The organism is Pantoea sp. alder81 (assembly GCF_020179835.1).
Taxonomy (GTDB): Bacteria; Pseudomonadota; Gammaproteobacteria; order Enterobacterales; family Enterobacteriaceae; genus Pantoea.
The window spans coordinates 1-57671 of sequence record NZ_JAIUDA010000008.1; the positions used below are offsets into that span (position 1 = coordinate 1).

Here is a 57671-nt window from a genome sequence, read left to right on the forward strand (position 1 = left end):
TGCGAAATTCAGGGGAATGCTGTTTACGGGGCTTTTTGCTGGTTGATACTGTTTTTGTCATGTGAGTCACCTCTGGTTGAGAGTTTACTCACTTAGTCTCGTGTCCACTATTCGCGGGTAGGATCAGTTGACCGTCAAATGCAATGTTGATAGTTTGGGGGCGTTGCCATAGTTGTTTACGCAACCAACAAAGCCCTCATGACCTGAAAGGGGCACCTTAGCGGCGGTCATCAGCGAAAGTTTCAGCAGCCTGTGAGAAACGCCATTTGGCGGCTGCATCCGGGATAACCGGCAAGCTACTCAACCTTTGCAAGTAGCGGGCAAGAGCAACGCCCAAGGTTTCCACCACTTCACTACGGTTCAATCAACTTCATCTCATCAATATCAGCTACAGCGCACGGCCAATTTGCGCGATCGTTTCCGCCATTTGGAACATTTGGCGACAAACGAACCTCGTAAATACAGGCAGAAGCTGCGCGGCGTCACTTGCGTTGGCGCGTAGCAACAACCAAGTGACGCGCGCAGCGCGTATACGTCAACACCACGTAATACGGCTTTCTGCGACGACGCTTACCGTCTGACCAAGACGTAGTCCGTTATTACAACCATCAACAGCCCCAACATTTTATGAACGTTGGCAACTTATCTGAGGAGGAAATCAACGCGATATCAAGGCGACGTCAGCGAAACTGACGGACGGAGGCGTCCTGAGTAATCAGGAACCGGCATTAGCCGCGATCAGCTCTGAGAGCTGTGGAGACCTCGCAACAACTCAACATTTCGCCGCCCCGATGCACAGATATCCGCTGAGACGCAGGAAGCGCAACCTGAAACCGTGTCGTCGGGGTAGAGATGTTTTGGGAGGATGTATGTCGCGAGGAAACAAGCAGTTCAGCAAACAACTGGTGACGTTGGCCAGACAATCTGGAGGCAGTTTCAAAACCGTCGCCGATCGTTCGCGCTTAGCAGCACGGCTGGCTGAGCAGATGCTGAAACTCAACATCCAGATCAGGGACGTGAACCATATTAAGACCCATCACATCGAGCATTACGTGCGTAGCCGCCTGGCGGATGATATTTCAAAACGCACACTACAAAACGAGATGGCAGCGCTGCGCGCGATTCTGACCACTGCAGGCAGAACAAAACTGGCCGATCCGAAGCATGAAAAGTTGAGTAATGAAGCGCTCACTCTATCTGGTGCCAGTCGAGCCGGATCAAAGACGGCAATTACGGACGAGCGCTTTCACGAGGCGCTCGCCCTCGTACGCAGCAAAGACGAAGGTGTTGCGTTGGCAATGGAGATTGCACGCTATCTCGGATTGCGAACGGAGGAAGCGGTACAGTCAGCAAAATCGCTTAAGACGTGGCAGCAGGCGCTGGCGCGTGGGGATGAAAGATTGCGGGTGGTGTTCGGGACCAAAGGTGGTAGACCTAGAGACACAACTGTCGTCAGGCGCGATGAGCTGGTGCGCAGCTTAAATGCTGCGGTGGCATACTGCACAGAACATGGCGGTAAGTTGGTTGATAAAGTTGGGCTGAGGAGCGCGATCGATCGCTACCGAAATGTGGCTAAGGATGCAGGGTTATCAGGGAAAGAAGCACCGCACAGTCTGAGATATGCTTATTCGCGAGAAGCTACAAAGTGGCATATGAAAAATGGCCTCAGCAGGAAAGAAGCTGAGGCCATGGTTTCAATGGATTTGGGGCATGGTGATGGTAGGGGGGCTTATATAAAATCAATTTACTTAAAGTAATCTCTTCAGACTATTGGTTTATAATAAAGAATGACTGGGAAATGGATGGTTTTGAACTTAAGCCCACTTGCACTGTGTTTGTGCGTACTGTCTAGAATAAGTTGCTTACCATTACTAGAGCTAAATATAACTGTCTTTCCCTTATTGGAAATCAAATGTTTCTTCCAATTATTCATCACTTTCAATGTGTCTTTGTTTTTGACGTAAATAATTATAGCCCCTGACTGATTATTTGAGTCACCGGTCGTATAACGTTCAGTTAGCTGTAAATATCCATCAAGTAGATAATCATAACTAGAGTGTTTTTTTGCTTCACCATGCCAAGTGAAGTTAGAGTATTGAACAGTCATATCTGCATGGCCACGGCTATTTCCATCATGGGTATATGACAGGCCAAACATAGCATCGCTATTGAAATGTGCTAATAAGTAAGCTGTATAAGCGTCTTCTGTTGTATCATCGAATTTAAAAACATTAGCATTTTTCTGAAGTTCTTCAATTGCTTTTTTTAAAATACCTAATACATAGTTTTCAAAGGTGGACCAAGAAGTTTTTGCGTTTTGTAGCATTGTTAAATGTTTGATGAAAGCAAACTCTTCAACACTCATATTAGCAATATTGGCGCCACTGCCCAGTAAAAGAGATGAGTTGATCATTTCCCCTCCTGATATGTATTTAAGTAGTCTTCTGTAACTATAAGGCTGGGATAAATTTTTCTTCTATAGTCGTAATCATCATCTTTAGTTATAGGATTGTTCAGATACCCGATTTCTTCAGCTCGTAACACGTCCTCATGACTGACCGTTCCAATCTCACCATCATTATCATTCGTGCTGTCGTCAATGAAAAAATATTCAAACTTAAGGAAGTTCACTTCGGGCCTAAACAGCAACGCTAATAATGCAATGCCAAAATCCTCATTGTTAGACTTTTCGAGTAATTTTCTGAACGCGGGCATTGTAAGCATAAGCGACTCAGCATCTGAATTAGTTTTAGATAATTCATGCAAGAAAATTGCTGAGATGCCTTTGATTTTTTTGTCGACATTCTCCAACAAGAATATCCTGTTACTTACCTCCGGTATCAAATCTGCTATCTTCATGATTTACACCATGACCTTACTTATCGTGACATAATCATCATAAGACATGCAGCTTTTAATAATGAAAATATCAATTTTTTCAGCAGCGTTTCCACCAATACACCTTTTGAAGGTACCAGGTATAGTTAGGATTAGTTTGTACTTATAATCAGGTTTAACTAATTGCTTGTTAAAGTTAATTCCAACGCGGTAAAAGCTAATATTTCCATTTGCACCTTTTTCTCCTGCGGAATGGAAAGCGTCCTTACGAACATCCGGTTTAGAGGGGCTTTTTTTCTCTTTGTAATTAGTGCCTTCAATACTGACGAAGTTAAGCTCATGTACTGAATATCTCAATGTGGAATATGGAAGCTTCTTTTGCTCACATACATCAGTAACCACATGAAAAACATCATCTTCTTTTGAGGTTAAATCAACCCCAGCTTCTTTTTTAATTATTTTTATTAACTCTTGCCTATAAAATGCGCTAAAGTCTAGCGATTCATTATCAGAATTATCGATCATGATTCTTATTTTGTTAGCATCATAATCAAGTGTTATGGAATCAAAGTATTGCTTTTTAATTATTTCCTTCCCATACAGCTTGGAAAATGTTTCTAATCCTTCATGATTCGCAGGGTCTAACTTTGTAGTTTTCTCGATCGTTTTAATGCTGGAGAAAATAAACCTGGTAACTTTTCCTCCTACATCTCTCGATACTAACTTTGGTTTACTCACTTTGGAATTAGTGACCTCACTCTCACTCTTAATGAAAGTGGCGAAATCTTTTTTAGGCAATAGTGTAGACAAAGCTGAATCCACTGCCTTCATTTGTTTTGAGTTGGATTTATAGCTATAAATCCCTTTATCACCAAAGCCAATATTGTTAAGTAATTGAAATCTCAAATCTTTTAATAAGTCTAGCGTTTCGGATTTATTTACCTTAATCTCACTATTCAAGTAGGATACTAAATTTTCTGCAGTTTTAACCTTCTGATTGCTTCCGACGTCGTCAATTTCAAAATACTTAAATGCCTCCTTAACTAAGGCCCAAGGCATTTTAGTAACGAATCCATTAATTACCCGCTGTTGTTCTGAGTTCAAAGCATCAATCAGATTAGTGGAGTTGGCTGCTTTTGAAGTATTCAAACCAATGATAGGCAATTGACTCATAATTCCATGTCTTCTAAGTTAAAATTGTATAATCACTAAGGTAATGAAATATGCTAAAATTGACAACTGCTAGAATTAGTGTTTTGCACGGTTTTTCGGAATACCAAGCATGAACTGAAGCTTCACGGACCTGAAAGAAGCGCCAACTGGCGGTCCCTATATCCGCACACCTTTAGAGCGGGTGCCATCCACGATGGTTAAGGTTCTCTCATCACCTCGCCTAACGGCACGCTTTACCCACCCTAACGGGGATTTACTCCCGTTAGCGGATAAATCCCCCTTTTTTCACATCTGGAGGATTTACCTATGGGCTATTGCCATTGTTACACCCAACTGAAATCAGTCCCTGACGACCAGTGGTTACTATTCACCGTACAGCTATCAAACGTGTTTTTGATAATACAAAACCGGCATGTTCCCGGTTTTAAGCAACCGTTGGTGCTTTGCACGAGCGATGGCCGTTATCCACTTTTGCAGCCCGCTGACCTGATAGTACAAAGCGGCATTCGACAACCCGCTATCTCATTTAACGGCGAAGAGAAGGAAGATCTTGAGTACGAAAGTTTCTTCCTTGGCCAACATTCGTCTGGCAGTGAATTCTGTAAGACATCGTTCAACTGGTCACCAGACCGGCCATATGACTTTATGGTGAAAGCCACACTATTGCTGGCACATCGATTCTGCATCGGCTGCTATGCCATCTCATCGGATGGCACGCTTGCGGAATGGCTTGATGTTCAGGAGTGGCTAACTAAGCACTTAGGTGGCCAGTGGCCAATACCTGAAGCAATCCTCAATAACCCCGAGTAATCACCCTCAATTTCAACCTGCCCAGTGGCGTATCACTTCGCCATTACGGGAAGGGATACGCCACGTAAGGAGTATCCCATGCCGACCAAACGCAAATCCCGTAAGTCACAAACCAACCAAATCGATCTTTACCAGCAGGTCACTGACAAAATCGTCGCTTCGATTGAGCGCGGTGTTTTACCCTGGCGTAAACCGTGGCGAGACAGCAAGCGTTCCGCTGAATCACCTATACCATTCAACGCTGCTACCCGCCGCCACTACAACGGCGTAAACATCATGTTGTTGTGGTTAGCTGCCGAGGAGCAAGGCTTTCATTCCAACCGCTGGCTGACATGGAAACAGGCGCAAGCGCTGGGTGGCCACGTTCGTAAGGGTGAGAAATCGACCATTGCTGTTTTCTTCAAACCGTTTGAGGTTGAGTCCACTGACAAAGCTGGCCAGACACGCAGAAATGCGCAAGGCGATCCGGTTATGGAACAACGCATCATGTTGCGCAGCATTCCATTGTTTAACGTGCAGCAGTGCGATGACCTGCCTGAATCCGTTGCACCAACATCTGCCATAAATCTGAATGACCAGGATGATGGCGAGCTGGATGCTGATACGCATGGGCAAATACTGGAGATGCTTAACGCTTCTGGCGTGCAGGTGACTTCCGTCGAACAAAATCGTGCGTATTACAATTCTGCTGCTGATCGAATCGTCTTACCGAAAACGTCGCAGTTTTTTACCAGCGCGGATTACTGGTCAACGTTGCTACATGAGCTGGTGCATTCCAGTGGACATGTAAAGCGTCTAAACCGTGAAGGCATCACTTCAACAACGCGTCGGTTTGGCGATCCTGTCTATGCATTTGAGGAGTTGATTGCTGAGTTGGGTAGCGCATTCCTGTGTGCTCACTTAGGTGTGTACGGTGAGGTGCAGCACGATAGCTATATCGATCACTGGTTGACGATATTGAAGTCAGACAAAAAGGCGTTGTTCCGCGCAAGCCGCATGGCGCGTGAAGCATCTGAATACCTTTTGAAGCCGCTCAATGCAGAGGTTGAAGAAGACGCCGCCTGAAACCAAAACCATCTCCTTGGGGATGGTTTCTTTTTTGACGGGCATTAAATAGCATTTTCCAAAAATGATTTTAGGCTGTGATTAGTTGCCGCCTGGAACGATAGTGCCTCCGATCCGGAGGTGAATCATGTTCCCAAAATTACAATACAAGTTAAGACGCAGCACTATTAAGCCGTCAATTCCGGCTAAACGCGAAGGCTACTTCACACCGCAAAACTATCAAGCGTTGCTTGGCACACCGGCGCGGCAGATGCAGGTAAAAAAGATCTGGCAGAGTTCTTTGCTGTCACGACCACTGTTCAATTCATTTTGCCTAGAGCCGCTACAGGCGCTATCAGAACGCTATCAAAATCTGCCCGCTGAACGCTTTCCTGAATGGCGTTACAGCGGCGGTTTACTTGACCTGACGCTGCAAAACATCGTGGTAATGATGCAACTGGCTAAAGGCATGATTCTGCCAGCCAATGCTTTGCCAGAGGATCAATCAGCGCAGAGTAGCCACTGGAATTGCCTGGTGTTTTGGGTGGCTCTCTACTGGTCTGTTCCGGAGTTGCTGAACATTGAGGGGGAATTTGATGATGGCAATAGCTGGACTCCGCTATCTGTTGCGCCGCAACAACAGTTCCGCTTCCAGCTTAATCACGTTGATTTTGGCTCTGAAGCTGCAGGCGTAACTCGCCTCGCTTTTACTGTTGCCATGTTGCCGAAAGAAGCACTCAAGTGGCTTGAAACTCAGCCCGAAGCAAGAAATTGCTTTTATTTAGAGTTGGCTGGATTCGAATCGCCTGAAAAACAGATCCACGATTTAATCAACAAGGTTTCAGATCTACTCATTGATAAGTCACAAAATTCAGCTGCAAATATTCACGTTAATAACGGGGAATTCAATCTGCGTGCAATGGACGTTAAAACGCACAAAGCCCCGCTAAACTCTGAAATTGATTATGCTTACGAACAATACTTTAATCTGGGTAATGAAAGTTTAATCGCTGAAGGTAATGTTGAATTAGATTCACGATCCAAATCCTATGATGCGATACGGAGTGTTGGTTCTGATTTAGATGCAAATCAAACCCAAAAAATAGGAATAAATGCAGGTGGCGATCTAACAGCGATCGATTTCGAGGCCTGCGGATCTTCCGAAAGTGAGCAACAAAACGTCACAAATGCTTATCAAACTTTTAAACCTGATCAAGAATCGGCCCTTGTAACACCTGGGACAAGCTCACAAATTTCTAAGAAACAGGTCGGCGAGGCCTTTTGGTACTGGCTGAGTGAGGGTCTCGAAAATGGAACGATAGCATGCAATGAAGCAGATTCACGTGTGCAACTGGTCGCAGGTTTTGTTTTCTTGCTGGTACCGGGCATTTTTTATCGTTATCTGAAACATACCGGTCAGTCTGCAGACGAACGTGAAAACGTTCAGGCAGGGTTTGAAAGACTTAACCGACATCGGCGTAACAACGGCAAGCGCTTCACGTTTGCCACTCTCTACAACAGTGCCGACCGTAACGGCCCTTATAAACGTGTGAAAGGCTATCTGGTCAAATCCACAGTGCTGTTTCAGGCCAATCATGTGCCTGATGACAGTCAGTTTCTGGTGGTTCCCTGACGCTTTTCAGGAAGGTGTAAGGAGGAGAGTTGCTGCTTAGGGAGCAGCGGTTAAATTGCTGATTGAAGGAAATGTCATGAGTCAGGTAAACGATACTAGCTGGGAATTTTTGCTCGATGAATACTTCTTTGTGAAGGTGCTCCGCCCGGATACGGAGTGGAGCTATCGCAAGGTGGTTAACGTGTTCCGTAAGTATTATGGTCAGGATAAAAAGCCAGGAGACATCAGCCGTCGTGATATTCAGCAGTGGCGAAGGCATGTGATCAATGTCGAGGGCTCATCGGCCAACACCTGGAATAACAAAGTTGCGCATATGCGTGCGCTTCTTAATTTTGCTATCAAAGCAAACCTCGTTTCTCAGGTTGAAAATCCTTTTAACGATGTGTCAGTTCGTGCTGACAATAAGCGAAAAAAGACTCTATCAAGACAACAACTAACACGCGTCTACCTGCTGATGCAGCAATACGCCGATATGGATGCTGTTATCACAACAGCAGAAATGAAGCGTTGTGCACTCTATCCTGCATGGTACTGGATCACTGTATTGGACACTCTTCGCTATACAGGCATGCGTGTTAATCAGTTGATGCATCTGCGCTTGAAAGACATCAATCTTGAAGAAAACTGGATTGAATTACGTCTGGATGGCAGCAAAACACACAGAGAATGGCGGGTGCCTGTCGTAGGACCACTAAAATTAAAATTAGACATACTGATTCATAAAGCATTAAAGCATGGAGCCGAACCAAATGACGCCCTATTTGATGTAAATCGATTTTTATGTAATGAGCTCGAGCGCGATAAATTACCCGATATACCCACATTACAACCAATAAAATCTTTTTTTAGACGTCTATCTAAAGAGTGTGGATTTCAAGTGTCTCCACATCGCTTCAGGCATACATTAGCTACAGAGTTAATGAAATCTCCTGATAGAAATCTCCAAATGGTAAGGGGACTATTAGGACACCGAAGCGTAACAACGACAATGGAATATATAGATATAAATTTAGATGTTGCTGGAAAGACGCTTGAGAGGGAGTTAGGGTTACATACAGATATTAAGTCATTCAAGAATGTAATAACTTAGCACTCCATGACATCACCAGATGATTTATTTTCTACTGGTGATGTCATGAAAAAATAGCGTATTTTTATCATGAAGTAGACGTTCTAAAGGTCCGCGTTGAGCGAGCAGCGGACCTTATTTTGTGTAGAGCAAGGCATTAAACAGGCAAGTTGATTGGTCAACTAGCAGGCCTACTGGTGGGCATGCTTGAGAGTGTCATTAAGAATTTTTCCTGTACCATTTTCCTATGCGAGGGGTGATTTTATTAAGATTTCTCAATCGATTCCAACCAAAAATAGTAAGAACTAAGCCAAGAGTAATAATGATAGTGCGAGTATATGGGCTATGTACAGTAAACATGGCAACAAAGGGTGATAGGAGCAATATAAATAGCCCTATCAACATTGGTATGGCAGAACGGCAACCCACACCAGATTCTGATTTGTAAACAGCTTGGCAACCGGTACAGACCGTGTAACCATCAGGCACGTGAGTGCCACAAAATCCACAATTCATCTTTTTCCAGTTTGTTAACAAGGATCGAGATTGAAATATAACAAAAAATGGATCTACATATTTCAGTTATTCTTATTGCCTCGGTGTTTATCCCATCTTCCAAGTGGCTTTCGTACAATCCAGTATTGTTGCGTTACCCAATGTATCACAGCTATGGTGCCTCAAGGTTAAAAGAACAGCATTTGGCCTTGAGTGGACATGCGCGCGCTGCAAGGTCTGCTATCAGCGAAAAGCACAGTTCGCAATTTGTTTTAAGCTGAGAACAGGGCCCTAGATAACACCTAAGTGTTTTAGTGAACCGGGGACAAGGCAAAAACACCTTATAGATTCAAACGCAAAAAAGGCCGCCCATAGGGCGACCTCTTCTGGAACTTCCATTTGAGACCATCTGTTATTTGTACAGCTCAGCGGTCATGTGAACAACATTGCCATTGCTGGCTTCAAGAATTTTATACTGTTGGCCCTGCTGCTGTGCCTGTGCGGCGATTTTCGCTTCAGCACCATCCAGTGTCAGGGAAGTCGCAGTAACGGTTTGCGCGAAGCTTGCTGCTGACATCAGTGAAAGAGCGGCTACAGCGGCGATAGACATTGCTTTGATAGTTTTCATGGTCATATTCCTTAGTATGTATGGTTGAAAGCTTGTTTGCTTTCGATGGAATAATGATAACCATGGTTACCATTTCAATGTTAACAATAAATGCTGGTATTGTGATCGGGCTAACTATCGCGCTGATAGGCATATCTTATCAGCGCACCTCTGCGTCCTATTATGCTTAGCGATAACCCACTCTTAACCTTGAAGGAGTATTTGTGCAGAGCCTTAAAATCGTTTCACGCTTGCTACCTGAAGTTCGGTCAGGACTTAAAACGCATACCATACGCTGGCGGGAGAAGAAGATAGTCCCGGGCCCAATGTTGTACGTAAATGCTTCGGATGTTTCGGATAAGATCTTAGTGTTGGTGACTAAGGTCGAGAAGATGCCGTTATCTGCAGTTGCCTTTTATCTGGGTAAGCAGAACGAGTGGACAGATGATGGGTTACTTCTGGGCATGCGTGAACACTATCCTGAAATCGAATTGGATTCTGTTGTGGATATAATCCATCACATTACTTCAGGTTCTTCATGAAAGCTGGCCAAGGCATCCAAGTCGTTTTTACAGCATTAGGAGGCGTGTTAAAAATATACCTACCTGCGTGTGCCAACAGCAAAGACTTACATTCTCCATTACTTAATATTTTTACATGGATAGACCAGATTAAGGCCATTCCAAACAAAACATATATTCTGTCGATACCACGTTAATATTTATCCTTATTAGTAATGCGACTATCGTAATCTGACGAAAACACGACTCAATTTTTAAGGCCTTCACTCATGATTAAAAAAAGTGGATTGTTAACGGTTGGCTGCATTCTTGCCTTCAGCTCAGATGCCAGTACAGCGCTACTTAAGCCTGTTGAGGAATTTAACTTGATAGGTGTCACATTGGAGGACGGTAATTTTAAAGGAAGTAAAGCAATGCGGATGTCTTTACCCTCCAATCATTGGCAAGATCCAAACAAAGAGACATTAACCGATCGTAACTTCATGGCATGGTTACCCGTCAGCTTTCATAACGGTATTATTGAAGTAGATCTCGCCAGTACGCTGGCGACAGGAGCGCCTGACTACGCGAGAGGTTTTGCGGGCGTGTCATTTCGCATTCAGCCAGATGGCAGTTTTGAAAATATTTACCTACGTCCAACCAATAGCCAGTCGCAGGATCAAGTTCGTCGTAATCACAGCGTTCAGTATTTTGCATATCCGAACTTTCGTTTCGACAGGCTGCGTAAAGAAGCCCCGGAACGCTATGAAACTTACGCTGATATTGAACCTGACGAATGGATACATATGAAAATCGTGGTCACTGGCCAGCATGCCACACTGTATTTGAATAACAATCCCACACCTGCCTTCATGGTCAATGACCTCAAGTTGGGTAGTTCAGCACAGGGTGGTGTTGGCATCTGGATTGAGTCAGGCACGGTTGCATGGTTCAAAGATTTAAAAGTCACACCTGTAAGCGAGTGATTTAATAGCGGCTAATTTTATGCCGCTATTAATGATAATACTGATTTAGCGCTGACGCTGTAATCGTTGATTAATGAACACCACATCATCCCGGTCTAAAACCTGCTGCATTGTTCTTTCTTCAGCAATATGCAACTCTTGCGGCGACGCGGGATCATATTTTTGCCATAGCTGGTTTTCAGACGGCGCATTGGGATTGCCATACTTAATAAAATTAATCCACGCCGATTGCATTTCGCGTGCAACCTGAATTGAATCTTCATTCCAGTCATCATAATCGATAAGATTATTGAAAATAAACTTTAACTCAGAGCCATGAATAACGCCCAATCCTGTCGCAGCGATATCCGGATCGACATAATCGAAATGATAGATATAGACTTCGCGGTGACGTGCCAGCGTATCGGCATACAGATATAGACCGCTGCGCAGTAATCCCAGAGTAATGAGTTGGTTCATGCGTGCAGCAGCGCTGTGTTCCATATTGACCGGAAAACGTTGCAAAACCTCAGCGGCACGGCTACCAAAGGCACTATTAATTAATGAGACGTAATGCTGTTCAGTTGCATCTGGCGGTACGAAAAGGCTGCCTTCATCGGTATTAAACCCTGCAAGCAACCTGACCGGGTTTATCTCACCTTTGGCGACAGTTTCAATGGGGTCAGCATGATAAACATGCCCGTCAGGCACGGGCCAGAAACCGGCGACTTGCGGCGGCTGCAGAGTTGACTGTGCAGATACGGCCAGCAATTTATAGGCAGGCTCTTCCCTTAAAGCGGCTAGACCTTTTGCATCGTCCTTCAATCCCAACTTATCAAAAAAACGTGATGCCTTACCGTGGGCCTGTTTAAGAGAGAGAACATTTTCTGGCGCAACCGCCGTGGCGTTGGGCAGGCTTCCGCTTTGCATAATCGCCTGATCAAATAAGCCTTTCGCAAGCGGAGAAACAATCAGCGTACTGACCGCGTAAGAGCCAGCTGATTCTCCCCCCACCGTGACGCGCGAAGGATCACCACCAAATGCCCGGATATTGTCCTGAACCCATTTGAGAGCAGCAACAATATCGAGGAGCCCCCAGTTTCCCGTAGTGCCATGTTCTTCATACGCAGCAGCAGAGGGCAGAAAGCCCAACGTGCCCAGACGATAGTTCAGAGTGACAACCACGATACCTTGCTGAGCCAGGTGTTTTCCTTCGTAAAGTGGTTGGGAGCCACTTCCTAAAACGTAGCCGCCACCATGAATGAAAACGTAAACCGGGAGTGCCGCTGTATTACTGACCTCCGGGCTCCAGATATTCAGATACAGGCAGTCTTCGGAGAAATTACCCTCGCCATCTTGATAGCTCATCGGTCCAAACTGAGTCGCATCTTTGATGCCTTCCCATGGATGAACTGGAACAGGAGGCGCAAAACGACGCGTTCCCACTGGTGGCTGCGCGTAGTGAATGCCACGATAAATATAGACGCCGTCGGACCGGCTACCGCGCAACTTGCCGATTGGTGAGTCAACCTCGTGTGGAATTTCTCCTGGCCATTGCGGGGCACTGACTGGCGTCAGAAAATCCGACAGCCAGCGGTTCAGGCCCGTTAGCTTATTATCTTCCATAGTATTAACCTCGGTATTCAAGAATTGAGCTCAACCCCCTAGATTTGAGCGTTAATGCTTCACACCTTAGATTCGGAACAAAATGAAATAAATGTCCATTTCATAGATGCTTTGTATATGATTTGTTTTTAATGAAGGGTGACGACCAACCCGAGGGATTATGGAAAGAATTGAGTGTGACCGCATGTTCATAGCGGTAATGGAAACCGGTAGTTTTACGGCGGCAGCGCAGCGCCTGGGTGCCAGCCATGGACAGGCATCAAAGCTGATCTCACGCCTTGAGCGTGATCTGGGAGTAACCTTGCTTCGACGAAGCACCCGCTCGTTGACCCCGACTGAAGTGGGCCGTGCTTATTACGAGCAGATTCGTCAACTCATCGCCAACTATGATGCCCTCAATGACTCGGTCCGAAATTCCTCGAATACACCTTCAGGTATATTACGTATTTCAGCGCCGGTTACCTTCGGCACACTACAAATGCCAGATTTATTAATTGAGTTCGCACATCGATATCCTGATATTGAACTCGACGTGCGTTTTGCTGACCGCCTGGTAAACGTTATCGATGAAGGTTTTGATCTGGCCTTACGTATTGGAAAGTTAGAGGACAGCAGCTTAATTGCCAGAAAACTCTGTGATATCAGGATTGTTCTTGTCGCCTCTCCTGACTACCTCTCCGCGCGGGGAACACCCAGCCATTGGGAGCAACTCACTGAGCATGACTGCGTGGTGGACACGAACTTTCGTGAGCCTTACCTGTGGCCATTTCTGAATGAGAACAAGCAACTCATCACTCAGCCTGTTAAAGGAAGGATGAAATTCTCCAATGCCGAAGTTTGTTTAAATGCAGCCACTGCAGGGTTAGGCATATCCCGCCTGCCTTCGTTTGTGGTCAGCAAGGCGCTTAAAGCGGGTAAACTGCAGACCGTTCTTCCATCCTACGAAGCACCGCCAATGGGGCTTTATGCCGTCTATCCACCGGCTAAATATATTGCCCATAAATCCCGGGCACTTATCGATTTTTTGGTTGAAGCCTTTGATGGAGCACCTCATTGGGATTAATTTCCAATTTGGAAATAAAGTCACCTTTTTTAACCGGATAATATCCTCAAAGGAATAAGTGTAGAGTTCTCTCATCAACTTAATGAGAGGAACACACCATGTTTGATACCCGTACAACACCTTATGCAGCTCTGGTTATGCGCCTGTCTTTAGGCATCCTTTTTCTTGCGCACTTCGGGCTGAAGTTTTTTGTCTTCACACCGGCAGGTACCGCTAAATTTTTTGCATCGCTAGGATTGCCGGGTGGTCTGGCTTACCTGACCATGGCAGTCGAGTTAATTGGCGCGATTGCATTGATTCTGGGTATTTACACTCGAATTGTTGCTGTGGTTTTGATTCCGGTGTTACTGGGCGCGATTGTCACAGTCCACGGACCTGCAGGCTTCTTCTTTACTAATCCTAACGGTGGCTGGGAATTCCCTGCATTCTGGATTGTTGGTCTGATTGTTCTGGCACTGACCGGCGACGGCAAATTTGCCCTCAAACCTACGACAGTAAAAAAATAAGATTTCTGAAGATGGCGAACAGATTGTTCGCCATTCAACCATTCCTTGCCCCCACGTTTTGGCCGAGTGCCTTTCGACAAGATGATCCTTCCAGTTCGCTGTTTTGCATTTCGAGTTTACGCTAAAGTAACCCTCTGATTTTCATCCAGGCGCTCACGATGCCAACAGTGATTTCAACCGAATCTTTCAGCAGCATCGTCCACTTTGTGACGGCGGCTAACGCAAGTAGCTTTACCGAAGCTGCTGAACAGTTGGGCGTGTCGAAATCGGCCATTGGCAAAAGTATTCAGCGACTTGAGCATAATCTCGGCATTCCACTCTTTCATCGCACCACGCGTAAAATCAGCCTGACCACGGAAGGCGAAGCGTATCTGGCAAGCTGCCAGAGTGCGCTGGAAACCCTGCAAATGGCCGAGATGGCGCTGCGTTCAAAGCTAACGGAACCCACGGGAACAGTGAGGATCGATCTGCCTGCTGCCTTTGGCCGATCGGTGATGATGCCGGTACTGATGGACATGACTAAGCGCTATCCACATCTGAAGCTAACCATCACGTTTAACGATCGCATCATTGACCCACTGGATATTGGTTTTGATCTTGCCATCCGCTTTGGTCCAGTTAAAGACACCACCGATCTTATCGCGCGTAAGCTGAACGACCAGCATCTGATTATCTGCGCATCACCCGCCTATATTTCGACGTACGGTAAGCCTGAGACGCTGACCGAACTGGCCGGGCACCGCTGTATTCTTGCCTGGCGCGGCGGCGCACCGCTTAGCTGGCTAATTCGTGACGAGAGCGGCAAGGACATCAGACTTAAACCCACACCTTTTCATCAAATCAGTGATGGCGATGCCATGATCGATGCCTGCATTGCGGGTGCCGGTTTGATTCAGTTTCCTGAAGCGCTTTTACGACCACATATACAAGCAGGAAAACTGGTTCCCCTGCTTGCCGCCTGCAATCCAGCGCCCACCGAGTTAAATGTCATATGGCCCCGCGCCCGACACTTGCTACCCGGCGTACGTTTTATCATTGATGAGTTGATCGAATTAGCGACACAAAAAGCATTCGAATGATTGTAGACATCAGTTCTACACTCTGTCCCCTTTGAGCCTGTTTATCCACCTCAGCTATCAGCGTAGGATTTCTTCAACGTCAGGTTGTCTGACAATTCATCCACTCATGAAGGGGTTCTACCATGCCAGTAGTTAATATCCAGATGTTCGATGGTCGTGATGATGCTAAACCTGCTATCGCTAAAGCAGTGACTGAAGCTATCGCAACCCACGCTAAAGTTGACCCACAGTATGTCTATGTCATTTTCAACGACGTAACCACCGACAACTGGGCAATCTCAGGTGAAATTTTTGCCGAGACGCTGAAAAAGTCGAGCTGACCAGCAGCGCATCTTAGTCAAATTCGCCGTTATGCCCCAGCGCATAACGGCATATTCCTCTAGCGGGGAATGTCTGCCTCTCTTCTTTGCACGTTCGCCTGCTCCCATAGTTCTGGAGATTACGATGAAAAATGAAATTACCTGCGTGTTTAATCTGGCCGTTAATGACGGACAATTTCCTGCGTTTAAAGAATTGGTTTCACGCGTTGTAGAAGCCACCAGTAAAGAACCCGGCACGCTGAGTTATGTCTACAGCGTCAGCGACGATCAGAAAACAGCGCACATCGTTGAGCGTTATCGTCAGCAAGACCTGGTGAGCCATGTTGATCATACATTCGCACCTTTCGCCGAAACTTTTCTCTCTTTAGTCACCATCACTGGCCTGACCGTTTACGGCGAACCCGATGATGAAATCCGTAAACGTTTAGATCCGTTTGGTGCCGTGTATATGACGCTTTTTGATGGATTTACCCGTTAATTTTGTAGATTAAAAACGATGAAAGACTCCGCTATGAAACTTTATGTGTACGATCACTGCCCGTTCTGCGTGCGCTCACGCATGATTTTTGGCTTAAAAGATGTTGCGTGCGAAATCATTGCCCTGCCAAATGATGACGAAGAAACACCAACTCGCCTCATCGGTAAAAAAATGCTCCCAGTACTGGTTACAGAGAGCAATGAAGCGATTGGCGAAAGCCTGGACATCGTTAAGTACATTGATGAGAACTATGGAGCTTCTGTCCTGACCGTGACTGACGATCCAGCCATCGAAGCCTGGATGGAAGAGGCGACAAAAGTGATTTATCCGCTGGCGATCCCGCGCTGGGCAAGCGCTGATTTTGAAGAGTTTCGTCAGGATGCGGCGAGAAAATATTTCGTCAGTAAAAAAGAAGCCGTCTTCGGTCCTTTCCCGCGTTTGCTGGAACAAACTGAAACCATGGTGACTGAGATAAACGCGAAACTCGAGATTCTTGAGGTGTTGCTCTCGCAGAAAGAGAAAGAGACCGGGCATTTCTCGCTCACAGATATTCGTCTTTTCCCACTACTGCGCTCGTTATCCATCGTTAAAGATATTAAATGGCCGCTGATGGTTGATGCATGGCGCAAAGAGATGGCCGTAAAATCCCAGGTTAATCTCAATGACGACATCGCTATCTGAGCCGATGTTTATGGGCGGCAGATGTTCAAAGCCGCCCGGAACCAAAGTGGTCTGAAGCAAAATCAAGGAAGCTGCGTACCTTAGGCGTCAGGCGACGATCGGGTGCGTGGAGAATATGCAAAGGACGCGTGGGAATTTTAAACGCGCTCAATACCTGCACCAGGTAGCCTTCATCAATCAGAGGCCTAACCAGCTCTGCAGGTTGTAGCGCTACGCCCTGTCCGGCGCGAGCAGCATTGATGAGCGCCTCTCCACTGTCCAGCATCAACTTTCCATCAATGGCAACACGTAGCATCCCTTCAGCGCTTTCAAACTCCCAATGTGTTCTCAACGAGGTATGACTGAAAATCAGGCACTCATGTTGGCTGAGATCGCTGGGATGGACCAAAGGCGGCGCATCATCCAGATAAGCTTGTGAAGCACAGGCAATCAGCTGGTATGGATGTAACGCGCGCGCAACCAAACCACTGTCCGGGAGATGTCCAACCCGAAAAACGATGTCAAAACCTTCATCAATCAGGTCTACCATTCTGTTCGCCAGCATCAGTTCAACCGTAACATCAGGGTTCTGCTTAAGATAAACCGGCAGCAGTGGTGCAAGCGCATGAACGCCAAAGGTGACAGGAGCATTAATACGGATGCGGCCTCGCGGTGTCGCCCGTGTCTCGGCTGCAAAGGATTCTGCTGCCTCGAGCTCAGCAAGAATAATCTTTGCCCGCTCATAGAAGTCGCGGCCAGCTTCAGTCACGCTGTGCTGTCGGGTAGTACGGTTTATCAGGCGAACGCCCAGATGTTGTTCAAGGAAGGAAACGTTTTTTCCAACCAGCTGTGGCGACATATCCAGCGCTTCAGCAGCGGCGGTAAATGAGCCCAATTCTACGGAACGCGTAAAAACCGTCATACTGGTAAGACGATCCATTAGAAACACCTTGTTGTAGATGAGCCAGTTAGTGGCGTTTATGATGTCATCTATTTTTAACGCGTTCAACGTTAGACGGACGCTTAACGACCTCCTTTAACAGCTTGAGGGTGTGAAATGATTAACGCTGAATTTTCCCTATTACGTGAAAGCACACATTTTTTCTGGCCCGAATCAGGCAAAAAAATTGATATAGCGAGAGGACTGGATTACATCCTATCCGGAATAACGGCGCAGACATCGCTTACCGCCTGGCACCTTGAAATGATGATTTATCGCACTGAGGAGATTATTGAATCCGATTCGACAATCACCCCGATCCATGGTGAGGCAAGCAGCCGAGATCCTTTGTTAAAGGCCGTGTGTACTGGCTATTTAGACGATGCATCTTTAGCCACACCCGAGCACATTGAGGAAGCCTTCAATAAACTGGCGGATGATATTTCCTACCATCCACTCTCTTTATCGGAAGAGGCGTTGCAGGTGCTCGCAGGATTTGTTTTTGTCCGTGAGATCACCCACCACCTCGGAATTACAGCGATTCATTCCACATGATTCAGGTACAAAAAAAGCCGGTTACTGCGAGGTGAGTAACCGGCTAAGCATCATTGCATATCGTTTTTATAGTAGAAAATATTAACACCCGACACTCACTGTGAGACGTTTATTCCTGCCAGGTTCCAGCCTGTTTGGCGCTGTGAGCTGCCAGCATGTCCATCAGTTCTGGTGACAGACAATCGTATGGCGTCAACGCCAGCTCAGACAAGCGCTCACGGACGTCGGCCATTTTAGAAACAGGCGCACCGCTTTCAATAATGGACGAAACGAAAGCTGCAAATCCTGGCGCAGACCAGCCTTCGGCATCAGACAGTTCAGTATGAACAAAATCCAGACCGTAAAATGCATGTTGCTCGTTCTCAATGCGGCCATACATATGAACGCCACATTGGGTACAGGCATGACGTCTAATCAGGGCATTTTCATCAACGACTTTCAATTTCTCTGCGTTTGCGATTACAGAGACTTTACCTTTGGGAACAACTGCAACCAGTGAGAATAAAGCACCTGAAGGTTTCCAGCATTTCGTGCAACCACAGGCGTGATTAAACAAGGTCTGGCTATCGAGCTTTACTTCAACCTGATTTTCCGTGCAGTGGCAATGCAGCACGCCACCAGAAAAATGCTCATTTGCAGCTTTAATGCCGGCGTCTACCGCTGGATGGATTTTCTGAACGTTCATGAATTAATCCTTGATTAAACAGGTGCGACAAGCGCGCCGCACCTGATGCGTTGAGAGATCAGTAGTGAATAACGGTGCGGATAGATTTGCCTTCATGCATCAGGTCAAATGCATCATTAATGTCATCAAGTGACATTGTGTGAGTAACAAATGGCTTCAGCTCAATTTCACCCTTCATGGCATCTTCAACCATTCCTGGCAGCTGACTGCGGCCTTTAACGCCACCAAATGCAGAGCCTTTCCACTGACGGCCCGTAACCAACTGGAACGGACGTGTGGAAATCTCTTTGCCCGCACCGGCTACGCCAATAATGACCGACTGACCCCAGCCACGGTGTGAAGACTCAAGCGCTGCACGCATCACGTTCACATTGCCGATACATTCGAAAGAGTGATCGACACCCCAGCCAGTCATTTCAATAATGACTTCCTGAATCGGTTTGTCGAAATCGTTTGGATTGATGCAGTCTGTTGCGCCGAACTGCTTAGCCAGCTCAAACTTGGATGGGTTGGTATCAATAGCAATGATGCGGCCCGCTTTCGCCTGACGCGCACCCTGAATGGCTGCAAGACCGATGCCACCCAATCCGAATATGGCCACTGAATCACCAGGCTGCACTTTTGCCGTATTGTGAACAGCGCCGATACCGGTGGTTACACCGCAGCCGAGCAGGCAAACATGCTCGTGGTTGGCTTCTGGATTTATTTTCGCCAGAGAGACTTCAGCCACCACAGTGTACTCACTGAAAGTTGAGCAACCCATGTAGTGGTAGATCGGCTGACCGTTGTATGAGAAGCGCGTTGTGCCGTCTGGCATCAGGCCTTTACCCTGGGTGGCACGCACTGCGGTGCACAGGTTGGTCTTGCCGGATTTGCAGAACAGGCATTCGCCACATTCAGCGGTGTAAAGAGGAATGACGTGATCGCCAGGTTTTACGCTGGTAACACCTTCGCCAACCTCAACGACTACGCCAGCACCTTCATGTCCAAGTACTGCAGGGAAAACGCCTTCAGGATCATCACCTGATAAGGTAAAGGCGTCAGTGTGGCAGACGCCGGTGTGACTGATTTTTACTAACACTTCGCCAGCGCGTGGTGGCTCGACGTCAATTTCAACAATTTTTAAAGGCTGGCCTGGGCCAAATGCAACAGCAGCGCGTGATTTCATAACTGCACTCCACTTAATTGAGGGTTCGGATTGAGCGGAGTGGTTATTCGCAAAATGCTAGTCACGCCGCTCTAAAGAGGTGATAAATGTCTATCGAGTAGGGAGAGTATAGATCGCATACCCCCATAGGGTATATGTGATTTTTGAATTTCACAATAAAATCAATTCAAACTGTTGTTTTATAATTAAATTAAAAGACAAGGTAATTGTTATTAGCAACCATAACCTTTGCAAACGCTCTCTTTATGATGAAGCAATGAGAGCGGCGACCGCTGTTAACTATCGCCATAAAAGAAAGTGAGAAAAGGTTAATGAGTCGTTTCTCTACTCTGGAAGAAAGGATAGCTCTGAAACATTTCTGACCTCATATTTTCAACATATGCAGGTTCGCCACAATAGGCCTTGCGGATGCTTCCTGGTGGTTCGTTAACGTAATGACGATAGACGCGCGTGAAGGTTTGCTGACTACTAAAACCATTATCCATTGCGATCGACATAATGTTTTTGTCGGTAGTGATTAGCGCACTGGTAGCATTTATAACACGACAAATCCGGATGTAATCCGCTATTGATATTCCGGTTATTTCTTTGAATCTTCGTTGAAAATACCAGTGGGTATATCCACTTTTTCTGGTAATAACATCAACTCTAAGATTTACATCAAGGTTGCCATCAATCCACTTTATAATGTCTCTGACAACTGCGTGCAAAACAAGATCTCTACTATTGCAGTCATCTGATTTAATTGAATAATTTATCGCTATGGGGCCGGTTTTCTGATTGCTTGAAATAGTCATATTGATCGTCCGTAAAATACTGAACAAACTTTAGCACATAGATTAATGGCGGCTCGTTCAAATAATTTAACGATGATAATTTAATAGACTGAGCTTCTTAACTGTAGACATAAAAAAGCAGCGCCAAAAAACGCTGCTTCACCAAGGCCCTGAATGAGCCACCGTCAAACTGATTACTTAAAATAAGAGCGAACTAATTTAACCAGTTCACCGATCTCCTGATCGCTACCGCTTTCGGATGTTAACTTCCCTGCGAACTCTTCTTTTATGTAGCTTTCCAGGATCTCGGTCATCAGACCATTAATTGCGCCTCTGACAGCAGCCATTTGCATCAATACAGGAGCACAATCCACCCCAGCTTCCAGCGATCGCTGAATGCCTTCGCATTGACCCTGTATCCTTTTAATTCTGTTAAGCGCTCGCTTTTTATCTTCAGGAGAGTGTGGCATACATCCTCACATACTGTACCGGGGTATATCATAACATGAAGGCGCTATCTTCATTAGCGATTACTGCCATAACAGTTGATCACCTGAAAATAGACTTATTTACCTGCAGCTATGAGCGTTGCCGGACAGTTTGCCAGATGGGAACTATGACTCCAATACCCCCTGATAACTCTAATTTACAGTGTAAATTTGGTCATGCATCATGATAAAGGGGCAGTTCATTTCGAGTTAACAAACAGGGCGTTTGCAATGGTTGTGTTCAATGTCGGCATCCATCTTGACAGTGAGAACTAAATCTCGACTGCTTCGCGTGCGCGTCTCGTCATAACGAGATTTATCACTATGCAGAACAACAAAACCAAGGCAGAGAGCAGCATCGCTTTAGCCATACCGCGCGAAAATGTTGCAGTATCGGTATGTGTTATTAGCGCCCCAAAGATAGCGACGCCAACGACCCCACCTAACTGTCTTGCTGACGCCATCAAACCCGAGGATATACCGGCATCGTGCTGTGAAACTGAAGCGAGCATCGTATTTGTAATTGAGGGTACTGACATCGCGCTACCCATACCGACCAGCATTAGTGCGCCATTCAGTAGCCATAAAGATGAGTTAACCGATAATTGGGATAACAATAAAAATCCGATAATTTGCACGCTAAATCCGGTGGTGATGATACGTATCGCACTAACGCGACGTGCAACTCGTGAAGATATCATCGTTGATACGGTCAGCACGGCAGTCAAAGGAATGAAAGCGATGCCAGTCTGGAATGCACCATAGCCTTTAACGGTCTGGAAAAAGAGGCTTAGAACAAAAACGGTGCCGTAAAAAACCAGGTTGATGACGGCGCCACTAAGGCACATTGCAATCAGCATCTTATTTTTGACTAAACGAGGAGGCAGCATAGGATCCGCCACATGCCTTTCCGTGACTGTAAATATTAAGGTTGAGAGGATTGCCAGACATAACGCTACAAGAGGCAACATTGTCCAGCCCCGATCGCTCGATTCTGTCAGGGCATATGTCAGGGAAGCGATGGCAATAGCGCTTGCTATCTGACCCGGCACATCGACTTTCTTATCAACACGTGGAGAAGCTGGAGCAAAACGCAGGATGAGGATAATTGCGACAAGGCCAATGGGAACATTGATTAAAAACACGCTTCGCCAGCCCAAATACTGGATGAGGATGCCGCCCAGCACCGGTCCAGCAGCAAGAGCGATACCTCCACAGGCACCCCACATAGCAACGGCCGTACGACGGGTATTTGCATCCTGGAAAGTTAGCCTGATTAACGTTAAGGAGGTGGGTACCAACAGGGCAGCGCCAATTCCCTGAATACCACGCAGCGTAATCAACATTGCCATGCCGTCGGCTAACCCGCAGCCGATCGATCCGAACGTAAAGATGCCAAATCCCCAGGCAAAGACAGTTTTGGCACCAAACTTATCCCCTAATGCGCCTCCAAGAATTAGCAGCGCTGAAAACACTAAGGCATAACTATTGATGACCCATTGAAGGCCAGTAAGGTCGGTTTTAAACGCCTCTCTCAATGCGCTCAATCCAACATTAACCACGCTGACATCGAGTTGAACGACCAAAAAGCCCATGCAGGATGAGATGAGTATTGCCGCTAAAGTGGGCGTTATTTTCGACATTACAAACTAAGCCAAAATGAGTGAATCATGACTAAAGGATAAGAATTGACACGACATGCGTAAATACTAAAATTTGCACACCATCCATGCAAAAACGCATACATCATGAATTGGGAAGATCTCCGTTTTTTTCTGGCCATTGCTAAAGCCGGTACGATTTCAGGTGCTGCAAAAGATTTGAAAGTTGATCAAGCCACAGTGAGTCGCAGGCTTGCATCGCTTGAAGCAGTATTGGGCATTCAACTTGTCATCCGACGACCTCGTGAAGCACGCCTGACACCGATTGGTGAAAAAATTTTAAAAGAGGCAAAGGATATTGAGGCGAAAGTTTATTCCGTTGCGCGACTTTCCTCCTCCGGTAAAACATCTACCCGTTCAAGGGTAGCGATCTCGGCTCCACCAATACTCGCCCGACATTTTTTTGCTCCCGCTCTTTTTGAGATGACGCAGCAAAATCCTGACATACAGCTTTCTATTCAGAGTGAACCACAATTTGTGTCTCTTTCAAAAATGGAAGCTGATTTATCGCTGCGCCTCTCTCCGCCAATAGAAGAGACCGATATTATAAAAAAAGCAGGTCTGATGAAGTTTGGTTTATATACCACGCCTGATTACAGGAATATTAAAAATCCTTCAAGCTGGGATTTTATTGCTTATTCCCACAAGGAACCCAGTTTCGCGCATAAAAGATGGCTGTATGAGGTTATAGGAAAGAGGCGGGTTAGTTGTGAAGTCAGCGATTTGAGCAATCAATATGAGGCAGCTTGTTCAGGAATTGGTGTAGCGGGTTTACCCTGTTTTTTAGCGGATAAAGAACCACGGCTGATTAAATTGCCCACTGAACAACCAATGCTAACGCTGGATATCTGGTTAGCGAAACATCCAGACCTGCGTGACGATTCCCAGATACGAAAACTCGCGCAAACAATTACTGAGTTTTTAGATAAAAAAGGATTAGGGTTGAACCAGTAAGGAGTCAAACGTGTCGGCCTCATACGGGTAATGCAGATGAATGGAGGTAGCTTTCACCACCTCCATTCATTTTAAAAATCAATTAGTAGTAAGCACTGGATGCCTTAATACTCAGATTCTTCTCCAGGTAGTGGGACGGAGAGCTCATCACCCTTTGCGCCTGCGTAGAAGATGATGACGTCAACGCTTTCATCCGTGGTGAATCCTCGGTGTGCAATATCGATGGACTCATTGAAAGCCTCGCCAGCGTGAAAGGTTTTGGTTTCTCCGCTTTCTTTGTCTTCAATGGTCAGAGAGCCGGACAGAATGTAGGCAGTGTTAGGAATGGGATGAGTATGCCATGGTAACTCTGAATGAGCGGGGATGGTCATTTTCATAACAGTAATTTCAAGTTCGCCTGAGGGATAGCTATCTAAACGTTGACCATTCCAGGCAAGTCCGCTTTTAAGCAAGGTCTCTGATTCATTTGTATGTTCATTAGTGTTCTTTTTCATCATTTCCCCTGTGGTTATTAAATTTAACATATTGATAAATTAGCAGTTTGGTCCTTATGAATTTCCAACCTCAACATTACCAAGCCATAAAATATGTCCCTATTAATTAATCGTACCTACAGAGAAATCCGTCAAGAAACGAAGTCAATTAAAAGCATATATTGATAAAGCAATCACCTAACCGATGGTAAATAAATCACTAAATATATTTAAAGCATAGAATAATAAAAGGTTGGAGCTAATCACGATTACAATTCACTCAACCCTACCGCAAAAGGGAAGAATGAAAATATTTACTCCACAATTTCGAGCCCAAATGATTTGGGCTTTTTTTTATCTGAAAAACACCCATGAACGAATGCCAGTTTTAACTGGATAGTTACTTATAGGGTTGACGAATGGACAGGAAACGGGGGGATTCTAAGAGTTGTTCACTGCTAAGAATCTAGCTTGGGTATTGACAGGGCAGAAGGGTGTTGTAATCATTTGAGGTAACGAGAAAAGGGCACCAGCGTGAACTGGTACCCTTTCTTGAAGATTTTTATGTTCAATCTTGGATGATGCATCTGCAAATGCAGTCACCGTTGCTTTGAACACCATCTTCGTTTAGACACCCGTTAGAGATCTCACTTCTAACCAGTGTGCTTCGATGTATGGTGCCCGGACGCGGAATCGAACCACGGACACGGGGATTTTCAATCCCCTGCTCTACCGACTGAGCTATCCGGGCAACGGGGCGCATTAAACCCTACTCAGGCCGCACCGTCAAACGCTTTTCGGCAAAAATCCGCTGACTGCTGGCTTTTACAGCAACCTTCAGACCATCCGGTAAAAAATAAACGCAACTACTAACTTTAGTGGTGAATTTTTAACCGCACCCGCCGATAACCGATGTGACGACTAATACCAATTATAAGGTCCACCATGTTTAGTACTATTACATCGGGAATACTGTCACGCCTGGCGTGGCAGAAGCGCGCTCGCAGCAGCGCAACGCTCAGTTCGTTGCAGGATGCGATTGCGATGGTCGAATTCACGCCGGAAGGCAATATCCTCACCGCCAACGATCTGTTTCTTGAGCGCATGGGATACACGCTGAAGGAGATTGCAGGCCAGCATCACAGCATGTTCTGCACCGCTGATTTAGTCCAATCTCCGCAGTATCGCGATTTCTGGCGCCGCCTGAACCGTGGCGAAGGCTTTAGCGATAAATTCCTACGCGTAGCCAAGCACAGCCGCCCTATCTGGCTGGAGGCTAACTATGTGCCGGTACAGGATCGCAGCGGTCGGGTCATCAAAATCGTTAAGCTGGCGAGTGATATCACCGCACGCATTATTGATGCGCAGGAGCAGCGATCCATGACCACCGCGATTGAGCGTTCGATGGCGGTCATCGCCTTCAACCTCAAAGGCGAAGTGCTGATGGCGAATGACAATTTCCTCAAAACCATGGGCTATCGCAATGATGAAGTCGTTGGCGTCCATCACAGCAAATTTTGCCCGCCGGAGATGCGCAACAGTGACGAGTATCGCCGCTTCTGGCACAAACTGAATCAGGGCGAATATATCTCCGGACAGTTTGAGCGCGTGAACAAATCAGGCCGCACCGTGTGGCTGCGCGCCACTTATAACCCGGTGTTCAACGAGGCCGGCGAACTGTACAAAGTGGTGAAATTCGCCACCGATGTTACCGCGCAGGTGGAGAAAAACCATCTGGAGCGCGTGGCGGCACAGCAGGCGTATCAAACCGCGCTGCAAACCAGTGAGAGCACGCGCATCGGTGCCACGGTGATTGAAAACAGTGTGCAAACCATCAATGAACTGGCGGGCGAGCTGCATGGCATCTCCGGCGATATCAGTAACCTCAGTGAATCTTCCGACCGTATTGGAGCGATTGTCGAGAGCATTCGCCGCATCGCCGATCAAACCAATCTGCTGGCACTCAACGCAGCCGTGGAAGCCGCGCGAGCGGGTCAGCACGGTCGCAGCTTTGCCGTGGTGGCTAACGAGGTGCGCACGCTGGCGGCAAACATCAACCGCGCGACTACCGAGATCGAGAATATGGTGCAGCACAACCACACTCTCGCCGAAAAAGCATTAAAAGGCATCGAATCGAACCTTAAACGTGCAGATCATGGCGTCGTGTTAGCCAAAGAAGCGGGCGGCGTAATCTCTGAGATCCGCGGCAGCTCCAGCGAAGTGGTGCGCGCCATCAGTCATGTGGCTGAAGCCTTGAAAGAAGGGTAATTTTTCCTGTTTTCTCTTCTTCTACTGCACTGCTGTGACATAAAACTGTCATGGCAGTGCAGTAATCTAGGATAAATCCTAATCAATGCCAGAATAATTCTTATGCTGCTGCCTGATTTACGCGCAGGATTAACCTCCCTGTCGAGCCGTTCCCGTGCGCGTTCGCTGTGCATTGAGGTGCCGTTTGTCAGTCCAGCCATGGACAACACTGCGGTGATGGCATTGTTTACCGAACACAAAGATTTGATCGGTTTGCCGGTAATCGAGAACGGTACGCCGTTTGGCATGATCAACCGCCATATCTTCCTGTCACAGATGACGCGCCCGTTCTTCCGCGAACTCTATGACCGCAAAAGCTGCATCGCTTTTATGGACAAAGAGCCGCTGGTGATTGATGCCGATACCGAGCTGGATCAGGTGGCGCATCAGGTGGTGGCAACCGGTGACAAATCGGTCACCGACGGTTTTATTCTGACCGAACAAGGCCGCTATATCGGTATCGGTTTGGGGATCGATTTGATCCGCACCGTCTCCGATTTGCAGGCGCAGCAGCATCAACAAATTTTGCAGAGCATCGATTATGCGCGCGTGATTCAGGACGCGATGCTTGATCGCTCAAAACAGCAAATGGCCCAGCAGCTCAATGACTGGTGCCTGCACTGGCAGCCGCGCGATGGTGTGGGCGGCGACTATTATGCATTCCATCAGGATGAACACGGCTGGCTGGCATTGATTGCCGACTGCACCGGCCACGGCATTCCGGGTGCCTTTATGACGGTGATCCTGCAATCCGCGCTGGAAAACGCGCTGCAGAAAAACCGTCGGGCACCGTCCGATCTGCTGCAATCACTGAATCGTCATATTAAACAAACCCTTGGGCAGCTCAATGCCACGCAGCAAACGTCGCTCTCCAATGACGGCTGTGATGCCATCGCGCTGCGCCTCGATACCGACCAACATCAACTCAGCTGGGCCAGCGCACGTATGCATGCGCTGTTACATCCGGCCGCAGGAGAAGCGGAATCGCTGAAGGCAGATCGCGTAGGTGTGGGTTACACCGATACGCCGCATGATTACATCTGGCCGGAACACCAACGCACGCTGCATCCCGGCGATATGTTGTTGGTAATGACCGATGGCGTAACCGATCAGCCCGGCGGTGAGCGTCACATTATGTTTGGCAAAAAGCGCATTCAGACGCTGGTAACTCAATATCAAACCCTGCCGATGACCGAGCTGTCAGCGACCTTCGAGCGGGAATTTCTCAACTGGCAAGGCAACCAGCCGCGACGCGATGATGTCACCTGGTTTGGCTTCCGTTATTAATGAGCACCTTATGAACTCAGGTTCAACCGTTAGCCGCGTCCCGCCAGAAAGCGTGGCGCTGCACTATACTGGCTTCTTCTCGCCGCAGAACATCACCGCCATGGGCGAGGTGATTAAGGTCTTTCTGGAGAACCAGCAGGCGCCAGTAAAAGTGCGCCGCCGCTTGTTCTCCAGCTTTGTTGAAATCGTACAGAACATCCTGCGTTATTCGCAGGATAGCCGCGTGATGATCCACGCCGAGCAGGATTTTCGCTTCGGCACCGTCTCGCTGCGCGTAGAGGGTGACAATTACGTGCTGGAGAGCAGCAATCAGGTCGATGAAGTCGCCTGTGAGCAGCTGCGTTACTGGCTGGATTTGCTGCGCACCATGAGCAATGAAGAGATCAAACAGGCTTACCGCGTAGGTCTGCGAGCTGAGAGCCCTGCTACAAGCAAAGGGGCCAACATAGGATTACTGACGCTTGCCCGCGATGTCAGTGAACCGCTGGAGTATGAACTGCGTCCGCTGGAGTCCAGTGGTTACGCCACGTTTTGGCTCAAAGCCACCATTCACCAGGATTGAATTGTTTATGCAAAACCTTGTTATTGCTGCCACAGAAAGCACGCCTGAGGTCAATTTTGACTTCGAAACTGGCCAGTTCGCCCTGCGCGGAGAATCGTGGCCGGAAAACGCCGCCGCCTTCTATCGTCCCTTGCTGGATGCACTGGAAAGCTGGCAGCCCGCAAAAAGCGGCCAGATTGAAGCCAATATCGCGCTGCGCTATTTCAACAGCTCCAGCACCAAAATGCTGTTCAGCCTGTTTGATCTGTTTAATCAGCTGGCGCAAAAAGGCCAGACGGTGGAACTCAACTGGTTCTTTGATGAAGAAGATGATGTGTCTGAAGAGTTCGGTCAGGAACTGGCGCTGGACTTTACCGATCTGCAAGTGAATCTGCGAGCGGAAATGGCCTCATGATGGACCTGAATGAGCTGTTCCGCGAAGAGAGCGAGGTGCTAACGCGCGCTCAGGATGTGGCGGCTCAGACCTCGCTCAGTGCGGAAGATTATCGTGATGCGTTGCTGAACGTTAATCGCCACTATCAGCGCCTGATGCGCGAGACCTATCGTATGATCTCGCGCAGTGACCGCGCTGAACGCGAGCTGAACCGCGTCAATGAGCAGCTGCAACAACTGGCTCAGGAGCTGGAGTACAAAGCCAGCCACGATCCCCTCACCGCTGTCTGGAACCGCGGTGCCATCATTCAGCGTATTACTAATACGTTGAGCAATGGCCCGGCGGCGCTGATCATCCTCGATATTGATCACTTCAAGAAGATCAACGATGAGTTCGGTCATCCGATGGGCGATAAGGTGATTTGTGGTTTGGTGTCGCGTATTCAGGCTCACTGTCCGGAAGATGCCAGCATTGGCCGGATCGGCGGGGAAGAGTTTACCGTGCTGCTGCCGCATTACCGTTTATCGGACGCGGTGATTGTCGCGGGCGCGGTGCATGCCTCGCTGAATGCGTCACCGCTGGCGGTACTGCCGGGTCAACTGGTCACCGCCAGCCTCGGCGTCAGCTATGGCAAGCCGGGTTCCGATTTTGAAACCCTGTATAACAACGCCGATGCCGCGCTTTACGATGCCAAAAACCACGGCCGCAACCGGGTGTTCTTCCGCTAAAAGAGCATTATTTTTAGCGCAGAGATCGGCAATACCGCTTTATCAGCTTCGCGCGAGAAACCGCACCGTTACGTTGGGTGCGGTCTCGCGCAAATTAATTTTTCTGCGCCGTTTCCACCGGTGGTTCAGATGATGGTGGCAGGAAGATGTGATCGAGAATATTGCGCATCAACGGTGCTGCCGTCACCCCTTCACTTCCCCCGTTTTCCAGAATCAACGCTACCGCCACTTTTGGATCATTAAACGGTGCGAACGCGGTATAGAAGATGTGGTCACGCAGGCGCGTCGGGATCATTTTCGCGTTGTAGACCTGATTCTGCTTCAAGCTAAACACCTGAGACGTCCCCGATTTGGCCGCAATGCCGTAAGGCGCGGTGTGGAAGTACTTATAGCCAGTACCGTTTGGCGCATTGGCCATGCCGAACATCGCGTGACGCACCAGTGACCAGTACGGTGATTTTGGATCGCCAATTTGCGGCTGTGGCGCTTTTGGCTGATACAGCTGCTGTTCGGTGCCGCGCTGCGATTTCTCCAGCAGATGCGGGTTGATCACCCGGCCATTGTTGAGCAGTGCCACCAGCGCTTTCACCATCTGAATCGGCGTCGCAATCCAGTAACCCTGCCCGATACCTACTGATACCGTATCGCCCTGATACCACGCGTGTTTATGCACTTTCTGCTTCCACTCGCGGCTCGGCAGCAATCCGGCATACTCTTCATTGAGATCGATGCCGGTCGGTTTACCGTAGCCAAACTGGCTCAGCATGGTGTGAATACGATCGATGCCCATCATAAACGCCACCTGATAGAAGAAGCTGTCCGCTGACTCCTCAATCGCCTTGGTGACATCCAGCGTGCCGTGCCCCGATTTTTTCCAGTCGCGATATTTACGATCGGTGCCCGGCAGCGTCCAGGTGGGTGCGCCGAAAATGGTAAAGCTGGGGGTGATCACTTTGGTCAGCAGCGCGGACATCGCCATATAAGGTTTGACCGTGGAAGCCGGGGGATAGAGCCCTTGCGTGACGCGGTTGATCAGCGGCAGGTTTTTATCCGCCAGCAACGTCTTATACGCCTTGTAGCTGATGCCCTTCACAAACGGGTTCGGGTCGTAGCTCGGTGCGGAAACCATCGCTAACACGCTGCCATCGCGCGGATCTTCGATCAAGGCCGCTGCACGCTGGCCGGCCAGCTGGCTCTCAACATACTGCTGCAGATGCAAATCCAGCGTCAGATAGACGTTCTGTCCGGCAACCGGCGGTACCTCTTTTAGCACGCGCACGATGCGGCCGTGGTTATCCACTTCCACTTCCTGATAGCCGGTTTTGCCGTGCAAAATGGATTCGTAATAGCCTTCAATGCCCTGCTTACCGATGTTGTGGTCGGCAGCATAGTTTTCGCCCACGCCTTCAGCATTCAGGCGTTTGAAATCGTTATCGTTGATCTTGGAAACGTAGCCCACCACATGGGCTAAATCGGCGCCATACGGATACTCACGATCTTCATAGGTATCGATAGTCACGCCGGAGAAACGGAACTGATTGACGGAGAAGCGCGCCACCTGTTCGTCGGTCAACTCGCCTTTCAGTTCGACCGGTTTGTAGCGGCTGTTTTGTTTGAGTTCATGCTCGAAAGTGTCGATCTCTTCTGGCGTCAGATTCACCATCGGCGTCAGCTCTTTGAGCGTTTCCTGCATGTTGTCGATTTTATACGGCGTGATGAGGATGTCGTACCAGGTGACGTTACGTACCAGCGGAATGCCGTTGCGATCGTAGATCAACCCACGCGTCGGCGCGATAGGGATCATTTTGATGTCGTTTTCGTTGGAGCGCGTCTGGTAATAGCTGTGCTGCTCCACCTGAATACGATAGAGGTTAACGCCAAGGATAATGAAGCAGATGACGACCAGGGCAAAAGCGACAAGCGCGCGGCGGACAAACAGTTTCTCTTCGGCTTCGAAATTACGGAAATTCATCAGGGGGGCTTAGTCTCTTTGTTATCACGCTAATGATAAGCAGAGATTGCTTTAGAGCCAGCACGAAGATGCACAAGCCTGGGTAAAAGTGTGTCAGATGTTTACGAGAAGGGATTCAGGTCGCCATAAATGGCGACCCTACGGGTGGGGTGTTTTGTAGGGTGCGCATTGATGCGCACCGAACCAATAGCGTGAATCAGTCCCCCAGCAGCACCGACTCCAGCGCGATCTTGATCATATCGTTGAAAGTGGTCTGGCGCTCAGCAGCGGTGGTCTGCTCGTGAGTACGGATATGATCCGACACGGTGCAGATGGTCAGCGCTTTAGCACCGAACTCCGCGGCCACGCCGTAAATACCGGCTGCTTCCATTTCCACACCCAGGATGCCGTACTTCTCCATCACATCGAACATCTGCGGATCTGGCGTATAGAACAGGTCAGCAGAGAAGATGTTGCCAACGCGCGCATCAACACCCAGCGCTTTGGCCGCATCAACCGCGTTACGCACCATGTCGAAGTCAGCAATCGCCGCGAAGTCGTGATCTTTGAAACGCATACGGTTCACTTTGGAATCGGTGCAGGCACCCAGACCAATCACCACATCACGCAGTTTCACATCTGCACGTACCGCACCACAGGAACCGACACGGATGATTTTCTTCACGCCGAAATCGGTGATCAGCTCTTTGGTGTAGATCGAGCAGGATGGAATCCCCATGCCGTGACCCATGACCGAAATCTTACGACCTTTGTACGTCCCGGTGTAACCCAGCATGCCGCGCACGTTGTTGACTTCAACCGCGTCTTCCAGGAAGGTTTCTGCGATGTGCTTAGCGCGCAGCGGATCGCCCGGCATCAGCACCACGTCCGCGAAGTCACCCATTTCTGCATTAATATGAGGCGTTGCCATGGTTATTTTCCTTTTTAAAATTGGTGGGCTGTTTTACAGCAGGCTTTTACCGTAGTCCATGCTGGACAGGCCAAAATACTTCGCAATGGTCTGGCCGATATCCGCGAAGGTATCGCGATAACCCAGCGATCCCGGCTTCACTTTCGGACCATAAATCAAAATCGGAATGTGCTCGCGCGTATGCTCTGTGCCTTCCCAGCTTGGATCACAACCGTGGTCGGCGGTGAGGATTAAAATATCACCCTCTTTCACCAGCTCCATCAGCTCCGGCAAACGGCGGTCAAAGAACTCTAAACCGCCCGCATATCCGGCGATATCGCGACGATGGCCCCAGGTGGAGTCAAAATCAACGAAGTTAGTAAACACGATGGAGTTGTCCGGCGCCTTCTTCATCTGCTCGATGGTGGCGTTGAACAACGCATCCAGACCGGTGGCTTTCACCTTCTGGGTAATGCCCTGCTCGGCGTAGATATCCGCAATTTTACCCACGGAAATCACTTCGCCGCCCTTCTCGTCCACCAGCTTTTTCAGCATGGTCGGCGCAGGCGGTTCCACCGCGAGATCATGGCGGTTACCGGTACGCTCGAAGTTGCCCGCTTTGTCGCCGACAAACGGACGCGCAATCACACGACCGATGTTGTAGCCACCGTTGGTCAGCTCTTCACGCGCGATTTCGCACAGCTCATACAGACGATCCAGACCAAAGGTCTCTTCGTGACAGGCAATCTGGAACACCGAGTCCGCCGAGGTGTAGAAAATCGGCTTGCCGGATTTCATGTGTTCTTCGCCCAACTGGTCAAGGATCACCGTACCGGATGAGTGACAGTTACCGAGATAGCCCGGCAGATTGGCGCGTTTCACCAGCACGTCGAGCAGTTCCTGCGGGAAGCTGTTCTCTTTGTCGCTGAAGTAGCCCCAGTCAAACAGCACCGGCACGCCGGCGATTTCCCAGTGGCCTGACGGCGTATCCTTACCGGATGACAACTCGCTGGCGTAAGCGTAGGCACCAATGATTTCGGCATTGGCGTCGAGGCCCGGCGGGAAACGTCCGGTAGAGAGTTCAGCCGCTTTACCCAGACCGAGCGCGGTCAGGTTGGGCAGATGCAGTGGGCCTTCGCGACCTTCATTGGCGCGGCCTTCGAAGCACGCTTCGGCGATATGGCCAAGCGTATCCGATCCTTCATCACCGAATTTATCGGCGTCTTTGCTGGAGCCGATCCCGAAGGAGTCGAGAACCATAATAAAAGCACGTTTCATGCAAGTCTCCTGCGCAATGGCGCGATGACAAGTCAAAAAAAAGCGATCAGATCAGTATACCCGAACGGCCGCTGCCTGGCACGAAGAAGCGTTACTCGCTGACGCGGCGATACACCACTGGCGTTTCTGCGGGCGCACGGTCGCTCAAGGTAATTGCCGCTTTCACCGCTTCTGCCGCCTGCTGCCACTGCGCTTCCGAAGCAGCATGAATCACCGCCAGCGGGCGCTGCACGTCAATTTTGGTGCCCAACGTGGTCATCTCGCTCAGGCCCACGCTGTAATCAATGCTGTCGCTGGCGCGCTGACGGCCACCCCCGAGTGATACCACTGCCATGCCCAGCGCACGCGTATCCATGGCGCTGACAATCCCGGCGCGATCGGCGTACACCGCTTTGCTGAGCATTGGTGCAGGCAGATAGCTGTCCATGCGCTCGATGAAATCCACCGGACCGTTTTGCGCCGCGACCATCCGCGCGAAAACTTCCGCCGCTTTGCCGTTATCCAACACGTTCTGCAGTTTCTGACGCGCTTCGGCGTCATTCTCTGCCAGCTTGCCGGAGATCAGCATTTCCGAGCACAGCGCCATCGTTACTTCCAGCAGACGTGGATTGCGAGACTCGCCAGTGAGGAACTGCACCGCTTCACGCACTTCCAGCGCGTTACCAGCGGTCGACGCCAGCACCTGATTCATGTCAGTGAGCAGCGCGGTGGTTTTACAGCCCGCGCCGTTTGCTACGCCGACAATCGCCTGCGCCAGATTTTCTGAAGCTTCAAAGGTCGGCATAAAGGCACCGGAACCGACTTTCACGTCCATCACCAGCGCATCCAGTCCTTCCGCCAGTTTCTTGGCGAGGATCGAGGCGGTGATCAGCGGGATCGAGTCGACGGTCGCGGTGATATCGCGCGTGGCGTAGAAACGCTTATCGGCTGGAGCCAGTGAGTTGGTCTGGCCGATAATCGCGATACCGACATCTTTAATGATCTGGCGGAAACAGTCGTCGCTCGGGAAGATATCGAAACCGGGGATCGCTTCCAGCTTATCCAGCGTACCGCCGGTGTGACCGAGCCCTCGCCCGGAGATCATCGGTACGTAACCACCGCACGCGGCCACCATTGGACCGAGCATCAGCGAAGTCACATCGCCTACGCCGCCGGTGGAGTGCTTATCGACGATTGGACCGTTGAGGTTCAACGATTTCCAGTTGAGCACAGTGCCGGAATCGCGCATCGCCATGGTCAGCGCCACGCGCTCTTCCAGATTCATATCGTGGAAATAGATGGTCATCGCCAGCGCGGCGATCTGACCTTCTGACACGCTGTTATCACGCACGCCATTGATGAAAAAGCGGATTTCCGCCTCGCTCAGTGGCAAGCCGTCGCGTTTTTTTCTAATAATTTCTTGTGGCAGGAACAAGGTTGCCTCCCCGGGGGTGCTGTGAAAACGGCCAGGTGCGCATGAATGCGCACCCTACGAAAACGTACCAAACATCCGTTACGAAAATGCATCAGACATCCGTTACGGAACGTACCAAACATCCGTTACGAAAACGCTCCGAACAACGTAGGGTCGCCATTTATGGCGACCAACAGGCTGGAATCAGTAACCCGCTTTGCTGGTCGCAGTGGCGTGACCCAGCGTGTTCAGCAGGCTAGCTAACAGGCTTGAAGCACCAAAGCGGAAGTGACGCGCATCCGCCCAGCCTTCGCCCAGAATGTCATCCGCCAGCTTCAGATAGATCGCGGCATCTTCCGCAGTACGCACGCCGCCCGCTGGCTTAAAGCCCACCTGCTGCTGCACGCCTTTATCGTGAATCACCTGCATCATAATCGCCGCCACTTCTGGCGTGGCGTTGACCGGCACTTTACCGGTGGAGGTTTTGATGAAATCCGCACCGGCATCGATAGCGATTTCAGACGCCGCGCGAATCAGTGCTTCTTCTTTCAGCTCACCGGTTTCGATAATCACTTTCAGCAGCACGTTGGCGGCGGCACAGGCTTCTTTACAGGCTTTCACCAGCTCAAAACCGATGTCGCGGTTGCCGGCCATCAGCGCGCGATACGGGAACACCACGTCCACTTCATCTGCACCGTAAGCAATCGCCGCACGGGTTTCTGCCAGTGCGATCTCAACGTCATCATTGCCGTGTGGGAAGTTAGTCACAGTGGCGATGCGGATATCAGGCGTGCCCTGTTCGCGCAGTGCTTTACGTGCCGCAGGGATAAAACGTGGATAGATGCAGATCGCTGCGGTGTTACCGGCTGGCGATTTCGCCTGATGACACAGCGCGATCACCTTCTCATCGGTGTCATCTTCGTTCAGGGTGGTCAAATCCATCAGTTGCAGGGCGCGTTGTGCAGCCGCTTTAAGATCGGTCATGATGCTCTCCAAAAGGTGACCGGCAGACGACGCCACCGGATAATGTGACAATTCTAACAAACCACACCTGAATGAATTGCGCTTCATGTCACATGAAAAAAGAAAATTCGTCATATGAATACAATTATTTAGTGATTCACATCACAAATAATCGCTAGCACAGCGCTTTTCAGGCGTAATACAGGTTGTGAATATTATCACAAAACTGGGCGAGAATGTGTAATGCCGATTTTATTACTGTAGCCAATGCCGGCCAAAATAGCGGCAAATCCAGATTGTGTCGGGAGAGGATCAGGCAGGCAGGGCAAACACGCGCAGGCTGTTTTGCCACAGCGCATCGGCAATGATGTCGGGCGATTCACTGCGCAACTGACACAGCACGTCAAACACATTACGCGCACGCTCCGGGCGGTTTGGCTGGCCCTGATAACCCTGCAACGGCATATCGGGCGCATCGGTTTCCAGCAACAATGAGGTGAGCGGCAGGCTGGCAAGGGTATTGCGGGTTTTACTGGCGCGTTCGTAGGTGATGGTGCCGCCCACGCCAATCGCATAGCCAAGCTGGATAAAACGCTCCGCCTGCTGCTGGCTGCCAGCAAAACCGTGCACCACGCCACGGCGCGGTAAATCATGTCGACGCAAATGCAGCGCCAACTGATCGTGTGTGCGACGTGAATGCAGGATCACTGGCAAGTCATACTGTTTAGCCAGTTTGAGCTGTGCATCCAGCAAACGTGTCTGCTTATCAAATTGCGCGTCCTGCATATAGAGATCGAGGCCGATCTCGCCGATCGCCACGCGTTTCGAATCCGGCGTTTGCAGCCACTGTTCCAATTGATCCACATGCGCATCCTGATGCGCCGCGATGTTGATCGGATGCAGACCCAGCGCGGCGTACAGCGCGTCATGCTGCTGCGCCAGTTGGCTGACCAACGCAAAGCGGCTGGCATCCACGCTCGGTACAATAATGCGTTCCACGCCCGACTGCGCCGCCCGCGCGATGCTCTCAGTCGCATCATCAACAAACGGCGGGAAATCGAAATGACAGTGGGTGTCGATAAATCTCATGCCAGCGATCCTGCATCAAAGTCTGCATCGTTATCCGCCAGCGGCGGGGTGTGTACCGCACGATTGTCCGGCGCATTCGCCACGGCGGCCGGCGGCGTTACGGTGGTCTGGCGCAGGAACGGTTCGGCATCGCTAAGCCATTGACCCAGCGTGGCGAGGAAGTAGCGACCGCTGCGGCGCCCTAAATGGTAGTCCTGATTCAGTGAAGACAAACGGCTGCCCAGCGCCATACTCGCCAGCGGTTTTGGCGGGTAAATTTCAATGATGCGCAGATCATCGGGTGGCTCATCGATGAACTGCTGAATCTCCCGATAGCTCTCTTCATGATGATGCAGAATGTTGATCATCGGCTGCAGCGCGCTGTCACCCAGCCAGCGCTCCATGCGTTTGAACCACTTAGGCGTATAAGACATTTGTGACGGCACGGTGCGGATCACCACAATGGTATCGGCACCGCGTCGTGCCGCTTCGCGTACCGGAATCGCATCGCTAATCCCGCCATCCAGATAGTTTACGCCGTCCATCAGCACACCGCTGCGATAGAAGCCCGGAATGGCGCTGGAGGCCTTGATCACGTCATGCCAGTTCAGGCTGGTGGGATTGAAATATTCGGCACGGTAATCGTCACCGCGACAGGCGCACATATAGAACTCGCTGCCTTTGGCAAACAGCCCTTCGGCGTTGCTGAGCGACAAGGGAAATTCTTGTTTGGTGACGTCGATCAGCCAGTCGAGATCGATCAGATGTCCCCCACGCACGAAGCGCAACGGATCAAAAAAAAGTTTGCTGGTGGTGTAACGCGTGATGACGCGACGCGCGTAACCCGGCTGGGCGCAGACAAACGCGGACAGGTTTTGGGCCCCTGCGGAGGTGCCAAGCATCAATTGAAAGGGATTAAAACCTGCACGTTGAAACTCATCAAGGACGCCTGCGGTGAAGATGCCGCGTTGACCGCCGCCTTCGCAGACCAGAGCAATTTTGTTGGATTTGAACGGAGTGAGCGCCAGGGGCTCAAAGGTGTCTAATGACACCGGGATGCGTATTCCCAATGGATGTCCCTCAGTGTTCCTGCTCTGAGGGAGCCGCTAACGGCAGCATCCCGGAGAACCAGTCATTGTCATTCCCTGACCTATTGCATCGTGCAATCGGTGCGGCTAACTATTATGCCGCAAATGACTGGTCTCCGCTTTAAGTGACTCGCGGGTTAGCGTTGTGTTAACGCAATCGGTCAGGGTCGTTTACGCCCGGTAAACAGGCTTACGAGGAACAGAATAATACCGACAATGAAGACAATTTTAGCTGCCCATGCTGCCGTACCCGCCAGACCGCCGAAACCTAATGCTGCAGCAATCAGAGCGATGACCAGAAAGATAATACCCCAACGAAACATAAGCCTCTCCTTACCATAGTGAAAATCGAACTGCTTATTAGTACATCACTGTTTTTATTACGATGCGGCACCTAAACAGTGCCGCTTCGCTCGCGTTAAGATTTCACCTTCAGGTCATTCTTCACGCTTTTCACGCCTTCAATGGCTTTGGCGATTTTCTCAGCACGATCGGACTGTGCCTGGTTCGCCACTTCTCCTGATAACTGCACCACGCCATCGGTGGTTTCCACCTTCACGTTGCGCGATGGCACAATGTCATCTGCTAAAAGCTTAGCTTTTATTTCACTGGTGGTTGCGGTATCGCCCGCATAACCTTTCAGTGATGTTTCTTTGCTGTCTTTAACGTGCAGTTTGTCACTGACGGATTTCACACCCTCAACTTTTTGCACCAGCGCAACGGCTTTTTCCGCCTGATCCTGCGAAGCGACAAAGCCGCTCAGCGTGACCACGCCCTGATGCGTTTTTACTGAGATATCCGTACTTTTAATCGCTTCATCATCCACCAGCGCCGCTTTGGCTTTAGCAGTGATGCCGCTGTCATCCATAAAACCATCGACTTTTTTCATAGAACTATCGATTTTAGAACCCGTGCTGCTGGTGTCCGCAGCGTAGGCTGCGCCGCCCATCAGAGCAGTGGTAGCCAGAGCGGCAATCAGGGTTTTAGCAATCTTAGTCTTATTCATCGATATCATCCTTCTATCAGTTAACTCACTCGCAACTGCGAATGCGCCAGCAACAAACGGCGTTGCTGCATTCATAGACGTAATGAAACCAGAGGTCTCTTTTCTCGTCCGACAGGATAATCATAGTAGGGATTACAGGTTTTGCTGGCTTTTGTGGTTGATATCTCGCCAAAAAGCGATAAACGCAGCGCAATTAGGAGGAGTCTGTAGGATAAAAACAGGGCCAGTGAAAATCACTGGCCCTGTTGTGAGGCGGGATTAGTGCTCGCGCGTTTTGCGGAACTTCACGTCAGGATAGCGTTCCTGCGTGATGTTGAGGTTTACCATGGTTGGGGCGATGTAAGTGAGGTTATCACCGCCATCCAGCGCCAGGTTAACTTCGTTTTTGCGTTGGAAATCGTCGAATTTCTTCGCATCGCTGCACTCCACCCAACGGGCGGTTGAGACGTTGATGGCTTCATAAATCGCTTCGACGTTGTATTCGCTTTTCAGACGCGCCACGACCACTTCGAACTGCAGCACACCAACCGCACCCACAATCAGATCGTTGTTGTGGACCGGACGGAACACCTGCACCGCGCCCTCTTCCGACAGCTGAACCAGACCTTTCAGCAGCTGTTTCTGCTTCAGCGGATCGCGCAGACGGATACGACGGAACAGTTCCGGCGCGAAGTTCGGAATACCGGTGAACTTCATGTTTTCACCCTGGGTAAAGGTGTCGCCGATCTGTATGGTGCCGTGGTTGTGCAAGCCGATGATATCGCCCGGATAGGCTTCTTCAACGTGCGAACGGTCGCCGGCCATAAAAGTCAACGCATCCGAAATCACCACGTCTTTGCCGGTACGCACCTGACGCAGCTTCATGCCTTTCTCGTACTTGCCGGAAACCACGCGCATAAAGGCAACGCGGTCACGGTGTTTCGGATCCATGTTGGCCTGGATCTTAAACACGAAGCCGCTGAACTTCTCTTCTTTGGCTTCGACCAGACGCGTATCACTCTTGCGCGGCATTGGCGTCGGTGCCCAGGCCACCAGGCCATCGAGCATATGATCGACACCAAAGTTACCCAATGCAGTACCGAAGAACACTGGCGTGAGGTCACCGCTCAGGAACAGCTCGTGGTCGAACTCATTGGATGCGCCCTGCACCAGTTCCAGCTCATCGCGCAGCTGCTGAGCCAGGTCTTCACCGACCGCCGCGTCGAGATCCGGGTTCGCCAGACCTTTGACAATGCGCACTTCCTGAATGGTGTGGCCCTTACCGGTTTGATACAGGTAAGTTTCATCTTTGTAGAGGTGATACACACCCTTGAACAGCTTACCGCAGCCAATCGGCCAGGTAATTGGCGCACAGGCGATCTTCAGCTCGCTCTCGACCTCATCCAGCACTTCCATCGGATCGCGGATGTCACGGTCAAGTTTGTTCATAAAGGTGATGATCGGCGTATCGCGCAGACGGGTGACTTCCATCAGCTTACGGGTACGATCTTCAACCCCTTTCGCGGCGTCGATCACCATCAAACAGCAGTCAACCGCCGTCAGGGTGCGGTAGGTATCTTCGGAGAAGTCTTCGTGTCCTGGGGTATCCAGCAGGTTCACAAGGCTGTCGCGATACGGGAACTGCATCACCGAAGTAGTAATGGAGATACCACGTTGTTTCTCCATCTCCATCCAGTCAGATTTTGCATGCTGGCTGGAGCCACGGCCTTTGACGGTACCGGCGGTTTGGATCGCCTGCCCGAACAGCAGCACTTTTTCGGTAATGGTGGTTTTACCGGCATCCGGGTGCGAGATGATCGCAAACGTACGGCGGCGCGCCACTTCATCTAAAAAGGAAGGATTAGACATGTATGAATTCTTCTTCAAGGGCAACACGCGGGCAGCGCGCTGCGAATAAATCGTTCCGGGCAAAGCCGGGGGATAACGGAACCAATGGTGACGCAGTGGCGTCAGTTCACAGCAAGATGTGCGCGATCTACATTGGCAATAATCCGGTTATCCAGTAAGCGTTGAGGCGGCATAGCATACAATATTTCAGCAGGCGGGGAAATCGTGGGATAAGCGTGAAGTCACCAATAATGCGCGATGAATCGCGCCGCAACAGCAGAGTGCAGATGCGTAACCGCGCAATCCATTGCGCGGAATAATGCTATCAACCTAAAACGCGTACTACCGCTGCCTTAAAGATCTTCACTCCGATCTCCAGAGAACTCAGTTCAAAACGCATATCCGGATGATGCAGGCCCGGCACCAGGTTAGTACCCAATCCCCAGAAACCGGCTTTCACCTGTGGATTCTTTACCGGGTAGTAGAAGAAATCTTCGCTGCCGGGGGTCGATTTGGTATCCAGCAGCCCTTCTTCACCGAGCACATCAACGATGGCCGCGCGGATAACCGCCGTCGCTTCATCATGGATCTCCGCCGCCGGCATCTCTTTCAACACGACAACTTCAGCCGTTGCGCCCAAGGCGGCAACGCTGTGCTGAATCGCCTGCGTCACCTTCTGTTTCAGCACGTCCATCGGCGCGTTCTCCTGCGAACGCAGATCCCACACCACACGCGCCTCATCCGGCACTGAGTTGGTGACTCCGGCATCACACAGGAAGCGCGTGGCTTTCACACTCCAGGTTAAGCCCGGCGCCAGATGGATGCTGTTCACCGCCTGCACCGCTTGTACCGCGGCATCCAGCGCATTCACGCCCAAATGTGGGCGCGCGGCATGCGCAGGCACACCTTTGATCGTCGCTTCCAGCGTGCTACACGCCGAATACAATACCGCTGGCGTGGCCTGTCCGACGTGGCACTCTTCCAGTGGACGCACGTGGAAACCAAGAATCATCTCGACGTCATCCAGCGCGCCGCCCTCAATCATCGACAGCGCACCGGCACCGAGTTCTTCCGCAGGCTGGAACAGCAGTTTAAGTTTGCCGCGCTTGATCGCGCCCTCTTTCAGCAACTCTTGCGCTGCGGTGAGCACCACAGAAGAGTGCCCATCATGGCCACAGGTGTGGCGCGCACAGGCGACGCCGTTGATGATATGGCCAAGTGCATCCATATCGGCACGCAGCGCCAGCACCGGTCCGGGCACGCCGCTGTCGATTTCCGCCACGATGCCGGTGGTGTTGTTAATCCCGCGCGTCACCTTGATACCAGATTGCTCCAGCTGGTCGGCAATATAAGCGGAGGTTTTAAATTCTTCGAAACCCAGCTCCGGGATTTCATGCAAGAAATGATAGTGATCTAAAACGTTCGACACCGCTAAGCTCCTGACAAGTAAAGGCAAGCCCCAGCATCCGCCGTTGGGCAGCTATAATCAATCCAGCGTGAATGAAAATGAGTTAAAACTGAGAACTCTTCGCATTCAACAAACTGAATAATTCCATTTACAATCAATAAGATAAATTCAACTTTTTTGCGAAAAAGCCTTCACAAAAAAGTATAGATTGATGCATAATTCACCGTAATTCACCTGACAAATTAAAAAGGACTCAGCCATGTTAACTGCTGAAATGACCTCTCGCCTGAACGATCAACTGAACCTCGAATTCTTCTCTGCCAACCTGTATCTGCAGATGAGCGCATGGTGCAGCGACAAAGGTTTTGAAGGTGCCGCTTCATTCCTGAAATCGCATTCTCGCGAAGAGATGGAGCATATGCAGCGCCTGTTCGATTACGTTAGCGATGCCGGTGCCATGCCGGTGCTGGGCAGCATTGACGCTCCAGCCATTAGCTGGAATTCACTGAATGACGTGCTGGAAGAAGCGATGAAGCACGAGCAGCTGATCACGCAGCGCATCAATGACCTGGTACACACCGCGTTGATGTCGCAGGACTACTCAACCTTCAACTTCCTGCAGTGGTATGTGGCTGAGCAGCACGAAGAAGAGAAGCTGTTCAAAACCGTACTGGACAAACTGGCGCTGGTGGGCAACAAAGGCGAAGGCCTGTTCCTGGTGGACAAAGATCTGGGCCGCATGAACGTCGAAGGCCACGGCCAGTCATAATAAAGATTACACACAGCAAACAGTACAACGCCCGGCAATGCCGGGCGTTTTTTTATGCTGAAATCGTGCGCTTAGATGGCGACGAGTGTATAGACGATCAGGAGCGAATACCTGGCCAGGAGCGCATCAATGCGCCCCCTACGTGGTAGCGCCGCCATTTATGGCGACCGCTTACTCCAGCTCTTTCAGACGCAGTTCTGAAGGCTGCGGGCGACCAAAGAAATAGCCCTGGAACAGCGTACAACCCTCTTCACGCAGCTTCATAAACTGCTCACTGCTCTCCACCCCTTCGGCGGTGATCTGAATATCCAGACTGCGGCTCATGCCGGTAATCGCGCGGATAATCGCCATGGCTTCACGGCTGTCGCCCATGTCGTTGATAAACGACTTGTCGATTTTGATCTTGTCAAACGGGAAGGATCGTAGATAGCTGAGCGATGAATAGCCGGTACCAAAGTCATCCAGCGCAATCTGCACGCCAATCGCCTTCAGGCTTTGCAGGGTGCGGATATTGCCGAGCGTGTCATCCAGCAGCACCGATTCAGTGATCTCCACTTCGAGGCGATGCGGTGCCAGCCCGGATTCACGTAACGCGCCTTCCACCACCGACACCAGCGAGCTGTTCTTAAACTGCAGCGGCGAGAGGTTAACCGATACCGACTGCTCGGTGCCCCAACTCTGCGCCTCGCGGCAGGCTTCATACAGCGCGTACGCACCCAGCATATGGATCAGCCCGGTCTCTTCGGCAATCGGGATAAAATCATTCGGCATGATTAACCCCTTAACCGGATGGTGCCAGCGCATCAGCGCCTCATAGCCAATGATTTCGTCCTCATTGGTGATCGGCTGATAGTAGAGCTTGAGCTGACGCCCGGTGATCGCATCACGTAGATCGTTTTCAATCACGCGGCGACTGCGCGCCACATCATCCATTTCCATGGTGAAGTGCTCAAAGCGGTTGCGCCCGTTGCGCTTGGCTTCGTACAACGCCATATCCGCACAGCGCAGCATATGCTCCGGCGTGTTAGTGACCTGTGACGTCAACGCAATGCCCACGCTCAAACCAACAGAAAGGTTATGCCCTTCGACATTGATCGGCGGACGGATCGCTTCGATAAGGCGTTGAGCCACCACCGCCGCTTCCTGCGCGTTGTTGATATTAGGCAGCACGATAGCAAACTCATCGCCGCCAATTCGTGCCAGGGTGTCATGGTCGCGCAGCGCAGTGCGCAAGCGTTTTGCCACCACGCGCAGCAGATCGTCTCCAATCTGATGGCCCAGCGCATCGTTAACGTTCTTGAAGTTATCGAGATCGAGACACAGCGTGGCGCTCAACGCGTGGTGATGATTATCCTGACGCAGCGCTTCACTCAGCTTCTGCCGGAACAGAATACGGTTCGGCAGGCTGGTGAGGTTATCGTGGTGGGCCATATGATGAATGCGCGCATCGGCTTCACGCTGATCGGTAACGTCTTCGACAATCAGCATCACGTAGTTCTGACGCATATCTTTGCCACTAATGGTGGTGGCGCGGGTATGCAAAATACGATCGCCGCCTGCGGTCAGCAGCAGCTGTTCGCGTGAATGAATGCCTTCACTGCGCAGCGCAATATCCGCCAGGCTGTTGAAATAGTCGCTCAGCTCCGCCGACATACACTCGTGCGGGCGCTTATGCATAATCAATGATTTACTGACGCCAAACAGCTGCTCGGCTTTGTCATTGACCATCAGGATTTCGCGGCTGATGGCGTCTTCCACAATCACGCACGACGGGATGTTGCTGATGATAGTGTCGAGGAAACCAGACAGCTCAGACATCTTGGCACTCTGCGCCTGCGCCAGATCCCGCGCACGCAGCAGCTGCTGTTCATTCTCACGACGTTCAGTGATATCACGGGTGATTTTAGCGAAACCGATCATCTTGCCATCTTCATTGTGGATGGCATCGATCACCACATGCGCCCAGAACGCCGAGCCATCTTTACGATAGCGCCAGCCTTCATCCTCGAAACGACCGGTTTTCAGCGCGATACCCAGGTTGGCTTCCGGCGTGTTGGCCAGCCGCTCCTGCGAACCGTAAAACACCGAGAAATGCTGGCCAACAATCTCATCTGAAATGTAGCCTTTGGCACGCTGCGCTCCGGCGTTCCAGTTCACCACGCGGCCCTGCAGATCCAGCATATAGATGGCGTAATCGGTGACGCCTTCCACCAGCAGACGGAAGGTTTTCTCGTATTCCTGCTGCTTGCGTTGCAGCTCACGCTGCTCGGTGCAGTCACGGGTAATTTTGGCGTAGCCGATCAGCGTGCCCGCATCATCACGAATCGCATCAATGATCACATGTGCCCAGAACGCACTGCCATCTTTGCGATAACGCCAGCCTTCATCTTCGAAGCGGCCGGTTTTGAACGCGGTGCTGAGGTTCTTTTCCGGAATATGATTTTTACGATCCTGCGCGCTGTAGAAACGTGCAAAGTTCTGACCAACAATCTCTTCGGCCACGTAACCTTTGGCACGCTGTGCGCCGGCGTTCCAGTTTTCGACGTTACCGTCAAGATCAAGCATGTAGATGGCGTAGTCCGTTACGCCTTCAACTAATAAACGGAAACGTTGCTCCTGTTCATGCTGTTTACGCTGCTGCTCCTGCTGAATCGTGCAGTCGCGGGTGACTTTGGCAAAGCCGAGCAGTTCGCCGAAATCATCACGAATCGCGTCAATCACCACATGTGCCCAGAAGGCGCTGCCATCTTTACGATAGCGCCAGCCTTCGGTCTCGAAGCGCCCCACCGCTGTCGCCACGGAAAGTCCGCGCTGTGGCGCTCCGTTTTTACGATCGTCTTCGCTATAGAACAGCGCAAAGTTTTTACCGACGATTTCGTCCGGTGTGTAACCTTTGGCGCGTTGTGCCCCTGCATTCCAGTTGGCGACGGTGCCATCGGGTTTGAGCATGTAAATGGCATAATCCACCACGCTCTGCACCAATAGCCGGTACATGACGTCAGAGTTATTATTCATTGTTATTCGCCTATTGCTGGCCTGGTATAAAGTGCTTCTTAAGAAAAATCCTAATCGCTGTGGTGACTAAAACGCAAAAGCGCAGCGCTGACAAGCGTTAATCGTCCACAGACAAAAGTTGGTAGTCAGGTTATCGGCAATGGCGAAAAAACATTCAGCGGGATACTTAAATTAATAGGCTGCGTTGACCACTCTCACGGCAAAATCGCGGGCTTTCAAGATGACATTGCAGAGGGATATGTGCCTGCCAGCAGAGTGGTACACTCGCCGCTAACTGCGGGCATTCACTGGCGGCAACAAAGGCAGGGATAACACATTGTGCGTTGGTTTTACCTATTAACCACAGCTGATCGTCAATCGGCGGATGGACGTTCCACGGCAGCCAGCGTGCCTGCTGATCGGCCAGCAAGCTGGCTGCGCGCGTGCCGGGCGCAACATGACTGCTGAAAATCAGCTTGAAGCCCGGCTGTTCGCTAAGCTGTGCGGCTAACCCACTGTCGGCAACCGCATCGGCCGCCACAATCACATCAGAAGGCCGCCATTGTTCCGACTGCGGCTGTTTCAACAAGCGCACTAATCCCAGCGCCGTGGTGGCGGGCAGTTTGTCCATCGCCAGCAACTGTGCAACTTCACTGCGAATTTGTGGGCAGAGCTGAACCGCCAGACCACGCACAGTGAGCTGTAAAGCCACTTCCGGTCCGCGACCGTGCTCCGGCACCGCAATCACTGCGCCGTGAGTGGCGGCAATCGCCAGTGCATCCATCTGATCGCACAGACGCTGCGTGCGGTCGCCGTAGGATGCATCGGTGATCAACAGCTTCGCCTGCGGTGGACAATCAAACGGCAACAGCAGCGCTTCGCGGCTCCAGTCGCCCATATAGGTGATGCCACCGGCAATCGGCAGATGGAACCATACCGAACCCGGCGAATGGCCGCTACGTCCGGTAAACAGATTTAACGGGCCAATGGCGCTCTGGCCGCGCAACGGCAGCAGACGCCGCGCATACATCGGCACCGCGACGTTAGGCAGCTGCAACCAGGTCTGTTCGGTGGCGTATACCGGCGGCGAACCGATTTGTGCCCAGCAGTCGAGCGAAGCCGCGTGATCAACGTGCGAGTGGGTCAAACACAGCGCATCAACCCGGCCAATGGCACGGATATCCGGTCGTACGCCGGGTTGCGGACCGGCACCGAGATCCCACAGCAGGCGATAGCCTTCCATCTCGACCAAAAAGGCCGCGGGCAGCTTGCCGCCCACACCGCTGATAACCGTTAAGCTTGCCATGGTAAAACCCCTTGCGGCAGACGCCGCGCCAGCCGCGTTGCCAATCCCATCAGCAAACACACGACCAGAATCATCAGGCAGCCTACCGCGGCCGCCAGCGAGGCGGAGCCCCCTTCGTCAAGGAACACGATGGTGGGTCCGATGGTTTGGGTTTGCGAGGTCACCAGCAATACCGAAACCTGAATTTCATTCAGTGCGGTGAGGAATACCAGCACCGTGCCCGCCAGCGCAGAAGGCGCAGCCAGCGGCAGTAAAATATCGCGCATGCGGCGCATAAAGCTGGCACCGCACAAGCGTGCTGCCTCATCGAGCGCCGGTTCCAGCTGGGCGAAGCCCGCCAGCGTCGGGCGCAGCACCAGCGCAAGGAAGTTGGCCAGATACGCGGCGAGGATGATCCACACCGTGCCATACAGCGACACATTGATTATCGGCAGCGGGCGCAGGAAGAACAGCATCGCCGCGACACCGGTGACAATGCCCGGCAAGGCATAGGTGAGTTCACTCGCCAGCCACAGGCCGCGCACCAGTTTGGTCCGTCGCCAGCTGAGGAAATACGCCAGAAACAGCGCGGTGGCGGTCAAAATGATCGCCGCCAGCGAGGTTAATCCGAGGCTGGTCATAAAGGCGTGGCGCACCGCCGGATAGCCCCACAGCGCGCTGCGGAAGTTCTCCAGCGTCAGCGTTTGCCAGGTGAGCGCCTGACCATATCCGCTGGTGAGTGCGGTTATCAGCAGCGCACTGACCGGCAGCAGCAGCGTCAGTGCCATCCACAGCCAGGCGGTTCCCTCAATCGCCAACCGCCCGCGCCCTAGCGGTTGCTGCCACACGCGTGGCGCACCGTTGACGCGCACATCGTGACGACCACCGAGCCAGGCGCTGGCCGCCATGCCTGCCAGCGTGATCACCGCAATCAGCAGTGCGTACACCGCGGTATTGGGTAACGCGCTGGGGCCAATGCCGTTGAGCTGTTGATAAACCAGCGTGATCAGCGTTGGTACGCGGGCGGGAATACCCAGCATTGCCTGAATACCGAAGTTACCGGCGGCGGCGACAAAGGTCAGCGCGGCGCCGGCAAAGATCGCCGGGCGCGCCAGCGGCAGGATGATGGTGAACAGCACGCGCATCCGCGAGGCGCCGCTGATCTGTGCCGCTTCGACTAAATCGGCCGGTAAGCGACGTAAACCGGCGCGCACGGTGAGAAACACCAGTGGCGCGTTATGTGTGCCGAGCAGCAGCACGATGCCGCTCAGCGAATAGAGCGGCTGTTCGCCGGGCGCAAACCACGGCAAGCCGAGCGAACCAAACAGCAATGCTAATGGGCTGGACGGTGCCAGCGCCTGCAGCCAGGCGAGCGCCGTGACCTGCGGCGGAATCATCAGCGGCAGGATAAAAGCAAACACCCACGCGGTTTTGGCGCGCAGATCGCTCAGCGCCACCAACCAGGCGGCGGCGGTGCCGAGCACGACCGAAATCAGCGTCGAGCTAAAGGCGATGAGCAACGTATTGCTGCTGGCAATCAGCACGCGGTCGCTGGCTATCAGGCGCGTTAGCCGCGCCAGATCCGGCACGCCCTGCGGGGCAATCGCCGTCCACACCAGTCGCAGCAGCGGCGCCACCGACAGCAAACCAATCAGCAGCACCATCAGCGCCAGGATCAGCTTTTCACTGTTGAGACGCCAGCGTTGACCGCCACGCGCCGCGTTACGCCATTCGTTGCTCACCACGCTCATGCTTAGCCGCCAAACATTGCGGTGAACTGATCGCGCACCGTGGCATCTTCCTTGATGGCTTTCGCCACGTCAGGGGTCAGCAGTTTGATTTTGTTGATTGGCGTAAAGCCCGCCGGTGCAGAAACACGATCGTCAACCGGGCGGTTGCCCTGCTCGACCACCAGCTTCTGGCCTTGTTCAGACAGCATAAAGTTCACGAAGGCTTTGGCGGCTGGCAGGTTGTGCACCGACTTCATGATCGCCACTGGCTCAGTCACGTAAGAGACGCCCTCTTTCGGGTACACCAGATCCACCGGCGAGCCTTTTTTCTTCGCCAGAATCACGTCAGCGTCAGTGATGATGCCGTACTTATCCAGCCCGCTGGCGACCGCTTTCAGCGCCGGACCGTTGCCACCCTGCGGTGCCACGCCAATCGCTGCCAGCTTCTTGTAGAAGTCCCAGCCGATGGTCGGCGTGTTAATATCGGTGTGCAGCTTGTACAGCGCCGCGCCGGAGTAAAGTGGGCTTGGCATGGCGATCTGACCTTTATTGGCCTCTACCGCCAGTGCATTCCAGCTGTCAATCGGCTGTGCGTGCTGGGTGTTATAAGCAATCACCGTGGCGATGATTTTGGTGCCGAAGAAGGTTTTGTCTTTGTCGTAGAACGACGGATTGATGTGGCTAAGTGGCGCATCGGCGTAGCTGTAGAGCTGGTTCTGATTCTTCAGCGCGCCGAGGTTGATGGCATCGGCAATCAGCAACACGTCCGGCTTGGCGCCGCCGCTCATCATCTCGGTCTGCAATACGTTCATCAGCTGCGTGGTGCCGTTACGCGTCCACTCCACTTCGACTTTCGGGTACGCGGCTTTGAACGCGTCCACGGTTTGCTGCGCGATTTCCGGCGCCTGCGAGGTGTAGATCACCAGCTTACCCGACGGTGCCTCTTCAGCGTGGCTGGCGGCGGCGAACACTAATCCACTGGCTAACATCAAAGCGTTAAAAGACGTGCGCATAGCAATTTCCCTAAGGTTTGAACGTTATGAAGGAAGAATCCAACCGTCGCGCAGCGCCACACCAAGGGTCGCGTCAACAACGGGTAAAGCGGCATCGGCCAGATGCAGCGTGATGCTACGGTCTGGTGCCTCAATGGGTGCAACATCAATCTGGTAATGGCTGCCGCGATAGATCACCCGCTGCACGCGCACCGCAAACTGCGGCTCACCCGGCTCGGCGAGGCGGAAATCCACCGCATGAAAACTGGCTTTGCCGTGGGGCATTGGGCGTTGATCGGCCGCACAGCGCAAGGTGACGCGCAAACCGCACAGCGTGGCGAGTGCTTTGCCCTCGCCGGTCGGTTCGATGTCGCTGACCGGCAGCACTTTGCCGTCATCAATAAAGCCGGCCACCATTTCGTTAGCCGGTTCGCGCCACAGAGTTTGCGGCGTGGCGAACTGCATCACGCGACCGCCATCCATCACCACGATGCGATCGGCCAGCGCCATCGCTTCGTGCTGGTCGTGGGTGATGTAGAGCAAAGTAGCGTGGCTGTGGCGATGGAAGCGGCGAAACTCCTCTTCCATGGTGGCGCGCAGGTGCACATCAAGGTTGGCGAGCGGTTCGTCGAGCAGCACCAGCGTCGGTTTGGCGACCAGACAGCGAGCTAACGCCACGCGCTGACGCTGTCCACCGGAGAGATCGGCGGGACGGCGTGAGGCAAAATTTTCTAACCCCACCAGTTCCAGCGCCTGCTGCGTGCGGCTGTCACGCTCATGGCGGGCCACGCCGTTGACTTTGAGGCTATAGGCGACGTTTTCCGCCACCGTCATGTGTGGCCACAGCGCATAGCTCTGGAACACCACGCCGAGCTGGCGATCTTCCGGCGGCAGATGAATGCCTCGCCCGGCAAAGCAGCGCTCGCCGACGTGGATTTCACCGGCATCAGCGGTTTCAAAGCCCGCCAGCAGACGTAATAAGGTGGTTTTGCCGCAGCCCGAGGGGCCAAGAACGGCGATGAACTCTCCCTGCGCAATCTGCAGCGAGATATCCTGAAGTACCGGCTGGGCAGCAAAGGATTTGCATAACCCGCGAAGTGTGATCGTTGCCATGTTTCTGGCCTTTATCTGACAGTCCGGCTAAGACCCTACGACAATCAGATGACGTTCCCGTGACATCAACTTGACGTTTCCGTGCTCAATTAAAACGGGAGGCCCGAAAGCCTCCCTGCTGCTTATTCGACGCTTTCAGCCTGCAAATGCATGCCGATATAGCGCTCATAGCGCGATGGCTTCACGCGTGACAGATCCACCAGCACCAGTCCGTCGATACAGTTGTTGAAATCGGGATCGCTGCCGAAATCGATAAACTGCACGCCGCCCGGTTCACACACTTCCGAGTACTGCTTGTACAGCGTGGGAATGGCGGTGCCGAGGTTTGCCAGCAGGTGCTTCAGGCGGCGCAAATCTTCCGCATAGTTATCGCCAGTAAACTGCGCCAGCACTTCCGGCAGCGAGGCCGGATACGGACGGCGTGATTTCGCCAGCGGCAACTCGGTCGGGAAGTACATGCGGTAGAAGGCCACTAACAGATCGCGTGCCGCCAGCGGCATACCGCCTGAGATCGATACCGGACCGAACAGATAGCGGGTTTCCGGGTATTTGGCGATATAGGCACCAATCCCCATCCACAGATAATCCAGGCCACGCTTGCCCCAGTAGGCAGGCTGAATAAAGCTGCGCCCCAGCTCCAGTCCCTGATTAATGATCGGCAGCATGCGCTCGTCGTAATGGAACAGGCTGTCGCTGTAGATGCCTTCCAGACCACGACGCTCCAGCTGCTCGGCTCCTGGAATAAAGCGATATGCGCCAACGATCTCCAGCGCGTCGTCATCCCAAAGAATCAGGTGATAGTAATCGTCATCGTATTTATCGAGGTCGCGGCGACGGCCACTGCCCTCTCCTACTGCGCGGAAAGCGATTTCACGCAGGCGACCCAACTCACGCAGCAGCGGCACCCAGGTCGCGCCGTTACGACGCCACAGGTAGATCTGTTTGCCATCTGGCAGTGAACCCAGACGCTCACTCTCCATCAGCGCTTTTTTCAGCTCGGCGCGATCTTCCGGGCGGGCAATCGCGGCTTCGGTCAGGAACAAGCCACGCCGCCCCTGGCCGATGCGATAGAGGTGTTTGCGCAGTCGTTTTGCCAGCTCTTTGCCCGGCGTGTGGCCATCGTGCCAGTTGGCGAACGGAATCTGTTCGCCGATGTGCAGTTTGATGCGCGAACCGCGCTGGCGGAACATTTCACGCACCAGCATCATCAGTGCCAGCGGCGAGGCAATTTTAGCGGCGGCATAGAAAGCCAGGCTGTTACGTCCCACCACATGCACCGGCACAATCGGCGCGCGGGCACGGGCAGCGAGGCGCAGAAAACTGTGGTGCCAGCGGCTGTCGCGCACACCACGGCTGGAGAGGCGAGAGACTTCACCCGCCGGGAAGATGATTAATGCACCCTGATTGTCGAGATGCTGCTGCATGCGCGTCAGCTGTTCACGACTGGTGCGGTTGCCCATGTTATCCACCGGCAACATCAGGTTGTTGATCGGCTCCAGCATCATCAGCATGCGGTTGGCGACGATTTTCACGTCACGACGCACCTGCGATACCGCCGCCAGCAGCGCTAGTCCGTCCAACGCTCCCAGCGGATGGTTAGCGACAATCACCAGCGGACCGGTGGTCGGGATCTGCTCCAGATCGCGTTCACTCAGTTCACAGCGCACATCCAGGTGCTCCAGCACTTGCTCGACCATATCCACCCCTTTCAGGTGGCGATAACGGTCAGCAAAAGATTGGAATTCATGTTCGCGAACTGCCCATTTAACCAGGCGTTTCTGCCAGTTCGCGGGTTGATGGCCTGGCCAGTAAGTATCGAGAAGCTGATCAACAGAAAACATCATTCACCTTTTGTGCGCAGCGGTTTATGGCACCGAAGTTAAACAGGCTTGTTTTCAGATTTATGACCAGTGAGAAAGCGGAACGGAAAAACCGAGGGAGAGAGGCATGCGCAATAAATTGCGTAATGCCGCTCACTTAAGCCATTGAGTGCGTATTTAACCCGGTACGCATGAATGCGTACCCTACGTAAACCGCACTGAACAATGTAGCGGCGAGATTTATCACGCGGATTTAATTACAGTTTTAACGGCGGTAATTGTGAGAACACACTCAACAATCCTTTACTCCACAGCTGACGGATCTGCGAAAAGTAGGGGTGTTGATCGGTAATATGATGCTGCTCGTTGTCGCTAAAGCTGTCGGTGCGATACACCATCACATCCAGCGGCAATCCCACCGAAATGTTACTCGCCAGCGTCGAGTCCATGGAAATCAGCGCGCACTGCATCGCCTGGCTAAGCGGCGTTTCATAACGCAATACGCGGTCAATGATCGGCTTACCGTATTTGCTTTCGCCAATCTGGAAATACGGGGTATCCACGCTGGCTTCGATAAAATTGCCCTGCGGATAGATCTGGAACAGGCGCGGCGCCTCACCACGAATCTGGCCGCCTAACAGCAGCGTGCCGCCAAACTCTTCGCCATCACGCTTAATCACTTCACGCAGCGTCTCACCTACCAGCAGCGCAATGTCATACAGCGATCGTCCATTCAGCAAGTTGGGTTGATCGCTGTCGTGGTTATTACGCCGTAGCAGACTCAACACGCTTTGCGTGGTGGCCAGATTGCCGGCGCTTTGCAGCACCAGGGTGCGTTCATCATCCACCTGAAACACGTGTAATTTGCGGAACGAGGAAATATGATCGACGCCCGCATTGGTGCGTGAATCCGACACAAAAATCATCCCTGACGATAAACGCATTGCCACACAATAAGTCATAGTCACGCCTGCAAAAAAATTACTGCTGCGCATGCACCTGCTGCACCGCCGCTACCGCCAGCATATCTTCACCGCCGCCGCCCAGCCGCATACCGCGCACCGGACAAGCATCGAGATAATCCACACCCACCGCCAGCCGTAAATGCTGACGCGTGCTGCGCGTATTATTAGTGATATCAAAGCTGTGCCAACTGCCATCCAGCCAGGCCTCGACCCAGGCGTGGGTGGCAACGTGTTCTACATTATCAGTATAGAGATAGCCGCTGACATAGCGCGCCGGAATACCGAGGCAACGGCAGCACGAAAGAAACACGTGGCTGTGATCCTGGCAAACCCCGCTACCGGCGGCAAATACTTTCGCCGCGGTATCACTCACCTGGGTGCTGCCCGGTTGATAAGGCATTTTAAGCAGTAACTCATCCATCAGCTTTTCCAGGCTGGACAGCGGTTTTTCTGCATGCCAGTAGCGCAAGGCAAAGTCGCGGATTGCTGCATCGGGCAAGGTTAATGGCGTAGCGCGCAGAAACACCAACGGCGACAGGATCGATTCAGGATCGGGTGAAAACTCGCCTTCATCCAGAATTTCCACCACCCCACGTGCGGCGATCTCCAGTTGCTGGTGGGGCGTGTCTAAGGTCATCACGTGCAGCACGTTGCCGTAAGCATCCAGCGTGCGGGTGGCTTCACACGGTAAATCGAGATCCCACGAAAGGATCTGCTGGTGCACCGAGTTTTGCGGCGTCAGGCGCAGATACTGGGTGCTGAGTTTCACCTGCTGCTCGTAGGCATAACAGGTTTTGTGCTCGATGTTCAGTCTCATTTCGCCTCCAGATAGGTCTGATTGATGCTCTCCGCCAGCGCGGTGATCTGCACCAGAAAACGGTTGAGCCAGGTGTACAACCCTTCGCGCGTCAAACTCTCCCAGGTGCTGAAGCGCATTTCCGCCAGCAGCACCGTGACCAGATAGCGTGGACGATCCTCCCCGCTGCTGCCGATCTGCTCCAGCTGGGTGGCGATCTCTTCAATACAGGAGTGCAACGATCGCGGACTCTCGCTGCGCAGGATCAGCATCTCATTGACCAGATCCGGCATCAGCTGCTGTTTGAAGATCGCGTTGTAAGCTTCTCGCGCTGACACCGCACGCAGCAGCGTATCGAGGCAGTAGTATTCACGCACCGAGTCCGGGTTCTGCTCCAGCAGTTGCTGGTTCACACTCAGTAAACGCGCGGTGCCATCGCCGCGTTCCATCAGCGTGCCGATACGGATAAAACACATGGCATCGCCACGCAGCAAGGTGCCAAACATCGCGCCACGAAACAGGTGGGATCGCTCTTTAACCCAGTCAAAAAAGCTGTCGGCGTTGGCGCTGGTGATACCGCGTCGTCGCATGTTACGCATCTCAATCCACGTCGAGTTGATGCTCTCCCATACCTCGGACGACAAACTGCCGCGCACCGCATGCGCATTGTTCCATGCCTCCTGCCAGCAGCTGAAAATGCTGCAGGGATTGCGGTCATCTAAGGCAAAGAAGTTAAACAGCTGCGGCATGGTGAATCGCCCGTTGAGGGTTTCAAACAGCTCGCGCGTGCCGGTGAGATTGAGCGGCAACAGCAGCTCATCGGTTTGGCTGTTACGCACCGGCATCAGCGAGAGTCGGTTGGTGACATCCAGCACCCGGGCAAGTTGTTCTGCGCGCTCCAGATAACGCGCCATCCAGTAAAGGCCACTGGCCGTGCGACTTAGCATGATGCGTCATCCTCCAGAACCCAGGTGTCCTTGGTGCCACCGCCCTGCGACGAGTTCACCACCAGCGAACCTTCGGTCAACGCCACGCGGGTTAAGCCACCCGGCACTAAACGAATATCCGCGCCGCACAAGGCAAAAGGACGCAAATCGATATGGCGCGGCGCCAGACCGTTATCGATAAAAGTCGGGCAAGTGGAAAGCGACAGCGTGTCCTGCGCAATGTAGTTTTCCGGGCGCGCTCTCAGGCGATCGCGGAAATCGCTCAGCTCCTGCTGGCTGGCCACCGGGCCAATCAACATGCCGTAACCGCCGGCGCCGTGCACCTCTTTCACCACCATCTTGCTGAGATTGGCGAGGACGTAAGTCAGATCCTGTGGCTTGCGGCACTGCCAGGTCGGCACGTTGTTGAGGATCGGATCTTCATCGAGATAGAAGCGGATCATGTCCGGCACATAAGGGTAGATCGATTTGTCATCGGCAACGCCGGTGCCAATGGCATTCGCCAGCACCACGTTGCCGGTTCGATACACCGACAGCAGGCCCGGCACGCCAAGCATCGAATCGGGACGGAACGCCAGTGGATCGAGAAACGCATCATCGACACGCCGATAGATCACATCGATTTTGCACGGCCCGGCGGTGGTGCGCATCATCACCGCGCCGTCTTTAACAAACAGATCGGCACTTTCCACCAGCTCAACGCCCATCTGCTGTGCGAGGAAACTGTGTTCGAAGTAGGCGCTGTTAAAGCGGCCCGGCGTCAGCACCACGACGACCGGATCGTTAACCGGAGAGCTTTCACGTAGGGTTTGCAGCAGGTGCGAGGGATAGCGCTCTACCGGTGCGATATGCTGCTCAACGAACAGCTCCGGATAGAGACGCATCATCATCTTACGGTTCTCCAGCATGTAGGAGACGCCGGACGGCGTGCGCAGGTTGTCCTCAAGGACGTAATATTCGCCGTCGTTGTTACGCACCATATCGACGCCGGTGATATGCGCATAGATGTTGCGATGCAGATCAACGCCCTGCATACAAGGCTGATACTGATCGTTGATCAATACCTGCTCAGCCGGAACGATCCCCGCCTTGAGGATGTGTTGTTGATGGTAGATGTCATGCAGGAAGGCATTCAGGGCTTGCACGCGCTGGCGGATGCCACGATCGAGCATCGCCCATTCACTGGCCGGAATAATACGCGGTACGCTGTCGAACGGGATGAGCCGCTCCGCGCCGCCGTCTTCACCATAGACGTTGAAGGTGATGCCCACGCGATGAAACAGCAGTTCCGCCTCTTCGCGCTTACGCGCCACCGCCTCTTTGTCCGCCTGTTGTAACCACTCCCAGTAATGCTGATAGTGCGCACGGTGTTCGCCACCGCTCAGCAACATCTCATCATAGAAGTGTGACGCTATCTGGTAGCTTTCTTTCATGATTTACCCGGCGCTTGTCAGAGGACCTGGATCCTCTCCTGCACAAAGTGTGCCAGAGGCTCGCGCCCCTCACGGCACACGCGCCCCGCTCACGGGACAGCGCCGGATAACG

At 51.6% G+C, this 57671-nt stretch carries 55 protein-coding genes and 1 tRNA gene; 21 read left to right on the plus strand and 35 right to left on the minus strand.

The annotated features are described in order from the left end of the window. Positions 1-217 precede the first annotated feature (217 nt). Entirely contained in the window at positions 218-364 is a 147-nt protein-coding gene (locus tag LBW88_RS19390) for a hypothetical protein (protein ID WP_224933827.1), read from the minus strand. Positions 365-869: 505 nt separating this feature from the next. Here LBW88_RS19390 and LBW88_RS19395 point away from each other — a divergent pair. Continuing rightward, positions 870-1757, plus strand: a complete 888-nt coding sequence (locus LBW88_RS19395; protein ID WP_224933828.1) for an integrase domain-containing protein — start codon at positions 870-872, stop codon at positions 1755-1757. A gap of 5 nt (positions 1758-1762) precedes the next feature. Here LBW88_RS19395 and LBW88_RS19400 read toward each other — a convergent pair whose 3' ends face one another. The 3 genes from LBW88_RS19400 to LBW88_RS19410 are packed head-to-tail and all read right to left on the minus strand — an operon-like array spanning position 1763 to position 4011. Then, positions 1763-2413 (minus strand): hypothetical protein, encoded by a 651-nt coding sequence (locus tag LBW88_RS19400; RefSeq protein WP_224933829.1) that lies wholly within the window; start codon positions 2411-2413, stop codon positions 1763-1765. Then, positions 2410-2859, minus strand: coding sequence for a hypothetical protein (locus LBW88_RS19405; RefSeq protein WP_224933830.1), 450 nt, complete (start codon positions 2857-2859; stop codon positions 2410-2412). Before LBW88_RS19405 ends, LBW88_RS19400 begins: the two co-directional genes overlap by 4 nt. A gap of 3 nt (positions 2860-2862) precedes the next feature. Then, positions 2863-4011: a hypothetical protein gene (locus LBW88_RS19410; RefSeq protein ID WP_224933831.1), complete on the minus strand. Its 1149-nt coding sequence runs from the start codon at positions 4009-4011 to the stop codon at positions 2863-2865. A gap of 306 nt (positions 4012-4317) precedes the next feature. Here LBW88_RS19410 and LBW88_RS19415 point away from each other — a divergent pair, with 306 nt between their 5' ends. From LBW88_RS19415 to LBW88_RS19430, 4 genes are all read left to right on the plus strand, one after another. After that, positions 4318-4821, plus strand: coding sequence for a hypothetical protein (locus LBW88_RS19415; RefSeq protein ID WP_224933832.1), 504 nt, complete (start codon positions 4318-4320; stop codon positions 4819-4821). A 78-nt stretch (positions 4822-4899) separates the two neighbouring features. Beyond that, positions 4900-5886, plus strand: a complete 987-nt coding sequence (locus LBW88_RS19420) for an ArdC family protein (RefSeq protein WP_224933833.1) — start codon at positions 4900-4902, stop codon at positions 5884-5886. A gap of 127 nt (positions 5887-6013) precedes the next feature. After that, a complete protein-coding gene (locus tag LBW88_RS19425; protein WP_224933834.1) occupies positions 6014-7498 on the plus strand; it encodes a TraI domain-containing protein in 1485 nt (494 codons plus the stop codon). Between the two features lie 76 nt (positions 7499-7574). Then, positions 7575-8588, plus strand: a complete 1014-nt coding sequence (locus LBW88_RS19430) for a tyrosine-type recombinase/integrase (RefSeq protein ID WP_224933835.1) — start codon at positions 7575-7577, stop codon at positions 8586-8588. Positions 8589-9474: 886 nt separating this feature from the next. On the opposite strand, the gene LBW88_RS19435 is transcribed toward LBW88_RS19430, so the two are convergent. Further along, positions 9475-9690, minus strand: coding sequence for a YdgH/BhsA/McbA-like domain containing protein (locus tag LBW88_RS19435; protein WP_224933836.1), 216 nt, complete (start codon positions 9688-9690; stop codon positions 9475-9477). Positions 9691-9893: 203 nt separating this feature from the next. On the opposite strand from LBW88_RS19435, the gene LBW88_RS19440 reads away from it, so the two are divergent. Both LBW88_RS19440 and LBW88_RS19445 read left to right on the plus strand, forming a co-directional pair. After that, positions 9894-10211: an ASCH domain-containing protein gene (locus tag LBW88_RS19440; protein ID WP_224933837.1), complete on the plus strand. Its 318-nt coding sequence runs from the start codon at positions 9894-9896 to the stop codon at positions 10209-10211. Positions 10212-10459: 248 nt separating this feature from the next. Then, positions 10460-11155, plus strand: a complete 696-nt coding sequence (locus tag LBW88_RS19445) for a family 16 glycoside hydrolase (RefSeq protein WP_224933838.1) — start codon at positions 10460-10462, stop codon at positions 11153-11155. Positions 11156-11200: 45 nt separating this feature from the next. Here LBW88_RS19445 and LBW88_RS19450 read toward each other — a convergent pair whose 3' ends face one another. Beyond that, positions 11201-12760 (minus strand): carboxylesterase/lipase family protein, encoded by a 1560-nt coding sequence (locus LBW88_RS19450; RefSeq protein ID WP_224933839.1) that lies wholly within the window; start codon positions 12758-12760, stop codon positions 11201-11203. Between the two features lie 160 nt (positions 12761-12920). Here LBW88_RS19450 and LBW88_RS19455 point away from each other — a divergent pair, with 160 nt between their 5' ends. The 6 genes from LBW88_RS19455 (at position 12921) to grxB (ending at position 16887) form a co-directional block, all read left to right on the plus strand. After that, positions 12921-13823, plus strand: a complete 903-nt coding sequence (locus tag LBW88_RS19455; protein ID WP_224933840.1) for a LysR family transcriptional regulator — start codon at positions 12921-12923, stop codon at positions 13821-13823. Between the two features lie 98 nt (positions 13824-13921). Then, positions 13922-14329: a DoxX family protein gene (locus LBW88_RS19460; RefSeq protein ID WP_007886514.1), complete on the plus strand. Its 408-nt coding sequence runs from the start codon at positions 13922-13924 to the stop codon at positions 14327-14329. Positions 14330-14487: 158 nt separating this feature from the next. After that, positions 14488-15408: a LysR family transcriptional regulator gene (locus LBW88_RS19465; protein ID WP_224933841.1), complete on the plus strand. Its 921-nt coding sequence runs from the start codon at positions 14488-14490 to the stop codon at positions 15406-15408. Positions 15409-15530: 122 nt separating this feature from the next. Continuing rightward, a complete protein-coding gene (locus LBW88_RS19470) occupies positions 15531-15728 on the plus strand; it encodes a tautomerase family protein (RefSeq protein WP_101761850.1) in 198 nt (65 codons plus the stop codon). 124 nt (positions 15729-15852) lie between these two features. Next, positions 15853-16206 (plus strand): putative quinol monooxygenase, encoded by a 354-nt coding sequence (locus tag LBW88_RS19475; RefSeq protein ID WP_224933842.1) that lies wholly within the window; start codon positions 15853-15855, stop codon positions 16204-16206. Positions 16207-16239: 33 nt separating this feature from the next. Further along, positions 16240-16887, plus strand: a complete 648-nt coding sequence (gene grxB / locus LBW88_RS19480) for a glutaredoxin 2 (RefSeq protein ID WP_224933843.1) — start codon at positions 16240-16242, stop codon at positions 16885-16887. Between the two features lie 25 nt (positions 16888-16912). On the opposite strand, the gene LBW88_RS19485 is transcribed toward grxB, so the two are convergent. Further along, on the minus strand, positions 16913-17806 hold the full coding sequence (locus tag LBW88_RS19485) for a LysR family transcriptional regulator (RefSeq protein ID WP_224933844.1): 894 nt from the start codon (positions 17804-17806) through the stop codon (positions 16913-16915). Between the two features lie 117 nt (positions 17807-17923). Here LBW88_RS19485 and LBW88_RS19490 point away from each other — a divergent pair, with 117 nt between their 5' ends. Next, on the plus strand, positions 17924-18361 hold the full coding sequence (locus tag LBW88_RS19490) for a hypothetical protein (RefSeq protein ID WP_224933845.1): 438 nt from the start codon (positions 17924-17926) through the stop codon (positions 18359-18361). Between the two features lie 109 nt (positions 18362-18470). Here LBW88_RS19490 and gfa read toward each other — a convergent pair whose 3' ends face one another. The 5 genes from gfa to LBW88_RS19515 form a co-directional block, all read right to left on the minus strand. Next, positions 18471-19046: an S-(hydroxymethyl)glutathione synthase gene (gene gfa / locus LBW88_RS19495; RefSeq protein WP_224933846.1), complete on the minus strand. Its 576-nt coding sequence runs from the start codon at positions 19044-19046 to the stop codon at positions 18471-18473. A 58-nt stretch (positions 19047-19104) separates the two neighbouring features. Then, positions 19105-20214, minus strand: a complete 1110-nt coding sequence (locus LBW88_RS19500) for an S-(hydroxymethyl)glutathione dehydrogenase/class III alcohol dehydrogenase (protein WP_101761845.1) — start codon at positions 20212-20214, stop codon at positions 19105-19107. A gap of 308 nt (positions 20215-20522) precedes the next feature. After that, positions 20523-21011: a helix-turn-helix domain-containing protein gene (locus LBW88_RS19505; RefSeq protein ID WP_224933847.1), complete on the minus strand. Its 489-nt coding sequence runs from the start codon at positions 21009-21011 to the stop codon at positions 20523-20525. 173 nt (positions 21012-21184) lie between these two features. After that, entirely contained in the window at positions 21185-21460 is a 276-nt protein-coding gene (locus LBW88_RS19510; RefSeq protein WP_101761843.1) for a metal/formaldehyde-sensitive transcriptional repressor, read from the minus strand. 290 nt (positions 21461-21750) lie between these two features. After that, positions 21751-23121: an MFS transporter gene (locus LBW88_RS19515; RefSeq protein ID WP_224933848.1), complete on the minus strand. Its 1371-nt coding sequence runs from the start codon at positions 23119-23121 to the stop codon at positions 21751-21753. 105 nt (positions 23122-23226) lie between these two features. Between LBW88_RS19515 and LBW88_RS19520 the strand changes: the two genes are divergently transcribed. Next, positions 23227-24093 carry a LysR family transcriptional regulator gene (locus LBW88_RS19520; RefSeq protein ID WP_224933849.1) on the plus strand — a complete coding sequence of 289 codons (867 nt, stop codon included), beginning with the start codon at positions 23227-23229 and terminating at the stop codon, positions 24091-24093. A 104-nt stretch (positions 24094-24197) separates the two neighbouring features. On the opposite strand, the gene LBW88_RS19525 is transcribed toward LBW88_RS19520, so the two are convergent. Next, on the minus strand, positions 24198-24587 hold the full coding sequence (locus LBW88_RS19525) for a cupin domain-containing protein (RefSeq protein ID WP_224933850.1): 390 nt from the start codon (positions 24585-24587) through the stop codon (positions 24198-24200). Positions 24588-25241: 654 nt separating this feature from the next. Beyond that, positions 25242-25317 (minus strand) — tRNA-Phe (locus LBW88_RS19530). 194 nt (positions 25318-25511) lie between these two features. Here LBW88_RS19530 and LBW88_RS26550 point away from each other — a divergent pair. From LBW88_RS26550 to LBW88_RS19560, 5 genes are all read left to right on the plus strand, one after another. Continuing rightward, complete coding sequence (locus LBW88_RS26550) at positions 25512-26834, plus strand: PAS domain-containing methyl-accepting chemotaxis protein (protein ID WP_320442540.1); 1323 nt, start codon at positions 25512-25514, stop codon at positions 26832-26834. A gap of 102 nt (positions 26835-26936) precedes the next feature. Further along, entirely contained in the window at positions 26937-28160 is a 1224-nt protein-coding gene (locus LBW88_RS19545) for a SpoIIE family protein phosphatase (RefSeq protein WP_224933851.1), read from the plus strand. A 10-nt stretch (positions 28161-28170) separates the two neighbouring features. Then, positions 28171-28722, plus strand: a complete 552-nt coding sequence (locus tag LBW88_RS19550) for a SiaB family protein kinase (protein ID WP_224933852.1) — start codon at positions 28171-28173, stop codon at positions 28720-28722. A 7-nt stretch (positions 28723-28729) separates the two neighbouring features. Beyond that, positions 28730-29116 (plus strand): DUF1987 domain-containing protein, encoded by a 387-nt coding sequence (locus tag LBW88_RS19555; RefSeq protein WP_224933853.1) that lies wholly within the window; start codon positions 28730-28732, stop codon positions 29114-29116. Continuing rightward, complete coding sequence (locus LBW88_RS19560) at positions 29113-29823, plus strand: GGDEF domain-containing protein (RefSeq protein ID WP_224933854.1); 711 nt, start codon at positions 29113-29115, stop codon at positions 29821-29823. Before LBW88_RS19555 ends, LBW88_RS19560 begins: the two co-directional genes overlap by 4 nt. A 94-nt stretch (positions 29824-29917) precedes the next feature. Here LBW88_RS19560 and mrdA read toward each other — a convergent pair whose 3' ends face one another. The 11 genes from mrdA to LBW88_RS19615 form a co-directional block, all read right to left on the minus strand. Further along, entirely contained in the window at positions 29918-31795 is a 1878-nt protein-coding gene (gene mrdA / locus LBW88_RS19565) for a penicillin-binding protein 2 (protein WP_224933855.1), read from the minus strand. 196 nt (positions 31796-31991) lie between these two features. Then, positions 31992-32705, minus strand: coding sequence for a purine-nucleoside phosphorylase (gene deoD, locus LBW88_RS19570; RefSeq protein ID WP_034828492.1), 714 nt, complete (start codon positions 32703-32705; stop codon positions 31992-31994). 33 nt (positions 32706-32738) lie between these two features. Beyond that, positions 32739-33962: a phosphopentomutase gene (deoB, locus tag LBW88_RS19575; protein WP_224933856.1), complete on the minus strand. Its 1224-nt coding sequence runs from the start codon at positions 33960-33962 to the stop codon at positions 32739-32741. Between the two features lie 91 nt (positions 33963-34053). After that, the gene (deoA, locus tag LBW88_RS19580; protein ID WP_224933857.1) at positions 34054-35376 is read right to left on the minus strand and encodes a thymidine phosphorylase; all 1323 of its coding nucleotides are present in this window, start codon (positions 35374-35376) and stop codon (positions 34054-34056) included. A 183-nt stretch (positions 35377-35559) separates the two neighbouring features. Next, entirely contained in the window at positions 35560-36339 is a 780-nt protein-coding gene (deoC, locus tag LBW88_RS19585) for a deoxyribose-phosphate aldolase (RefSeq protein WP_224933858.1), read from the minus strand. Positions 36340-36630: 291 nt separating this feature from the next. Then, positions 36631-37407, minus strand: a complete 777-nt coding sequence (locus tag LBW88_RS19590; protein WP_224933859.1) for a TatD family hydrolase — start codon at positions 37405-37407, stop codon at positions 36631-36633. Beyond that, on the minus strand, positions 37404-38456 hold the full coding sequence (locus LBW88_RS19595; RefSeq protein ID WP_224933860.1) for a patatin family protein: 1053 nt from the start codon (positions 38454-38456) through the stop codon (positions 37404-37406). Before LBW88_RS19595 ends, LBW88_RS19590 begins: the two co-directional genes overlap by 4 nt. Positions 38457-38635: 179 nt before the next feature. Further along, entirely contained in the window at positions 38636-38797 is a 162-nt protein-coding gene (locus LBW88_RS19600) for a DUF1328 domain-containing protein (RefSeq protein WP_007893192.1), read from the minus strand. A gap of 95 nt (positions 38798-38892) precedes the next feature. After that, a complete protein-coding gene (gene osmY, locus LBW88_RS19605; RefSeq protein WP_224933861.1) occupies positions 38893-39480 on the minus strand; it encodes a molecular chaperone OsmY in 588 nt (195 codons plus the stop codon). A gap of 258 nt (positions 39481-39738) precedes the next feature. Further along, positions 39739-41328, minus strand: a complete 1590-nt coding sequence (prfC, locus tag LBW88_RS19610; RefSeq protein ID WP_224933862.1) for a peptide chain release factor 3 — start codon at positions 41326-41328, stop codon at positions 39739-39741. 304 nt (positions 41329-41632) lie between these two features. Continuing rightward, complete coding sequence (locus LBW88_RS19615) at positions 41633-42736, minus strand: M20 peptidase aminoacylase family protein (protein WP_224933863.1); 1104 nt, start codon at positions 42734-42736, stop codon at positions 41633-41635. 238 nt (positions 42737-42974) lie between these two features. On the opposite strand from LBW88_RS19615, the gene ftnA reads away from it, so the two are divergent. Next, positions 42975-43484: a non-heme ferritin gene (ftnA, locus tag LBW88_RS19620; RefSeq protein ID WP_224933864.1), complete on the plus strand. Its 510-nt coding sequence runs from the start codon at positions 42975-42977 to the stop codon at positions 43482-43484. A 171-nt stretch (positions 43485-43655) separates the two neighbouring features. On the opposite strand, the gene LBW88_RS19625 is transcribed toward ftnA, so the two are convergent. From LBW88_RS19625 to LBW88_RS19670, 10 genes are all read right to left on the minus strand, one after another. Beyond that, positions 43656-46499 (minus strand): bifunctional diguanylate cyclase/phosphodiesterase, encoded by a 2844-nt coding sequence (locus tag LBW88_RS19625; protein WP_224933865.1) that lies wholly within the window; start codon positions 46497-46499, stop codon positions 43656-43658. A gap of 166 nt (positions 46500-46665) precedes the next feature. Then, positions 46666-47784 carry an MBL fold metallo-hydrolase gene (locus tag LBW88_RS19630; protein WP_224933866.1) on the minus strand — a complete coding sequence of 373 codons (1119 nt, stop codon included), beginning with the start codon at positions 47782-47784 and terminating at the stop codon, positions 46666-46668. After that, a complete protein-coding gene (locus LBW88_RS19635) occupies positions 47772-49514 on the minus strand; it encodes an ABC transporter permease (RefSeq protein ID WP_224933867.1) in 1743 nt (580 codons plus the stop codon). The genes LBW88_RS19630 and LBW88_RS19635 overlap by 13 nt, the downstream gene beginning before the upstream one ends. A 2-nt stretch (positions 49515-49516) precedes the next feature. Further along, positions 49517-50506 (minus strand): ABC transporter substrate-binding protein, encoded by a 990-nt coding sequence (locus tag LBW88_RS19640; protein ID WP_224933868.1) that lies wholly within the window; start codon positions 50504-50506, stop codon positions 49517-49519. Positions 50507-50530: 24 nt separating this feature from the next. Continuing rightward, positions 50531-51598 (minus strand): ABC transporter ATP-binding protein, encoded by a 1068-nt coding sequence (locus LBW88_RS19645; RefSeq protein ID WP_224933869.1) that lies wholly within the window; start codon positions 51596-51598, stop codon positions 50531-50533. Positions 51599-51720: 122 nt separating this feature from the next. Continuing rightward, positions 51721-53439, minus strand: a complete 1719-nt coding sequence (locus tag LBW88_RS19650) for a lysophospholipid acyltransferase family protein (RefSeq protein ID WP_224933870.1) — start codon at positions 53437-53439, stop codon at positions 51721-51723. 236 nt (positions 53440-53675) lie between these two features. Then, entirely contained in the window at positions 53676-54380 is a 705-nt protein-coding gene (locus LBW88_RS19655; RefSeq protein WP_224933871.1) for a proteasome-type protease, read from the minus strand. Between the two features lie 19 nt (positions 54381-54399). Next, positions 54400-55200 carry a transglutaminase family protein gene (locus LBW88_RS19660; RefSeq protein ID WP_224933872.1) on the minus strand — a complete coding sequence of 267 codons (801 nt, stop codon included), beginning with the start codon at positions 55198-55200 and terminating at the stop codon, positions 54400-54402. Then, positions 55197-56126 (minus strand): alpha-E domain-containing protein, encoded by a 930-nt coding sequence (locus LBW88_RS19665; RefSeq protein ID WP_224933873.1) that lies wholly within the window; start codon positions 56124-56126, stop codon positions 55197-55199. Before LBW88_RS19665 ends, LBW88_RS19660 begins: the two co-directional genes overlap by 4 nt. Next, positions 56120-57559: a circularly permuted type 2 ATP-grasp protein gene (locus tag LBW88_RS19670; RefSeq protein ID WP_224933874.1), complete on the minus strand. Its 1440-nt coding sequence runs from the start codon at positions 57557-57559 to the stop codon at positions 56120-56122. The genes LBW88_RS19665 and LBW88_RS19670 overlap by 7 nt, the downstream gene beginning before the upstream one ends. Positions 57560-57671: the final 112 nt, after the last annotated feature.

Excerpts from the sequence above, each read along its gene's own strand:
- ftnA (WP_224933864.1), top strand. The coding sequence starts at position 42,975 with ATGTTAACTGCTGAAATGACCTCTCGCCTGAACGATCAACTGAACCTC.
- deoC (WP_224933858.1), bottom strand. The coding sequence starts at position 36,339 with ATGACCGATCTTAAAGCGGCTGCACAACGCGCCCTGCAACTGATGGAT.
- LBW88_RS19505 (WP_224933847.1), bottom strand. The coding sequence starts at position 21,011 with ATGACTATTTCAAGCAATCAGAAAACCGGCCCCATAGCGATAAATTAT.
- LBW88_RS19470 (WP_101761850.1), top strand. The coding sequence starts at position 15,531 with ATGCCAGTAGTTAATATCCAGATGTTCGATGGTCGTGATGATGCTAAA.
- osmY (WP_224933861.1), bottom strand. The coding sequence starts at position 39,480 with ATGAATAAGACTAAGATTGCTAAAACCCTGATTGCCGCTCTGGCTACC.
- deoB (WP_224933856.1), bottom strand. The coding sequence starts at position 33,962 with ATGAAACGTGCTTTTATTATGGTTCTCGACTCCTTCGGGATCGGCTCC.
- LBW88_RS19455 (WP_224933840.1), top strand. The coding sequence starts at position 12,921 with ATGGAAAGAATTGAGTGTGACCGCATGTTCATAGCGGTAATGGAAACC.
- LBW88_RS19435 (WP_224933836.1), bottom strand. The coding sequence starts at position 9,690 with ATGAAAACTATCAAAGCAATGTCTATCGCCGCTGTAGCCGCTCTTTCA.
- grxB (WP_224933843.1), top strand. The coding sequence starts at position 16,240 with ATGAAACTTTATGTGTACGATCACTGCCCGTTCTGCGTGCGCTCACGC.
- LBW88_RS19555 (WP_224933853.1), top strand. The coding sequence starts at position 28,730 with ATGCAAAACCTTGTTATTGCTGCCACAGAAAGCACGCCTGAGGTCAAT.
- LBW88_RS19490 (WP_224933845.1), top strand. The coding sequence starts at position 17,924 with ATGATTAACGCTGAATTTTCCCTATTACGTGAAAGCACACATTTTTTC.
- LBW88_RS19450 (WP_224933839.1), bottom strand. The coding sequence starts at position 12,760 with ATGGAAGATAATAAGCTAACGGGCCTGAACCGCTGGCTGTCGGATTTT.
- LBW88_RS19400 (WP_224933829.1), bottom strand. The coding sequence starts at position 2,413 with ATGATCAACTCATCTCTTTTACTGGGCAGTGGCGCCAATATTGCTAAT.
- LBW88_RS19630 (WP_224933866.1), bottom strand. The coding sequence starts at position 47,784 with ATGGCAAGCTTAACGGTTATCAGCGGTGTGGGCGGCAAGCTGCCCGCG.
- LBW88_RS19660 (WP_224933872.1), bottom strand. The coding sequence starts at position 55,200 with ATGAGACTGAACATCGAGCACAAAACCTGTTATGCCTACGAGCAGCAG.
- LBW88_RS19430 (WP_224933835.1), top strand. The coding sequence starts at position 7,575 with ATGAGTCAGGTAAACGATACTAGCTGGGAATTTTTGCTCGATGAATAC.
- LBW88_RS19640 (WP_224933868.1), bottom strand. The coding sequence starts at position 50,506 with ATGCGCACGTCTTTTAACGCTTTGATGTTAGCCAGTGGATTAGTGTTC.
- LBW88_RS19410 (WP_224933831.1), bottom strand. The coding sequence starts at position 4,011 with ATGAGTCAATTGCCTATCATTGGTTTGAATACTTCAAAAGCAGCCAAC.
- prfC (WP_224933862.1), bottom strand. The coding sequence starts at position 41,328 with ATGTCTAATCCTTCCTTTTTAGATGAAGTGGCGCGCCGCCGTACGTTT.
- LBW88_RS19590 (WP_224933859.1), bottom strand. The coding sequence starts at position 37,407 with ATGAGATTTATCGACACCCACTGTCATTTCGATTTCCCGCCGTTTGTT.
- gfa (WP_224933846.1), bottom strand. The coding sequence starts at position 19,046 with ATGAACGTTCAGAAAATCCATCCAGCGGTAGACGCCGGCATTAAAGCT.
- LBW88_RS19665 (WP_224933873.1), bottom strand. The coding sequence starts at position 56,126 with ATGCTAAGTCGCACGGCCAGTGGCCTTTACTGGATGGCGCGTTATCTG.
- LBW88_RS19460 (WP_007886514.1), top strand. The coding sequence starts at position 13,922 with ATGTTTGATACCCGTACAACACCTTATGCAGCTCTGGTTATGCGCCTG.
- LBW88_RS19670 (WP_224933874.1), bottom strand. The coding sequence starts at position 57,559 with ATGAAAGAAAGCTACCAGATAGCGTCACACTTCTATGATGAGATGTTG.
- LBW88_RS19550 (WP_224933852.1), top strand. The coding sequence starts at position 28,171 with ATGAACTCAGGTTCAACCGTTAGCCGCGTCCCGCCAGAAAGCGTGGCG.
- LBW88_RS19515 (WP_224933848.1), bottom strand. The coding sequence starts at position 23,121 with ATGTCGAAAATAACGCCCACTTTAGCGGCAATACTCATCTCATCCTGC.
- LBW88_RS19405 (WP_224933830.1), bottom strand. The coding sequence starts at position 2,859 with ATGAAGATAGCAGATTTGATACCGGAGGTAAGTAACAGGATATTCTTG.
- LBW88_RS19560 (WP_224933854.1), top strand. The coding sequence starts at position 29,113 with ATGATGGACCTGAATGAGCTGTTCCGCGAAGAGAGCGAGGTGCTAACG.
- LBW88_RS19395 (WP_224933828.1), top strand. The coding sequence starts at position 870 with ATGTCGCGAGGAAACAAGCAGTTCAGCAAACAACTGGTGACGTTGGCC.
- LBW88_RS19485 (WP_224933844.1), bottom strand. The coding sequence starts at position 17,806 with ATGGATCGTCTTACCAGTATGACGGTTTTTACGCGTTCCGTAGAATTG.
- LBW88_RS19415 (WP_224933832.1), top strand. The coding sequence starts at position 4,318 with ATGGGCTATTGCCATTGTTACACCCAACTGAAATCAGTCCCTGACGAC.
- LBW88_RS19465 (WP_224933841.1), top strand. The coding sequence starts at position 14,488 with ATGCCAACAGTGATTTCAACCGAATCTTTCAGCAGCATCGTCCACTTT.
- LBW88_RS19510 (WP_101761843.1), bottom strand. The coding sequence starts at position 21,460 with ATGCCACACTCTCCTGAAGATAAAAAGCGAGCGCTTAACAGAATTAAA.
- LBW88_RS19500 (WP_101761845.1), bottom strand. The coding sequence starts at position 20,214 with ATGAAATCACGCGCTGCTGTTGCATTTGGCCCAGGCCAGCCTTTAAAA.
- LBW88_RS19520 (WP_224933849.1), top strand. The coding sequence starts at position 23,227 with ATGAATTGGGAAGATCTCCGTTTTTTTCTGGCCATTGCTAAAGCCGGT.
- LBW88_RS19445 (WP_224933838.1), top strand. The coding sequence starts at position 10,460 with ATGATTAAAAAAAGTGGATTGTTAACGGTTGGCTGCATTCTTGCCTTC.
- LBW88_RS19650 (WP_224933870.1), bottom strand. The coding sequence starts at position 53,439 with ATGTTTTCTGTTGATCAGCTTCTCGATACTTACTGGCCAGGCCATCAA.
- LBW88_RS19645 (WP_224933869.1), bottom strand. The coding sequence starts at position 51,598 with ATGGCAACGATCACACTTCGCGGGTTATGCAAATCCTTTGCTGCCCAG.
- LBW88_RS19545 (WP_224933851.1), top strand. The coding sequence starts at position 26,937 with ATGCTGCTGCCTGATTTACGCGCAGGATTAACCTCCCTGTCGAGCCGT.
- LBW88_RS26550 (WP_320442540.1), top strand. The coding sequence starts at position 25,512 with ATGTTTAGTACTATTACATCGGGAATACTGTCACGCCTGGCGTGGCAG.
- LBW88_RS19655 (WP_224933871.1), bottom strand. The coding sequence starts at position 54,380 with ATGACTTATTGTGTGGCAATGCGTTTATCGTCAGGGATGATTTTTGTG.
- LBW88_RS19425 (WP_224933834.1), top strand. The coding sequence starts at position 6,014 with ATGTTCCCAAAATTACAATACAAGTTAAGACGCAGCACTATTAAGCCG.
- deoD (WP_034828492.1), bottom strand. The coding sequence starts at position 32,705 with ATGGCAACGCCTCATATTAATGCAGAAATGGGTGACTTCGCGGACGTG.
- LBW88_RS19475 (WP_224933842.1), top strand. The coding sequence starts at position 15,853 with ATGAAAAATGAAATTACCTGCGTGTTTAATCTGGCCGTTAATGACGGA.
- LBW88_RS19635 (WP_224933867.1), bottom strand. The coding sequence starts at position 49,514 with ATGAGCGTGGTGAGCAACGAATGGCGTAACGCGGCGCGTGGCGGTCAA.
- LBW88_RS19600 (WP_007893192.1), bottom strand. The coding sequence starts at position 38,797 with ATGTTTCGTTGGGGTATTATCTTTCTGGTCATCGCTCTGATTGCTGCA.
- LBW88_RS19625 (WP_224933865.1), bottom strand. The coding sequence starts at position 46,499 with ATGAATAATAACTCTGACGTCATGTACCGGCTATTGGTGCAGAGCGTG.
- mrdA (WP_224933855.1), bottom strand. The coding sequence starts at position 31,795 with ATGAATTTCCGTAATTTCGAAGCCGAAGAGAAACTGTTTGTCCGCCGC.
- LBW88_RS19525 (WP_224933850.1), bottom strand. The coding sequence starts at position 24,587 with ATGAAAAAGAACACTAATGAACATACAAATGAATCAGAGACCTTGCTT.
- LBW88_RS19420 (WP_224933833.1), top strand. The coding sequence starts at position 4,900 with ATGCCGACCAAACGCAAATCCCGTAAGTCACAAACCAACCAAATCGAT.